Source organism: Aeromonas sp. R2-3 (assembly GCF_040908375.1).
Taxonomy (GTDB): Bacteria; Pseudomonadota; Gammaproteobacteria; order Enterobacterales; family Aeromonadaceae; genus Aeromonas; species Aeromonas veronii.
This window is the reverse complement of sequence record NZ_JBFODP010000015.1, coordinates 56,749-113,979: the sequence shown is the minus strand read 5'-3', so window position 1 is coordinate 113,979 and position 57,231 is coordinate 56,749. Positions and strand designations below refer to the sequence as shown.

The following is a 57,231-nucleotide window of genomic DNA, read 5'->3' as shown; positions in this document are numbered from 1 at the left end:
GCAAGGCTTTGACCATCCAGCAGAAACGGGCCGGCTTCTTGCGATAGCCCCAGGGTTCTGACAGCACCACCGTCATCCGCCGCGCCCCGCGACGATAGGCCTCGATCACCGGAATGGAGTCGCTGATCCCGCCATCGGCCATCGGGCGACCATCGACGCAGGGGGTATCGTGCTGCACCACCGGCAGGGCGCAGGTAGCGGTCAGCACCTCATCCATGTTGTCGGGCCGCACCGGCAGATAGATGGCCTTGCCGCTCACCACATCGGTCGCCACCGCGTAGAAGGGAATGTCGCGGGCGCAGAAAGTGTCGAGATCGAGCGGGAAGCGATGGCGACTGGCCTGCCACAGCCAACCGATATCCACCAGATCGCCCCCTTTGACGAAACGCAGGGGATCGAGAAAACGGGAGCTGCAAGCCAGTTCGGTGATGATGTGGTGACTACGGCGCGGCTGCTCGCTCAGGTAGGAGACCAGATTGGTGGCACCGGCCGAGACGCCCATGACGAAATCGAACGGGTAGTGGTGACTTTCGACAAACGCATCGAGCACGCCGCTGGCAAAGATGCCGCGCATCGCGCCCCCTTCGACAATCAGGGCGCAAGAGTGGGGATTAAACATAACAAGGCTCCGTCAGCTGTAATACCTGCCGGGATCGATCCCGGCCCAGTGATGGACGCCTTCATGCAGAACATCAAGACGCCGCAGCAGGACGATTCAGGCTCACTCGCACAAGCCAGAAGCGGGCAGGAGCAAACCTGAACCGTGAAGCGACCCCCAGTATATGCAGCGCACCAACCTTCAAAAAATGAATTTAAATAATAAAAAACATGCCTTATTGGCATGATTAAGCACATCAGCAGAGACGGCCCTTTATCCGGTAACAGCACCATCAGGATCAAGGCAGCCCGGGCCCGAACGTCCCGTCGACGGGGTTATAGTGGTAGGCCCGATAATCAAAATCCACCTTATCAAGGCGCGGATTGGCCAACTCGAACAACAGGCGCTTGGGGAGCTGCGCCTGCTCGAGGGAAGGTTTGAAGTGGCGCAGCCAGAGCTGTTGCAACGAGCCATCCCGCCACGCCAGCTTGAGCCCGACCGAGAGGCGGCGGATGGCGGCCTGATTATCCTTGTGGGTGTAGAAGAGGTGGAGGAAGGGATAGTGCAGCGCCACTCGCCGATCCACGGTGAGGCCGGGCAGATCACTGTGCTGCTCCTGCTCGATAAAGAGCTCGTTGGCACCGCGGCAGAAGAGGTCGATGCGGCCACGGGCCACCAGCTTGAACAGCCGCTCGTAACCGTCGATTTCCTGCACCTTGAATCCCCCATGACGCAGGATCTCCGCATCCTGCCAGCCACGTCCCTGCCCGTGCAGAAATTGCTGCAGCTCGGCCAGGGTATTGACCCTTGCCACCGCATCGGCCTGCTGCGGACTGACAAAGCAGATGCGATAACCGAGGATACCCAGCTCCACCGGAAAACGGACGTAATCCAGCGCTCCGCTCTCTGCGGCCGGACGCAGACTGTCGGCCACAAACAGATTGGGGTATTGCTGAGTCTGCACAATCTGTCGCATCCGGATACGGTTCATCGGCGGCGCGGTCCGCAGCTCGTAGTCACCGAAGCTATCGCGGGTCTTCTCCAGCGCCAGCTGCAACAGATCGCGAAAATAGAGGGTACGCAAGTCCCGATCGCTCTCGGGGCTGATATGAGTGATGACGTCGCTCGCCCGTAGGGGAGTGGCAAGGAGGGAAAGGCTGCACAGCAGCAAGCAGGAAGCGAGGCGATGAAAGGTCATACTGCTCATCCCGGAAATACAGGCTCACTAGAGTGTAGCGCCGGGACAAGCCGCCTTCTAAAGGGAAGCCAGGCCTACCAGAACATCCGGCCCAGCAGGGGCGCCAGCAGCACGGTCACCATGCCGGCAATCATCATCACCATGCTGGAGACCACCCCCTCCTCATTACCCATCTGATAGGCCCTGGCAGTTCCAGCGCCGTGGGCCGAGGCGCCAAACCCCGCCCCCTTGCCTAGACGGCTGCGAATGGCCAGCACGGTCAGCACGCTCTCCCCTACCGCCATGCCGATGACGCCGGTCAGCACCACAAACAGCGCAGTGAGATCGCTCTGACCGCCGATGGCGCGGGTCGCCTCCACCGCAAACGGCGTAGTGATGGAGCGCATCGCCAGACTGCGTTGCAGCATGTCGGAGAGATCCAGCCAGCGGGCCAGCAGCACGGTACTCCCCACCGCCATGATGACCGATGCGACCACCCCCACCGACAGCGACAACCAGTGGCGACGTATGAGCTGGCGGTTCTCGTAGACCGGCACCGCGAAGGCGACGGTAGCGGGGCCCAGCAGCCAGAGCAGCCAGTGGGATTCCGCCATGTAATCCTGATAGGGGATGTGGAACAGCAGCACTACCGCCACCAGCAGGGTCGGCGCCAGCAGCAGCGGCATCAGCGGCAGAATGCGTTTCTTGCCGTAGAGCCATTTGCTGGCGTAGTAGAAGAGCAGGGTGAGGGCGAAACAGATCAACCCGAGCAGGGTATCAGACATGACGGCGACTCCGGCGGGCCAGTTTCAGTTCGAGGCGGTAAACCCGGTCCACCACCAGCGCCGTGGTGCCGAGCACTAGCGTAGTGCTCACCAGCAGCACCACCATGATGCGCCACCCCTCCTGCAACAACAGATCCTGATAGTTGACCACCGCCACCACGGCGGGCACGAAGAAGAGCAGCATCTCCGCCAGCAACCAGCGGGCCCCCGCCTCAAACCACTGCGCCTTGACCACCCCGAGCAGGATGCAGGCCAGCAGCAACAGCATGCCGGTGAGGTTGGCGGGCAGCGGCAGATGGAGGGTACGCACCGCGGTATCGGCCAGCAGCCAGATGGCTGCCAGCAACACAATCTGGAAGGGAGTCTGTAACCAGCGCAAGCAGAGGGCTTTCATGATCATCGTCTTTCTGTGAACCGGCTCACAGTATAGAGTTGAGCAAAACCTGCCAGAAATGAATTAAAATTATCAAATTCATGCCGCATAGGCATGCTTCATCCCGCACCCGCCAACACGAGTCGAGAGAGTCCATGGATATTCGCGCCCTGCGCTATTTTGTCGAACTGGTGCGGGAAAAAAGCTTCACCCGCGCCTCTGAAAAGCTGTTCGTCACCCAGCCCACCATCAGCAAGATGATCCGCAATATCGAAGAGGAGCTGGGCCAACCCCTGCTCAACCGGGAAGGACGCCGCTTCACCCTGACCGACAGCGGCCAGGTGCTGTTCAACCGGGCCCAGACCATATTGGCAGAGATGCAGCAGCTGGAGGCCGAACTGGCGGATCTGCAGAGCCTGCAACATGGTCGCCTCACCCTCGGCATTCCCCCCATGGTGGGTCACGTCTATGCGGACCTGATCCGCGCCTACCGCACCCGCTATCCCAAGGTGGAGCTGACCCTGGTGGAGTACGGCGGTCGCCGCATTGAACAGGCGGTGCTGGAGGGGGAGCTGGATCTCGCCATCACCATGCTGCCGACCAAAGAGGGGGGCGCCCTCAGCGCGCTGGAGCTGGATCAATACCCGATCCGGGTAGTGCTGCCAGATCAACCGCGCTGGCATGGCGAGGCACCGCTGCGGCTGGAGTCCCTGCAGGAGGAGCCCTTCCTGCTCTATACCCAAGCATTTACCCTGAGCGAGCGGCTGGAGCAGGCGTGTCAGGAGGCGGGCTTTGTGCCACAGCTGGCGGCGCGCAGCAGCCAGTGGGATTTTCTCACCGCCATGGTACGCAGCGGCATGGGGGTCGCCTTCTTGCCGGAGCCGGTCTGCAACCGGCTGACTCCGGATGGTCTGGTGCTGCGGCCGCTGGAGCCCGAATTGAGCTGGCGACTCGGGGTGATCTGGCCGAGTGAGCGCTATCTCTCCCGCACTGCCGAGGCTTGGCTGGCCCTCTGCCGCCAGCGGCAGGCACCTCAGTAATCGCCGAAGCGATCGGTCTGCGGATTGTAGAAGTAGGGGCGGTAATCGAAGCTGATCCCGTCGAGGAAGGGATTATCCAGTCGCAACAGCCGGCGCTGGGAGAGCTTGGCAAAGGCGATGGCCGGGCCAAAGCTCTTGCGCCACAGCGCCTGTAGCGAACCATCCTGCCACGCCAGCTGCAACCCCCGCTCGACCCGCTTGAGCGCCTCGCGATTGTTGGGATTGGTGTAGAAGACCCGAGGCAGCGGGTAGTAGATCAACAGCGCATCATCCACCAGCAGATCCGTCATCTCCTTGTGGGTCAGCTGCTCGCTGCGCAGCTCGCTCACCCCGCGGCAGAAGAGATCGAAGCGACCCCGCGCCACCATTTTGAACAGCTTTTCGTACCCCTCCACCTCCACCACCTCCATCCCGGCGTAGCGCAGGATATCCACATCCAGCCACCCCTTGCCCTGACCGAAGGTAAACTGCCGCAGCCCCTTGAGGTCGGTCACTTTGCTCACCGCCCCCTTTTGCTGCGGGCTGACAAAACAGATGCGGTAGCTGACGATCCCCAGATGGATGGGAAAACGGACATAGGCGAGCCCCAGATCCTCGCGGGTGCTGCTGTAGCTGTCCATTACAAAGAGGTTGGGATAGCTGTCGAGCTGCATGCTGAGCCGCTCGCGCGCCTTGGTCATGGGCGGCGCAGGCTCCAGCAGATAGTCGCCAAACTGCTCACGGGTCTTGTCGAGGGCGAGCCGCAGCAGCTCCCGATCATAAGTGGTACGCGGATCCCGCTCGCTCTCCGGGCTGATATAGGTAAACCGGGTGGCCGCCTGTCCGGTCAGCGACAACACGCAGAGCAGAGCGGCAGCCAGCAGATGCAGGGGTGACATAAACCGCGCCTTGGCTGAAAGGGTACTTTCAGTGTAGCCCTGAGCGTGGGCACCCCACCTTGGCGCGGCCTGTGCGAGGATAAGCAACACGACAAACAGGGGGATGCGGGCAGATATCCTCACGAGTCACATCGCCTCCGGGCCGCCACAGGCCCGGAGGGCAGGTTCATACCGTGCCCGGCACTACTCTTCGCCGATGGGAGCGGCAATCCACTTCATCAGCGTCAGCATATCCTGCGGCGCCACCCCGACCGAGAGGCCGCGCTTGCCGCCGCTCACCAGGATCTCGTCAAACTGCAGCGCCGACTCGTCGAGCACAGTGGGCAACAATTTCTTCTGGCCCAGCGGGCTGATGCCACCCACCTTGTAACCGGTCAGCTTCTCCGCTTCCGCCGGTTTCATCATCTCCACCTTCTTGAGGCCAGTCGCCTTGGCCAGCTGTTTCAGACTGCACATGCCGGATGAGGGAACGATGGCCACCACCGCCTGCTTGTCGTGATGGGCGACCAGAGTCTTGAACACCTGCGCCTCCGGCAGCCCGAGCTGGGTCGCGGCATGCTTGCCGAAATCGTCGTGGGCTTCGCACTCGTAGGGGTAGAGCTTGTGGGGGATTTTGAGCTTCTTCAGCAGGTTGATGGCAGGAGTCATGATGGTTGCCTTGAATCGAATCGCATAAAAACAAGGCCAAACAGTCTGCGCCTCACTCTGGGGTGATGCAAGGGGGGATGGAAGTTGCAAGGGCCATTGACTGGCCCCCATACCATGCACGCTTGGTGGCGAGCGACCAGAACACTTGACCAAACAGAGTCCAAACGGGTATTGCTTTAACCCTTTGCCGCCACCACAACCCATACCGCAGGAGCCCATATGCAACTCACCCCACCCCAACCGCCTCAGGACGATGAGATCGAAGCGCTGCGCATTGGCCTGACGGGCTACAACGTAAGCCAGGCAGGCCCTCAACTGTACGAACTTCGGCGCGAGCGGATCGCCAGCTTTATCAAGGATAAAGAGGGCAAGGTACACGGCGGCATCATTGCCGACATCAAGTGGGGCTGGCTGCACGTCGACTGGCTCTGGATCGACGAAAGCATCCGCCGCGATGGCTGGGGCGGCCGCCTGCTCGGCGCCATGGAGCAGTACGCCCAAAGCAAGGGCATCAGCAACTACCATCTGGAAACCACCAGTTTTCAGGCCCTCCCCTTCTACCAGAAGCAGGGTTACGAAGTCTTTGGCCAGCTGCCCGATATGCCGCCGGGGCATATCAGTTACTTTCTGAAAAAGCAGGGTAAGTGATGGCACTCCCGCGCCTTGCCAACACTCAACTCGTGATCCGTCCATTCGAAGCGGGCGATACCGACGAGTTTGTCCGCGCGGCCCACGAATCGATCGAGACGGTCGGCCAATGGATGAGCTGGTGCTCCCGTTCATTTACCCGGGAAAGTGCACTGGAGTGGTTTGCCAGCTGCGATCTGGATTGTGCGGCGGGACGAGCCTTTGACATGGGCATTTTCTGCGCCACCACCGGCCAACTGCTGGGTGGCGCAGGAATCAACCAGCTGTCACCCCATCATCGCTACGGCAATATCGGTTACTGGGTACGTCAATCCCGCCAAGGCTGTTGTATCGCCCGACAGGCGGTCGCCCTGCTCCGTGACTTTGGCTTTCAGCAGTTGGGACTATTTCGGCTGGAGATCGTGATGGGAATCGGCAACAGCGCCAGCGAAGCTGTTGCCATCGCCGCCGGGACTACCTTTGAATGCCGGGCAAGAAACCGCATCTTCCTACATGGCCAGCCTATGGATGCACATATCTATGCCCTTGTTCCCGTAGAATGAATCTTTTAGCGGCACCTATTTCACTGGTTTACCTGAGGTGATTTAACGGTGGTTATGCTCCTCCCTCTCAGATTCTAATTATTCAGAAAGTAAGGGTGATGTAATTCAAATACATGAGGAACCTCAAGTTTAGCCCGCGCATTAATGATTATAAAATAGTTAGAAAATGTTCTACATATCACACGTTGATGAAATACCTCTTGCTTTTCTATAGCAATGTGCATTTTACTATCTTTAACATGATATATGTTTATTTCAGGGATATAAATAATGACAGATTACACCTATTCAAGACACGACTTCGGGTTAGTCCATAACAGAGTTATAGAGGTCACTCAATCTAATAACCTACAAAAATGCTCACAAGGATTTTCTTATCTAACCATTGGATTACTGTTAAATATAAATGATGATGAGATAGAGCAATCACTAACGGATACTGAATATCTAAATATCAAGGCTGATCCAAGTAAAAAAGGAAAGGATAGAGGTGTCGATGCCGTCTATATAGACTATAGTTCAACCCCCGCTTGCATTCATATATTTAATTTCAAATACACCGAAAGTTTCGAAAAAACAAAAAACAATTTCCCAAGCGGAGAAATAGATAAGCTAATCAGCTTTATCTCCGACCTTATGTCTGAGTCAGAGTCATTATCTAATGGTATAAATAGTGTCTTGGCTGATAAAGTACAGGAGATAAACGAGTTATATAAAGAACACCCGATCGTGGATATAAAGATACACTTATGCAGTAATTTATATCATGGCCTAGTCTCTGATGAGAGGGACCGCTTTATAAATGCGCTCTCAAGATATAGCAAAGTACAATTCATTGAGCATAATCTAAAAGAATATGTATCTATAATATCAAATACAAATAAAGAGGTGATCAATGCTAAAATAAGACTAATAGATAAGAATTTCTTTGAAAAAGCTGATGGTGATATCAATGCGCTAATCGCAAATATAGATGCTACTGAAGTATTAAAAGCTGTTTCTAAAAAATCTGACATTAGATTGTCATCTGAACCGGTTACCTATGATGAACTTATATCTAATGGCGTTCATGATGATGCTTTTGATGATAATGTAAGGATTTATTTAAAGCAGAAAACGAAGATAAACAAAAATATTAAAAACACAGCAAAGTCAGAAAATAGCCATCGTTTCTTTTATTTTAACAATGGTATCACAATAACCTGTAAGAGTTTTGAATACACAAAAAGTATTCGGGCGCCGTTAGTTCAACTCCATGACCTACAAATAGTCAACGGATGCCAGACGATTCATGCTTTGTTGGATGCTCTTTCCGAGTCACCTGAGCATTTCGATAATGTCGATTTATTATGCCGCATATATAAAACTGAAAATGAGTCTCTTAGCAATGAAATTGCTGAATATACAAACAGTCAAAACCCTGTTAAATCCAGAGATATACGTTCTAATGATTTCGTTCAAAAATATCTTGAACAATCACTACTTTTAAAAGGATATTTTTACGAAAGAAAACGAAACCAGTACTATAACAAACCAATTGCTTATAGAATTGATGCCGAGAAAGCAGGCCAGTTATTAATGTCATTATATAACGGAATACCTGCCGAAGCTAAAACAGATAAAAAAGTGATATTCTCAGAAAAATATGACATCATCTTCGACGAGAGCATTACAGATGACGACATAATAATTGCTTTTGAAATATATAAACACATTATGCTGAAGGCGAAAGCAGCAAGAGAAAGTAAAGAAACATCCGTATTGGGAAGTGTCAGCTCATTCATAAATCATGCTTCTTACTATCTTTTATATGCAATAGGTGAATGTGCAAGAAAGAGAGGAGTGGAATTAAAGGTTGAAAATATCAACACCCTAAATTCTTTATACGATGACGCATTCAATATTTTAATAAAAGCAGCTGAATCTGAAAAAGAGAAAAAACAAAGCTATGATCACCGCTCATTTTTCATAAGTGCAAGACCTCGTTTCTATCTAGAAGAAGCTTTGCGATAGAAATACCTCATATAGAGAAATCTATCAAACCGTACGACAAGCAACTGAAATATGTAGGGATGCAATGCGCTCCGTTTATTGCACCCTACGACCACTCCCCGAGGTTATGGCGGGCACGGTTTTGGTTCCCCCTCCAATCCGCCGAGGGGCAGGGGCAAGGTCAGGAGCGCCATCAGGGATGATGGCGCAGACGCAGCCGGCACAGGGATGTGCCGTCTGCGGCGATCCGTCCGACCTTGTACCTGCCCTGAGGGAAACCGCGTAGCGGTCGGGTTGGCGGGGGTGGCCTTTCTTTTGGTGACTTTTCTTTGGCCACGCAAAGAAAAGTTACTCGCCCAGGCCCGAAGGGCGGGCGAAACCCCGTCGAGGCCAGCGGCCTCGCGTCCCGCACGGCGAAGTCGTGCCTGCTTGCCACAGGCACGGAGTCTGGCTGGACGCTGGGATGCCACCGGCAAAGGGGGGCATGGCCGCCCCTATCGGCCCAAGAAGGGCTCCCAGTCCTTGAACACCGGCTGCAACCCCGCCTGCCGCACGGCGGCGGCCACTTCCCCCACCGGGCGGTCGTCGTGGATGGCGAACTGCTCCAGCTCCTCTTTATCCCCCTCGGCATAGCCACCCGGCTGGGTGCGCGACTCGGCGGACATCTGGGTGATGCCAAGGCGCACCGCGCCGTTGCGGAAGGTGGCGGACTCGCGGGTCGAGAGCGACAAGTCCAGCGTGGGCGAGAAGAGGCGCCAGGCGCAGATAAGCTGCGCCAGCTGGCGATCCGACATGACCACGGCAGGCTCCAGAGCGCCGGTGCAGGGGCGCAGGCGCGGGAAGGAGAGCGAGTAGCGGCTCTGCCAGTGGTGACGCTCAAGCCAGCTCAGATGCTCGGCGACAAAGTAGCTGTCGGCGCGCCAGTCCGAGGAGAGACCGATCAGCGCCCCCAAGCCGATTTTGTCGATACCGGCGCGGCCGAGCCGATCCGGCGTGGCGAGGCGCCATGCGATGTCCCGCTTGTTGCCACGCAGATGGTGGCGGGCGTAGGTGGGGGCGTGGTAGGTCTCCTGATAGACCATAACGGCATCAAGGCCGAGGGTTTTCAGTTCGGCATATTCGGCCTGCGAGAGGGGCTGCACCTCCATCCCCACCGTGCTGAAGTGGCGGCGGATGATGGGCATCACCTCGCGAAAATAGGCGAGCCCCACCTTGTGCTCGTGCTCGCCGGTCACCAGCAGCACGCTGTCAAAACCGCGCGCCTTGATGGCCAGACACTCGCGTTCTATCTCCTCTGCATTCAGGGTCTTGCGCTTGAGGCGGTTGCTCATGGAGAAGCCGCAGTAGGTGCAGTCGTTGGCGCAAAGATTCGACAGATAGAGCGGCACATAGAAGCCGATGGTGTTGCCAAAACGCTGGCGGGTCAGCCGCTCGGCCTCGGCTGCCATCTGCGGCAGATAGGCTTCGGCGGCTGGCGAGATCAGCGCCATAAAATCGGCCAGAGTGCGCCGTGGTGTACTCAGGGCTCGCGCTACATCGGCGGCAGTTTTGGCGCGGATCTGCATGCCGATATCGTCCCACTCCAGCGCCTGCCATCGGTCGAGAAAGGAAGGCTCCTTAGCCCTTACACCCAGTGCCCTCACCCCCAACCCCTCTCCCTTATTTTGTGAAGAGTCTAGAGGGGGGCTAAACACATCAGCCTCGGGAGAAACCGAGAAAGAGGGCATGGCGATTGGCTCTTGCCCCGAGCCAGCATCATGACTCATAACGCCCCCAGAAAATCGGTGAGCGGACTGGAGGCTTGGGCCTGCAGGGCGCGGGCGCCAAGGCCAGCTTCATAGGCGCTGCGCCCGGCGGTGCAAGCCAGTGCAAAGGCGCGCCCCATGGCGACCGGGTCGCTGCTCACCGCGATGGCGGTGTTGACCAGCACGGCATCGGCGCCCAGCTCAAAGGCGGCGGCCGCGTGGCTCGGCGCACCGATCCCCGCATCCACCACCACAGGCACATTGGCCTGCTCGACGATGATGGAGAGAAACTCCCGGGTCACCAACCCCTGATTGGAGCCGATGGGCGCGCCGAGCGGCATCACGGCGGCGCAGCCCACCTCTTCCAGCCGCTTGCAGAGCACGGGGTCGGCGCCGCAGTAGGGCAGCACCACAAAGCCCTCTTGCACCAGCTGCTCGGCGGCTTTCAGCGTCTCGATGGGATCGGGCAGCAGATAGCGCGGGTCGGGGTGGATCTCCAGCTTCAGCCAGTTCGTCCCCAGCGCCTCGCGGGCGAGGTGGGCGGCAAATACCGCCTCGGCGGCGGTCTTGGCGCCGGAGGTGTTGGGCAGCAGCTTGACCCCGAGTTGCAGCAAGGGGCTCAGGATATCGTCGTGGGCCTTGCCCGGTTCGAGCCGCTTGATAGCCATGGTGACCAGTTGGGATCCGCTCGCCTCGATGGCGGCGGCCATCAGTTCCGGGCGGGCAAACTTGCCGGTGCCGGTAAAGAGGCGCGATGAGAAGGTGTGATCGGCAATGGTCAGCATGTCAGCCTCCGGCCACTGCGGTAAGAAGAGGTGAGGCGCCGCCGCAAGGCAGAGCACTCGAAGATGGGACTGCGAGCATCATGGGTTAGCCTCCCGCAATGGCGGTAAAGAGGTGAATTTCGTCCCCGTCATTAAGACAGGTCTCGGCCCAGCGGCCACGGGGCAGCACGGCACCGTTAAGGGCCACCGCCACCCCCTGTGGATTAACGTCTTGCGCCGCCAGCAGGTCGGCCACGCTCTGCCCTGCCGTCAGCGGCTGGGCTTTATCGTTGAGTCGAATGGTGAGGGTCATGGGGTGACTTCCTTATCGTGTGTCGGGCATCGGCGCTGCCCGCAAACCGGGCAATCGGGATCGGGGGCCAGCGTGAGGGTTTGCCACTGATGGCTCAGGGCATCGAAACGGCGCAGAGTACCGGCGACCTGACTCGGCATCCCGAGCAGCAGTTTCAATGCCTCCAGCGCCTGCAAAGAGCCCATCACTCCGACCAGCGGGCCGGTGACGCCGCTGGTCTCGCAGCTCTGGCTCACCTTGGTATCCAGTGGATAGAGGCAGGCGTAGCAGGCGTGATCGCTGCTGGTGCGCGCCATCAGCTGCCCCTGCCACCCCACTGCGGCGGCGGAGATCCAGGGTTTGCCCTGAGCCACGCAGGCGGCGTTGATGGCCTGGCGGGTGGCGAGGTTGTCGCAGCAGTCGACAACCAGATCTACCTCAGCCACAAACTCCGGCAGGCTGGCGGCATCGAGTCGCTGGTTGATGGCGATCAGCTCCACCAGCGGGTTGTGGGCCGCCAAGCGCTCGCGGGCCAGCTCCGCCTTGGAGTGGTTGACCGCCTCGCTATCGAACAGGATCTGGCGCGGCAGATTGCTTGAATCCACCGTATCCCCATCGGCCAGCCACAAGGTGCCCACCCCGGCCCCGGCCAGATAGAGGGCGAGCGGCGAGCCGAGCCCGCCCAAGCCCACGATCAGCACGGACTTATCTTTCAGCCGTGCCTGACCTTCTTCACCCACTTCCGCCAACATCAGCTGGCGGCCGTATCGCAAATACTCAGCATCAGAGAACATGGGCCGCCTCCTGCATGTCGGTCATGAGCTGCGCCGAGCACGGCTTATCCCCTGCCCCCACGGCCGCGAGCAGCCGCTCCGTCGCCCCCTGCCAGTCGTCGCTGGCCGTGATAGCCGAGACCAGCGCGATACTACCGACCCCGCTTGCCTTGACCGCCGCCACCCGCTCCTCGCTGATGCCGCCGATGGCCACCGTCGGCCACTCCGCCATCAGGGCGCGGTAGCGGTGCAACCGCACCAGCCCCTGCGGACGCGAAGGCATCGCCTTGGTATTGGTCGGGAAGATATGACCCAGCGCAATATAGGAGGGGGCCAGCTCGCGGGCCCGCATCAGCTCGAAGTAGCCGTGGGTGGAGATGCCAAGGCGCAGCCCGGCGGCCTGAATGGCGGCGAGATCGGCGGTCTCCATATCCTCCTGCCCCAGATGCACGCCCCAGGCGCCCGCCTCGATGGCCTGCTGCCAGTAGTCGTTGATCAAGAGCCGCGCCCCATGACGGCGACCAAGCTCTACCGCATCACGAATGGCCGACGCCACCTGAGCGGCGGGCAGATTCTTGAGCCGCAGCTGGATGGTCTTGACCCCAGCCCCCAGCAGGCGGCGCAGCCACTTGACCGAATCGACCACCGGATAGAGGCCCAGATGCTGTTCGGTTTCGGCAAAGGGGCCCTGCGGCAGGCGTGCGCTGCTCGCTTCATAAAGCCCGAAACGGCGATCGAGCATTGAGCCCGCCAAGACGGCGCGGGGGAAGTGGGCAAGACTGCTCGGCCAGCCAAGATGGGCGATGGGGCCCGGGCCTGCGCCCACCCCCTGCGCCGCCGCCAACCCCTGTTGCAGGTAGGCACGAGCGAGGGTGATAGCGTCCTCCACCGGATAATCCTGCGCCACCACAGCGGCGATGGCGCTGGCGTAACAACAACCGGTGCCGTGGCCGTGGCGGGTATCGAGGCGCGGCGCGGCCAGCCAGAATTCGCGGGTCTCATCCTGGTAGTAGTCGAGGCAGAGATCGCCGCTCCAGCCCAGATGGCCGCCCTTGACCAGCACGGCGCGGGCGCCGAGTTCGCGCAGCCGCCGGGCGGCGAAGCGCACCAACACAGGGCTGGTCGCGGGAATGCCGGTCAGGGCTTCCAGTTCGGGGCCGTTGGGGGTGATGAGCGACAGACGTGGCAACAGCTGCTCGCGCACCGCCTCCAGCATATTGGGCTCCGCCATCGGGGTGCCGGTGCTGGCGATGGCCACCGGGTCGTAGACCACGAAGGGACTCTCAATAGTTGCCAGTCGGCGGGCCAGCACCTCGACGTGGAGCCGGGTCGGCAGCAGACCGATCTTGATGGCGGCGGGCGGCAGATCGACGCCGAGGGCGTCGATCTGGGCGGTGAAGGTCTGCATCAGCACGGGGTCAACCATCTTCACCGCCACCGAGTTCTGGGCGGTGATGGCGGAGATAACCGAACAGCCATGCACACCAAGATCGTGCAATGTGTGCAAGTCGGCCTGAATACCGGCACCGCCGCCGGAGTCTGAACCAGCGATGGTCCAGACAACTGGGCGAGAGTCCGTCACGGGCGACAGCTCGGCGGGGCTGACAGCCCCGCTTGCGCTGCTCACGCCTCCTCCCCTGCGGCCTGTTTCAGCACCGCCGCCTGATGGTAGAGCTCGCCACCGGTCTCCTTGAAAGTCTCAGCCATGCGGGCCATGCCGCTCTCCACCTGAGCCACCACCTGCTCCTGCTGGCCGTCCATGCCGACCAGCTTGATCTCCACGGCCTCAAGCTTTGCTGCGTAGTCGCGCACATCCTGGGTGATCTTCATGGAGCAGAACTTGGGCCCGCACATGGAGCAGAAATGGGCCACCTTGCCAGACTCCTGCGGCAGGGTCTCGTCGTGGTAGGCGCGGGCTGTGTCGGGGTCGAGCGCAAGATTGAACTGATCCTCCCAGCGGAACTCGAAGCGCGCCTTGGACATGGCGTTGTCGCGGATCTGGGCACCCGGATGCCCCTTGGCCAGATCGGCGGCGTGGGCGGCGATCTTGTAGGTAATCAGCCCCTGTTTCACATCCTCCTTGTTGGGCAGCCCCAGGTGTTCCTTGGGGGTGACGTAGCAGAGCATGGCGCAGCCGTACCAGCCGATGAGCGCCGCACCGATGCCGGAGGTGAAGTGATCGTAACCCGGCGCGATGTCGGTGGTGAGCGGGCCCAGCGTATAGAAAGGCGCCTCGTGGCAGTGCTCCAGCTGCTCAGTCATGTTGCGCTCGATCATGTGCATCGGCACGTGGCCGGGGCCCTCGATCATCACCTGCACGTCGTATTCCCACGCGATCTTGGTCAGCTCGCCCAGAGTGCGCAGCTCGGCGAACTGGGCCTCGTCGTTGGCGTCATAGACGGAGCCCGGGCGCAGACCGTCACCAAGGGACAGGGCCACGTCATAGGCGGCGCAGATCTCGCAGATCTCGCGGAAGTGCTGGTAGAGGAAGTTCTCTTTATGGTGGGAGAGGCACCACTTGGCCATGATGCTGCCGCCGCGCGAAACGATGCCGGTGAGGCGCTTGGCGGTCATCGGCACGAAGCGCAGCAGGACGCCGGCGTGGATGGTGAAGTAGTCCACCCCCTGCTCGGCCTGCTCCAGCAGGGTGTCGCGGAACAGCTCCCAGGTGAGGTCTTCGGCGATGCCGTTGGTCTTCTCCAGCGCCTGATAGATGGGCACGGTACCGATGGGGACAGGGCTGTTGCGCAGGATCCACTCGCGGGTCTCGTGGATGTAGCGGCCGGTGGAGAGGTCCATGACGGTGTCGGCACCCCAGCGGGTCGACCAGACCAGCTTCTCCACCTCCTCCTCGATGCTGGAGGTGACCGCCGAGTTGCCAATGTTGGCGTTGATCTTCACCAGAAAATTGCGGCCGATGATCATCGGCTCCGCTTCCGGGTGGTTGATGTTGCTGGGGATAATGGCGCGACCGGCGGCCACCTCATCGCGCACAAATTCGGGGGTGATGTTCTGGGGCAAACGGGCACCAAAATCGCGGCCCGGATGCTGGGTGCGCAACAGTTCAGAGCGCACCCGCTCGCGCCCCATGTTCTCGCGAATGGCGATAAATTCCATCTCGGGAGTGACGATGCCGGCACGGGCATAGTGGAGCTGGGTAACCCGACGACCCGGCTTGGCGCGGCGCGGCTTTGGCAGATGCTCGAAGCGCAGGTGGTCCAGCCCCTCGTCCGCCAGACGCTCCTGAGTGAAGGTGGAGCTGAGCCCCGGCAGTTCGTCGGTGTCATCCCGCTCCAGCACCCAGTTCTCCCGCAGGCGCGGCAGGCCGCGGCGCACATCGATGGCGACCCCCTCCTCCCCGTAACGGCCCGAGGTGTCGTAGACCGGCACCGGCTCGTTGGGTTCGAATTTGGGATCTTCTTTGGTGCCGCCGACGAAGGTGTCGGCCAGCTGGATCTCCCGCAGGGGAACACGAATATCGGCGCGGGAGCCTTCAATAAAGATGCGGCGGGAGTTGGGATGAGCCATCCCCTTGAGGCTGTCGATAAAAGCCTGAGCGCTGGAGCGCTGCTCGCGGCGGCTGGATTTGGTGGTATCAGATACGGAAGTAGACATAGCAAAACTCACATTAACTGGTTGAAGTTATGGGTATTTGCTTGTCTGGAGTTCGAGGAGAAGATGAACTTGCGGCGGGGTGTTTATCTCGGGAGGGAGTGCGCGCGGGATAGATCTCCGCGCTGCTGTTCTGCCACTTTCCGCTCTCTGCACGCGGTGGGCAAGGCGCCCCACGTGCTGGAAAACCGGACGGGACAGACTCCCTCCTGTGCGCCCTGACCCATCAAGAGTGATCCCTTCGATGAGCGGAAGAGGCTTGTTCCTCCTCCGGCGCGGTAACCCGCAAGTTACCCTTGTTCCCTTCGCAGGTTTTAACCTGATCAGGTTCCACGGATCCCGAATTAACGGTCTCAGCTTCGCGTCGTTCGACGGTCAGCACTCCGACAAGATGGCGCCAGTATAAGGGGGAAAATTTAAAGCACAAGCCGTTAACAATCTGGCCAACACGCCTCTTTCAACAAATGAGTGAACGATGCCTCGCTCACGGGGCCACCCCAAACAGAGGTCAAACCTGCGGTGGCATCCCCTTGGCAAGCCACAGATTCCCGCTGTGATCATGCAGGGACAAGAGGAGAAAAAGAGGGAAAATCGAGGGGTGCAGGGCAAGTGCATCGTCTTGCGCAGAACAGAAACAGGCCCCTATGAAAGGGGCCTGCGAGGGAGGTTATTGAACCGGAACTATGGTCAGAGATACGTTGCCAAACCCTTCGTTGGCAAGGGCCTCGCTGTCCAGATCCACACCGGTAAGCGCCACCTCATCGGCAGAGGCACTGCGCAGCTGGGCAGCCTTCGCGGACCGAGTCTGGGGCTGACCAATCTCGATATCGCCGGCAAACTGGCTCTCGGCATAGAAGTCACCGGTCACCGCCGAACGGATCGGGCGCAGCACACGACCCAGGTTATTCTGCATGGTCGACAAACCATACTCGCTGATGGTCCAGTTCCAGTCCCACCACTTCACTTCACCCGGGATATAACGCTTGTCCCACTGGTAGCGGATGCTGCTCGCCTTGTCGCGGAACGGGCCGACGGCAAAGGTGTGCTCCCAGGTGGGGCGATTCTCAGGATGGGTATACCAGGCATTGCCGCCCCAACGCAGGAAGCCCTTCATGGTCAGGTCATAATTGACCTCGGCCTTGAACTCGTAGGGGTAGGAGATGTTGGACTTGTAGAGAGCAACCCGCACCGGCAGGCTGGAGTGAGGCGGTACCGTGGGGCGCGCTTCAACCGAGACAGTCTCGGTGGTCGAGCCCCCGTGTTGGGAAGCCCAGCTCTGGCTCGCTGCGATCTCGATGGCCAGTTCGGTTTCACCCACCAGCGGCCACTGAAACTTGTTCTTGGTGGTCACCTTCTCGCTCAGGCTGTAGGTGTCGGTCTTCGACCAGTTGGTGGCCTTGTCGTACTTCAGGGTCACCACCACCTGCTGGGGCAGGTCGGTGTAGTTGGTCGCATTGGCCGTGATGGTCTTGACCAACTGCTTGCCGCTCTCGGTGACCTGACCATGGCTGAAGGAGTCGGGTTCCAGGGTATATGAGAAGTTGCTTACCTTGATGGAGCTCTTCTCCCCGCAACGATATCCGGAGCAGCCGCCGTCATTATTTCCCTTTATCAGCCAGCCATCGCCAACCCGGGTAACATCCATATCCTCTCCGACATAGGGGCTATGATTTCCACCCACCCAGGCGTATCCCAAATAATGAGCGAGATAACTGACTGGCTTAATAAAATAATCATTATCATGGACAAGCCGCCATTGCACATCGACCTCATCACCTGCCGGAATATTCCAGTCAGAGAGTGTTGGTATTTCTCCGGAAACCGGTGAATTTGGATAGCACCAGGTTTCTCCGGCAGTGCCCTGTTTGATTTCGCCATTATATCCCGACCCCATAATCACCCAGCGATCAGCCAGCCCGGTGATCTGCCACTGCCCCATGCGGCTGACCAGATTACCCTTGATACTCATGGCTTCATCACGGGTCAGAGGACGGTAACCACTGGCACAGACGCCCGTCCCAAGACCCGCCCACTTGACCTGATCAGGGTAGACAGGTTCAGCCGCCTGCACCTGAGCGAGCATCAATGAAGACGCCAAAAACGCCAGATTGGCGGTAATTATTCTATTCATCATTTATCCCTCTTTCAGACATACGATAATTGTTATTGTGTAGAAATATCCTTTTTCATTTGACAGGTATGGACTCCGACAAAACCTGACACAAATAAAATAAACCACCAAAAAACATCCATGACAAACAAAATAATGGTGGTATAAGAAAATAATTAGAGTGATGACTTTATTGAGGAATAAATCATAAATATTGTGGCAGCCATTATTTAATGGCTGCCACAATATGGTGAAACTATATTAAATAAGAAGATGCTGAATTACTCTTCCGGATTGATCACTTCAATTCCCTGCAATATTCCATCCGCCGAACGAATCAATACCAGCTCGCTCCCGGCATGCAGATCGGCGACGGAACCGTTGACCCAGCGCACCTGTGGATTGAGTGGCACTGTGCCCAGGGTTGCCAACGTGAGCTGCCGATCATCGAAGGATTGCAGGCGATCTTGCGCCCGCTGCCAGGGCAGATTGGCCAGCGGGGCTCTGGCGGCCAGCAGCTCAATGCGGGTGGCAACGCCATCGGCCACCAGCAGGGCGAGCTGGTCGCCGGGCTTGAGTGGCTGCGGCCAAATCTCCCCCTGCCACCAGATGGCGGCACTGCCCTGCTCCACCTCGGCTCCCTGAAATTGCAGGCGGATGCCATCGCTGTGCTCCAGCTCCACCAGCCATAATTCGTCGGCTCCCGCCTGCGCCGCCCAGAGCGGTACACCCAGCATCCATGCACACCACTTTCTCGATTGTTCCATCTTCGTTCGTCCCTGAACAAAAAGCCCATGCTGGACAAGCATGGGCTTCATTCGGGAGCATTTCTAATCGGAACGCAGAGATCGGATCAGTCATCCTCGCGGCAGCGGCTCAGACGCATGCCGTCAAACTTGCACTCCAGCTCAAGCCAGCGCCCTTCAAACGGCGCCAGACTGTTATCCGAAGTGGTGTAGCCCCAGATCCGCCCCCCTTCCACCGGCCCCTCCAGATCCATCTCGTCCTTGTCATCTTCGTCGAGGGCTTCGACCTTGCGTACATAGCGCACGCCGTTCTCAACCACCCCTTTCATCTCGACCCAGGTACCACCGAGATCATCCTCGTTGAGCCAATCCTTGAAGCGGGTCTGGTCGTCGATCACGAACGGCATGCCGTTGACCATCAACTGGCCAAGCTGCCAGGTGGTGCGGCCGGTCAGTTTGAATTCGGTCGCCTGTGCAGTGCCAAGTGGCAACAAGATCAGCAACAGGAAGGCGCAGAGAGACTTCTTCATCAGGGATCCTCGGGGTTACACTGGCAAACAGGATGCCGAATCCGGTGTGAAAAGAGCGTGAAACGCTCGCCAACCAGGAGAGCAAAGCATGAAGATTTTGGTAGTGGAAGACAATCCTCAGGTGGCGGAAACCATCATGGATTATCTGGAGCTGGCCGGTCACCGCCTCGATTGTGCCTATCACGGTCAGGCGGCGCTGCAACTGCTGGAGGAACAGCGTTTCGACGTCATCATCATGGATGTGATGATGCCGCGCCTCGATGGCCTCAGCACGGTGGCGCGCCTGCGCGAGCAGGGGATTGCCACTCCCGTGCTGTTTCTCACCGCCCGCGACAGCCTGGAAGACAAGCTGGCAGGCTTCAAGGCGGGAGGGGATGACTATCTGGTCAAGCCGTTCGCCATGGAGGAGCTGGAGGTGCGGCTGCAAGCCCTCAGTCTGCGCGGCCCGCGCGGCGATGTGGGGGCCATCAGCTTTGGCGATCTGACGGTCGATGTCGCCAGCGGCCGCGCCACCCGGGCCGGTGAGCCCCTCAAGCTCGGCAAGATCCCGTTCCGGATCCTCGCCCTGCTGGCCCGCCGCGCCCCCGCCATCGTCAGCCGTCAGGAGGTACTCGACACCGTCTGGGGGGATGAGGAGCCCGACTCCGATGCCCTGCGCAGCCATATCTACGCCCTGCGCAACGCGCTCGACAAACCCTTCCCCACACCCATGCTGGAGACCTTGCACGGTCAGGGCTACCGACTGGTGAACGCATGAACCTGCCGAGCCTGCGCCGCCGCCTGATCATGGCGCTCGGCGGCGCCGGGGTGGTGCTGCTGATCCTGCTCTCCGGCTTGATGCTGGTGGCCGAAGACAAGATGGAGGAGCTGAGCCTGCGCCACTGGCTGGAAGCCGAAGTGACCCGCTACAGCGATGACTGGCTGCGACTCGGCCCGGCGGCGGCGGCTCCAAGCCCCAGACAGTTCTCCAGCTACTGGACCGAGGCGGGCCGCTTGCCCAAGTGGTTGAAGCCCTACCAGACTCCCGGCTTTTTCGAGCACCAACTGGGCAAGGAGGACAAACACTTTCTGGTGGCCCGTCACCCCTCCGGCGAGGGACTGCTCTATCTGGTGTTCAACGACGACGCCGACGACTACCTAGATCCCTACGAAGACAAGCTGCATCTGGCGACCCGACTGATCGGGGTGACCCTGCTGCTGGGCTGCCTCGGCTTCGGCATCTGGCTGGTACGCCATATCACGGGGCCGCTGCAGCGGCTGCAACAGAGGGTCGCCCACCTCACCCCGGATCAGGCGGATTTCGAGCCCGACGCCCCCTGGCAGGAGCTGCGGGATATCGAGCTGGCGCTGCTGGCCGGCAAGCAGGAGGTGAGCGCAGTGTTTGCTCGCGAGCAGGAGTTCAGCCGCTTCGCCAGCCACGAGCTGCGCACCCCCAACATGGTGATCCAGGGCTCGGCGGCCCTGCTCGGCAAGGTGACGGACTTGCCCGCACCGGCCGCCCGCGCCACCACCCGCATCCGCGCCGCCGCCGACGAGATGGCGCTGCTCACCGAGACCTTCCTGCTGCTGGGCCGCAAGGAGGCAGTGGAGCGACCGCTGCAGCAGGTGACCCCGCTGATCCGTCAGGAGCTGGCCCGCCTCGCTCCGCTGTTGCAGCGGGAGGCACTTGATATCCGGCTTAATCTGGACGAGAGCAGCGAAGTAAACGCCCCCCTCTCCCTGCTCGCCATTGCCCTCGGCAACCTGCTGAAAAATGCCCTGAGCTATGCCGAAGGACATATCGACATCGAGCTGTGTGGCCCGGTGCTCACCATCAGCAACCCGACGGCGGCGGCACCGGATCAGATCCTCGGCTACGGCTGTGGCCTCACCATCATCCAGCGCATCTGCGAGAAGCTGGGCTGGCAGATCGACACCCGGCTCGAGGATGGCGTATTTAGCGCCCGGCTGGCGATGATCGCCGCCGGAGAGTTCCCTCTCCCTTTGGGAGAGGGTTAGGGTGATGGCGAAGTGGCACCGCCAACCCACCAGCCAGATAGCAACAAGGCGCCCGAGGGCGCCCTGTTTCTATCTGACGGATGCAAGCCTGAGGCTCACTCCGCCGGTTTGTTCTTGCGGCTCGCCTTGAGTTCGAGGAACTCGATGATCTTGCCGGCCACATCCTTGCCGGAGGCAGCTTCCACCCCTTGCAGGCCGGGGGAGGAGTTGACCTCCAGCACCAGCGGGCCACGGGCGCTGCGCAGGATATCGACCCCCGCCACATCTAGCCCCATGATCTTGGCAGCCTGCACGGCGGTGGCTCGCTCTTCCGGGGTGATCTTGATCGCCTCGGCGGTGCCGCCACGGTGCAGGTTGGAGCGAAATTCCCCCGGCTGGGCCTGACGGCGCATGGCGGCCACCACCTTGCCGTTGACCACCAGACAGCGGATGTCGGCGCCATTGGCCTCGCGGATATACTCCTGCACCAGAATGTTGTTGTTGGTCTGGATAAAGGCCTCGATCACGCTCTCGGCGGCTTTCTGAGTCTCGCAGAGCACCACGCCAATCCCCTGGGTTCCCTCCAGCAGTTTCACCACCAGCGGCGCCCCGCCCACCATGGTGATGAGGTCGGGCACGTCGTGGGTGCTGTGGGCATAGCCGGTGATGGGCAGGCCGATGCCGTGGCGGGAGAGCAGTTGCATCGCCCGCAGCTTGTCGCGGGAACGGCTGATGGCCACCGAGCTGTTGAGGGCCATGGTGTTCATCATCTCGAACTGGCGCAGCACGGCGGTGCCGTAGGCGGTAATGCTGGCCCCGATCCGCGGGATCACGGCGTCATAGCTTCCCAGCTCCCCACCCTCGTAGTGAATGGAGGGGTTGTGGGAAGCGATATTCATATAGCAGCGCAGGGTGTCGAGCACCTCTACCTGATGACCGCGCGCCTGTGCCACCTCGACCAGACGGCGGGTGGAGTAGTTTTTCGGCTCACGGGATAAAATGGCGATCTTCATGACAATTCCGCTAGAAGGCTGTGCCTGGGCAGGATGGGGCGGGAGAGTATAAGGTGCCACAGCGCCAAGACAACGCCAATTGTTTATCCTGACAACAAGACAAACCACACCAAACCGCACGCGATCCTGTCACTTTGACCAACAGGTTAAACGGCGGCTCTGCGCAGGTTGTTCAACCGGTGCAAGGATGCCGCCGTTTCTCGTTAAAGATCAACTGGTGTCACGCGGGAGTCAGTTCAGGTTTGGCCCCAACCAGCGCTCGGCCTCGGCCAGCGTCATCCCCTTGCGGGCGGCGTAATCTTCCACCTGATCGTGCTGGATCTGCGCCACCGCGAAGTATTTGCTCTCGGGGTGGGAGAAGTACCAGCCCGACACCGCCGCCCCCGGCCACATGGCGTAGGATTCGGTGAGCTGCATGCCGATGGCCTGCTCCACCTCCAGCAGCTCCCAGATGCTCCCCTTCTCGGTGTGCTCCGGGCAGGCCGGATAACCGGGGGCCGGGCGGATGCCCTGATAGTTTTCGCGGATCAGCTCCTCGTTGCTGAGGGCCTCGTCGGGAGCATAACCCCAATGAACCTTGCGCACCTGCTCGTGCAGATACTCGGCAAAGGCTTCGGCGAGACGGTCGCACACCGCCTGAATGAGGATGGCGTTGTAGTCATCATGCTGCGCCTTGTAGGCCTTGGCGATGGCCTCCTCACCGATGCCGCCGGTCACCGCGAAGGCGCCGATCCAGTCGGGCTTGCCGCTCTCTTTCGGCGCCACATAGTCCGCCAGACAGTAGTTGGGGAAGCCCTGCTTCTCGCTCTGCTGGCGCAGGTGATGCAGCACCTTGATGACCTCGGTGCGCGACTCGTCACTGTAAACTTCGATGCTGTCCCCTACCGCGTTGGCCGGAAACAGGCCGATCACCCCGGCGCAGCGCACGCTCTGATCCTTTTCCAGCTGGTCCAGCATGGCGTTGGCGTCGGCAAACAGCTTGGTCGCTTCCTCGCCGATGATCTCGTCCTCGAGGATGCGCGGATACTTGCCCGCCAGCTCCCAGCTGAGGAAGAACGGCGTCCAGTCGATGTAGGGACGCAGTACCGAAATGGCCACATCTTCGAACTTCTGCACCCCGAGCTCGCGGGGCTTGGGTGGCTGGTAGCCAACCCAATCCAGCTGATGCCGGTTGGCGTGGGCGTGGGCCAGACTGACCGGGCGGGAGCGCGGCTGCTTGCGGGCATGCTGATCCCGGGCGATCTCGTACTCCTTGTCGATGCGGGCGACAAACGCCTCCTTGAGATCCGGACTGAGCAGGCTCTGGGCCACCCCCACCGCGCGGGAAGCGTTGGAGACATAGACCACAGGCTCCGAGTAGTTCTGCTCTATCTTCACCGCAGTGTGCGCCTTGGAGGTGGTGGCACCACCGATCAGCAACGGCAGCTTGAAGCCCTGACGCTCCATCTCTTTGGCCACGTGCACCATCTCGTCCAGCGACGGAGTAATGAGACCCGACAACCCGATGATATCGGCGCCGACCTCCCGCGCCGTCTTGAGAATGGTCTCGCAGGAGACCATGACTCCGAGGTCGACAATCTCGAAGTTGTTGCACTGCAGCACTACCCCGACGATGTTCTTGCCGATGTCGTGCACATCCCCCTTCACAGTCGCCAGCACTATCTTGCCGTTGCTGGAGCCGCCCGATTTTTCCGCCTCGATATAGGGCTGCAGATAGGCCACCGCCCGCTTCATCACCCGGGCCGATTTCACCACCTGCGGCAGGAACATCTTGCCCGCGCCGAACAGGTCACCGACCACGTTCATGCCATCCATCAGCGGCCCTTCGATGACGTGCAGCGGCTTCTCGGCACCGGCGCGCGCCTCTTCGGTATCCTCTTCGATAAAGTCGGTGATCCCCTTGACCAGTGCGTGCTCCAGCCGCTTGCCCACCGGCCAGCTGCGCCACTCCTGATCCCGCGGATCCTCAGCCTGGGCACCGGCACCGCGATACTTCTCGGCGATGGCCAGCAGCTCCTCGGTGGCGTTGTCATTGAGGTTGAGCACCACCGCCTCGACCTTCTCTTTCAGCTCCGCCGGAATGTCTTCATAGATGGCGAGCTGACCGGCGTTGACGATCCCCATGTCCATGCCATTCTTGATGGCGTGGTAGAGGAAGACGGCGTGAATGGCTTCGCGCACCGGCTCGTTGCCGCGAAACGAAAACGAGACGTTGGAGACGCCGCCGGAGATCATGGCGTGGGGCAGGTGCATCTTGATGTCCTTCACCGCCTCGATGAAGTCCACCGCGTAGTTGTTGTGCTCGTCGATGCCGGTCGCTACCGCGAAGATGTTGGGGTCGAAGATGATGTCTTCCGGCGGGAAACCGACCTGATCCACCAGGATCCGGTAGGCACGTTGGCAGATCTCGAACTTGCGGGCGCGGGTATCGGCCTGCCCCGCTTCATCGAACGCCATCACGATGACGGCGGCGCCGTAGCGGCGCAGCAATCTGGCCTGCTGGATAAACTTCTCCTCCCCCTCTTTCATGGAGATGGAGTTGACCACCGGCTTGCCCTGCACGCACTTGAGGCCTGCTTCCAGCACCTCCCACTTGGAGGAGTCGATCATCACAGGCACCCGGGCGATATCCGGCTCACCGGCGATGAGGTTGAGGAAGCGCACCATGGCCGCTTCGGCGTCCAGCATCCCCTCGTCCATGTTGATATCGATGATCTGGGCGCCGTTCTCCACCTGCTGCTTGGCAACGTCGAGCGCCTCGTCGTAAAGCCCCTCCTTGATCAGCCGCTTGAACTTGGCCGAACCGGTAACGTTGGTCCGTTCCCCCACGTTCACGAACATGGATTCAGGGGTAATGATCAGCGGCTCGAGGCCCGACAGGCGGCAGGCCACCGGCAGCTCGGGCAGCACGCGCGGCTTGATGCCCGCCACGGCGTCCGCCATGGCGCGGATATGGGTCGGGGTGGTGCCGCAGCAACCGCCGACCATGTTGAGGAAGCCGCTTTGGGCCCACTCGCGGATATGCTCTGCCATCTCACCCGCATCGAGGTCGTACTCGCCGAACGCATTGGGCAGACCGGCGTTGGGGTGGGCGCTGACGCAGGATTCGCTGATGCGCGACAGCTCCTCCACATACTGGCGAAGCTCGTCCGGCCCCAATGCACAGTTGAGGCCGAACGATACCGGTTTGACGTGGCGCAGCGAGTGGTAGAAGGCTTCGGTGGTCTGGCCGGAGAGGGTTCGGCCGGAGGCATCGGTAATGGTGCCGGAGATCATCACCGGCAGGCTGTAGCCCAGCGCCTCGAACACCCCTTCCACCGCGAAGGCGGCAGCCTTGGCGTTGAGGGTATCGAAGATGGTCTCGATCAGAATGATGTCAGCGCCGCCCTCGATCAGGGCGTGGGTCGATTCGGTGTAGGCGGCCACCAGCTGGTCATAGGTGACGTTGCGCTTGCCGGGATCGTTCACATCCGGCGAGATGGAGGCGGTGCGGTTGGTGGGGCCCAACACCCCTGCCACGAAACGCGGCTTGGCGGGATCTTTTGCCGTCCACTCGTCTGCCACAGCGCGGGCCAGACGGGCGGCTTCACGGTTGATCTCGGCCGAGAACTCTTCCATCTCGTAATCGGCCATGGCGATGCGAGTGGCGTTGAAGGTGTTGGTCTCGAGAATGTCGGCCCCGGCAGCGCAATACTGCTCGTGGATCTCGCGGATCACCGCCGGACGGGTCAGCACCAGCAGATCGTTGTTGCCCTTGATGTCGGTATGCCAGTCGGCAAACCGCTCACCCCGATAATCTGCCTCCCCCAGCTTGTAGCCCTGGATCATGGTGCCCATGGCCCCGTCGATGATCAGGATCCGCTCCCTGAGGCAGGCTTCCAGCTTCTTTGTTACGTCCGACTGCTTGCTCGGCTCTCTGCTCGACATTACGTTCGACACCGCGTGTTCCTCTTACATCCATGCAACTGCGTAAACAGCATCCTAACAGCAAACAAATAAAATGGAAATCTAGCCGTCTATCAGTCCAAATGCGCCACCATATACTCATTTATGGGTAATGAGTAACATAGGGCCCGAGAGTAACCTATGCCCGTCCTGCATAGGGATACGTGCTTGCTGTCTACCAACGAGAAAAAAATAACTATGAGCGTCTACTACACACTCTGTTTTCTGGCAGCGTTGGCGATTTTTATCGCCTTTGCCAACCAGTATGTTGTGAAGATCCAGACCACCATCGCCATTACTGCGGGCTCCATGCTGATCTCCGCACTGCTGGTGCTGTTTGGCAAACTGGGCTGGTTCAACCTGGAACCTCTTGCCGTCAAGACCATGGAGAGCATCGACTTCCAGAACTTCCTGCTGAAGGGGATTCTGGGCTTCCTGCTGTTCGCCGGTGGCCTCGGCATCAACCTCAAGGCGCTGCGTAGCCAGAAGTGGGAGATCACCATTCTGGCCATCATTGCCACCCTGCTCTCCACCTTCCTCATCGGCTACGGCTTCTGGTTTATCGCCAAGCTGCTGGGCTGGGAGTTGCCGCTGGTGTACTGCATGCTGTTCGGCGCGCTGATCTCCCCCACTGACCCGATTGCCGTACTGGCCATCGTCAAGAAGATGAAAGCGCCACCCCAGATCGCCATCCAGATCGAAGGGGAATCCCTGTTCAACGATGGTGTTGGCCTCGTCATCTTCGCTACCGTGTTTGCCGTCGCCTTTGGCGGTGTCGAGCCCACCTTCGGTAGCGTGGCCGGTCTGTTCCTGCACGAAGCCCTCGGCGGCATCCTGTTCGGCGCCGTGCTGGGCCTCATCGCCCACGTGATGATCAGCGCCACAGATGACGGTTCATTGGAGCTGCTGCTGACCCTCTGCATCCCGACCGCCGGCTTTGCCTTTGCCAACATGATCGGCGTCTCCGGCGCACTGGCCATGGTGGTCACCGGCATCATGATCGGCAACTGGACCCGTCACTCCGGCTTCTCCGAGCAGAGCAGCCATCACCTGGATCACTTCTGGGAGTTGATGGACCAGTTCCTCAACGCCCTGCTGTTCCTGCTGATCGGTCTGGCGCTGGTACTGCTGGATCTCGCCTGGCGTGACTGGATCCTGCTGGTCATCGCGGTGCCGCTCTGCCTGGGTGCCCGCTTTATCAGCGTGTCGCTGCCCTATGTGGCTTTCCGCCGATTCCGCAATTACAACACCTTCTCGGTGCGGATCCTCACCTGGGGTGGCCTGCGCGGTGGCCTGGCGATGGCGATGGCACTGGCACTCCCCTCCGGCGTCATGATGATACCGGAACATGGCGTCGACCTGCGTCAGGTCATCCTGGTGATGACCTACTCGGTGGTGATGTTCTCCATCGTGGTGCAAGGCATGACCATCACCCCGATGATCACGGCTGCCAAGAAGGCCTGTGGCGACTACTGAGTCGGCCCACTGTGCTGATTGCAGAATGAGAGAGGGCTCCCGTCGGGAGCCCTCTTTTTATGGCGGATAGTTGCGAATATTTGCTGCTGATAGCACCTTGATTACACAGAGGAAAAGTGTACTGACTTCAACATCGGCAAATTATTGTTTGCTTTTTATTCATTTCGAGGAGAGAATGCGCGTCGGCTAGTTAATCAGCCCTGTTTATGTTTACCCTGCAATGCTTCACCTCACGATGAATCCTGCCAGTACCCGCATAACCTTCTTCTGATTTACTCGCCTTGAGAACCGTCAGGCTGTCTGCCTGCGTTGCCCGGCTCTCACGGTGCAGACCCGATCTGCCCACCCAATTTGATTTATGCATCAGCATATTCCTTGAAAGTGCAGACGCCCCTTAACCGGGCTGGGTATTCCTGCGCGCTTGTCGTTCACCCAATCGACCGCGCCCATTGACCTGACATTTGCCAATACAAGGAGCAAACACCTAATTTATATAGAGAAATACCATGATGAAAGCAGTACAAACACACAAGCCCCTGCGTCGCAGCAAGCCCATCAACCTGCCTGTGCAAGAGCACGACAATGATGCGTTTCTGATCCAGTTCAGCACCCGCTTCAGCGGCGGTTTCGCCATCTCCTGTGATGGTATCGCTGGCGAGTTCTCCATCGAAGACCTCAACTGATCCTGCCTGCCCTCCGGCAGCGCCCGATGCAGACAGGCCGCAACTCACGGCGGCCTCTTTGCTTCTCTCACGCCTTTAGCCAGACCCGGCCTCTTGCTTGTCACTCAGCCTGACAGCCACCTCGCCATTCGCTTTCCCGCTCTCTGACCTTGATCACTGCTCCAGCAGCAGGCACTCATCTGCATCTTCGCTCAACTTGACCAGTCGACTGCGCACCAACCCCAGCTTGGCCAACAGGCCGATGGAACGCTCGTTGCCCGGAGTGACGATGGCAACTACCTGCCCGATCCCCAACCGGCTTTTGCCATCGGCAAGGGCGGCCTGCGCCGCTTCAATGGCGTAGCCCTGACCGCGATATTGCGGCAGGAAGGCATAACCGATATCGACCTGCTCCAGGGTATCTCGCTTGATCAAACCGCAGATACCGAGGCTGACACCGTCCTCTTTGCGCTCCACCAGATAGAGTCCGTGACCATAGCGGGCATAACTGACCGCCGGCCCCTGCTGGATATACTCCTGCGCCTGCTCCAGGGTGCGAATGCCCCGATCGCCGATGTAGCGATAAAAGTCGCCGTCATTGAGCAGCTCAAGGATGAAGGGGGCATCGGTGGCGATCATTTCGCGCAGGATCAGGCGGGAGGAGGCAATCATGGCAAGGGCTCTCAAACGGAAAGTGAAGGGCAAAGAGTGCCCCGTCACTCCCGGGCTGGCAAGCCTGTGGCACCATCGGCCATGAAAAAGGGGCCATATTGGCCCCTGATGAGATGGGATAAACGGGCTCAGGCAGCCAGCAATCCGGCATAGCCATTACCCTGCTCGCGCAGCGCAGTGAATTGGGCAGCGCAATCAGCCCAGCTCAACCCCAGCGCATCTGCCACCTTGTGGGGCCACTCGGGTGGCGCCTCTTCCCCCACATCGGATTGCGCAGCCAGCACGATCGCCAGATGGATCAACCCGGCCTCGGCGGAGAACTCCTTGGCCAGCATGGGGTTGTAGTGATACTCCACCGCGTTGCTGATGGTCTCGGGGAACTTCCAGTAGCGTGCCATGGCCGCCCCGACCTGGGCATAGTTGAAGCCGACCACCAGCTCTTCCGCCTTGGCCCGCCCCTTGTGCAACTCCAGATCGTGAATGTGGTGGACAGTGTTTTCCGGCAAGCCTACGTGCATCACCAAGCGGCCGAGATCGTAGAGCAGAGCGCAGGTAAAGACCTCATCCCCTTTCATCCCCTTCTTCACCGCCAGACGACGCGCCAGCTCCGCCACGTTGAAGACGCAGCCCCAGAAATGTTTGAGGTCAATGCCGGGCACCGCAGTGACCGATTCGGTGAGCCCGCAGGCCAGCACCATGTTGCGCACCATCGCCAACCCCAGCCGCACCGCGGCTTCATTGACGGTGCCGATCTGACGACTGCTGCCGAATTTGGCCGAGTTGGCCAGCCGCAGCAACTTGGCGGAGATGACAGGGTCCTTGTTGATCAACTTGCTGATCTTGAGCAGATCCGGATCCTTTTCATTGAAGGTCTGGATCAAATCGCGCATCACTTCCGGGATCTGGGGCAGTAGCTTGGGCTCGGCCAGCAGGGAATCTATCGTGGGCATAGGCGTGTCCATCCATGTTATCTGTGTTCCAACCTGTTTGCCTTGGCAAACTCCTCCTAATTATGGGTAACAAATGGCCTCCCCATCGGATTGTTTATTCGCAGGCTATTCAAGGTGTTAGCCCCATTCAGGCTATACTGGCCGCCACATTCACTGTTGCGGATATCCCATGAACGACACTCAGGAATTTTTTGATGAAGACGCGCTGCTGGAGATGGTGGAGAACCAGCTCAACGACGGTCACCCGCCCCATGTGAAGGCGACCCTGATGCGGCTGGTGATGAAGGGCACCCCGCGGGAAGAGGCGCTGCAATATATCGCCTGCGCCCTCGGTGCCGAGCTGATGGCGATGGAGGCAGATCAGGGCCCCTTCAATCTGACCCGTTACGGCGAGTTCCTCGACAGCCTGCCCGAGATGCCGTGGGCAGACGACTGACCCGAGCTGGATGACGGATGCAAAAAGGGCGGGTGCCAATGGCCCCGCCCTTTTGCATGGATCCACTCCGGATCAGAACTGGGAGTTGATGATCACCTCTTCCCCCAGCGCCCCTGCCAACGGCAGTGGCCGATAGCTGGAGTTGGCGGCCCGCAGCAGACGAATGCCGCGAATGCCGACCTCCTGCGCCGCCTTGATATCCCCGTCGGCGTCGCCGTAGAACAGCTTCATCTGCTTATCCTTGAGCCACTGCACCTTGGTGTTCTGGCCCGGCTGATCACCGGCGAAGATCACCGGATTGAGCTGGTCGGCCGGAATATTCATGGTCTGCTGCAAGGTCTGGCTCACGGTTTCGGTCTTGGTGGCCGAGCGGCCGGTGACGAAATAGATGTGGTCACCGCGCTTGAGGTGCATGGCGATGAGCGCCTTGCCCACCTCTTTCGGCATGCTGAACGCATCCCAGCCGTTATTCATCTTCTCCCAGAAGGCGGGGTTCTTCAGATAGCTCTCGTCATTGGGCGAGAACTCCTGCTTGCCGCGATAAAAACCCGGGCTGGAGAAGAGCAGGGTATCGTCGATATCAAACCCGACCGCCATCGGGGGCAGGCCATCCAGACTCTTGGCAATCTGCTCCACTGATACCCAGTGGATTGGCGCCTGCTGGGCCAGAGTGACGGTGGTGACACCGGCAGGGATCGGCTGAACGGTAGCGACTTGACCCGCCACAGCAGGCAGAGAGAGGGCCGCAGCCAGCAAGGAGGCAAGCAGCGCCGGACGAGAGATGTGTTTCATAAGGCAGGTTGTCATCTTGAATCAAAAGAGGGGGCCAATAGTGCCCCCATCCCGCCTCTCAAATCTGTGAATGCTCCTGCAAAAGGGAGCATTTGACGCCCGATAATTAATCTTCGATTGGCAGCAGATCGGTAAAGACAAAGCCGTCGCGCAGCACTGTCTCGCCGACCCGAATGCCGAGCGGACGGGAGAACATGGGGCCATCATAGGCCAGGGTGTGAAACTCGCCGTTCTCGCCGCACGGATCGACCCCCTCCGGCAGCGCCGCCAGCAGCACCTCGTCAAAGTCATGGCCACCCAGGCTGGCATCCAACTTGTTCGGGTCGAGAGCACTGATCCGCGCCTTCAACCCAGCGGCCACCATCTGCGGCGCCAGTTCACGGGTATTGCTGCCCCAGAGCGGGAACAGTGGTTCGATGCCGGTACCTGCCAGCTGCTTTTCACGGTAGGCTCGCACATCCTCGAGGAACAAGTCGCCAAAGGCCATATGGCAGATCCCCTGCGCCACCACATCGGCGATAAAGCCGGTCATGATGCGGGCGTAATCCTCGTTGCTGCAGGGCCAGGGCAGATCGATAGTGGTGAGGGGCAGCCCGACGCAGGCGGCCTGCTCGGTCAACAGCTGCTTGCGCACCCCGTGCATCGCCACCCGCTCGAATGCCTGATTGAGGGTGGTAAACAGCCCCACCACCTCGATGGCGGGATCTTGCCGCAACTGATGCAGTGCCCATGCGCAATCCTTGCCGCTGCTCCAGGAGAGCAATACCCGTTTCTTTTCCATCATTCCTCCGCCAGCGGGGCACTCGGATTGCCCCAAAAAGATGCAAGACAGTGTTGCGAATTGCGCGATTTACACACAAGAGGCAGGCAGCATACTCTCGATCACCTGTATATGCCCCTTGCACGGGGTGACAATAACTAAAAAAACCGATGGGAAACATACGGATATGACCACGACCACACAACAACATGATCACGCCCGCCCCCTCAATCGACAGGATTACAAAACCCTGAGTCTGGCTGCCCTCGGCGGCGCGCTGGAGTTTTACGACTTCATCATCTTCGTCTTCTTCGCCGTGGTCATCGGCGAGCTGTTCTTCCCGGCCGATATTCCCGAGTGGCTGCGCCAGTTCCAGACCTTCGGCATCTTCGCCGCCGGTTATCTGGCCCGCCCACTCGGCGGCATCATCATGGCCCACTTTGGCGATCTCATCGGTCGAAAGCGGATGTTCACCCTCAGCATCATCATGATGGCGCTGCCGACCCTGTTGATCGGTCTGCTGCCCACCTATGCGGTGCTCGGCATCGGCGCCCCCATCGCCCTGCTGGGCCTGCGGATCCTGCAAGGCGCCGCCATCGGCGGTGAAGTGCCCGGCGCCTGGGTATTTGTCGCCGAGCACGTTCCTGCCCGTCGGGTCGGGGTCGCCTGCGGCACGCTCACGGCGGGATTGACGGCCGGCATTCTGCTTGGCTCCCTCATCGCCACTGCGGTCAACAAGAGCCTGACACCGGCCGAAGTGAGCGAGTGGGGCTGGCGAGTGCCCTTCCTGCTGGGTGGTATCTTCGGCATCGTCGCCATGTACCTGCGGCGCTGGTTGCACGAGACCCCGGTCTTCGCCGAGATGAAAGCCAACAAGACCCTGGCTGACGAACTGCCCCTCAAGTCGGTGCTGCGCAACCACAAGAGCAGCGTGGTGGTCTCCATGCTGCTCACCTGGCTGCTCTCCGCCGGTATCGTGGTGGTGATCCTGATGACCCCCACCTATCTGCAGAAGGTCTATGGCATCAGCCCGGCTGACGCCCTGACCGCCAACTCGCTGGCCATCGTGGCTCTGACACTCGGCTGCATCGTCTATGGTCGACTGATCGACCTGCTGGGCAGCGGTCTCACCTTCATGTTCGGCTCCCTGCTGCTGGCGGGCTCCAGCTACGCCTTCTATCACGGTCTGGCGGCCGGTACGAGCCAGCTGGTACCGCTCTACATGCTGGCAGGCTTTGCGGTCGGGATTGTCGGTGCCGTGCCTTACGTGATGGTCAACGCCTTCCCGCCGGTGGTGCGCTTCTCCGGTCTGTCGTTCTCCTACAATGTGGCCTACGCCATCTTCGGTGGCCTCACCCCGATGGCGGTGACCCTCTGGATGAAGAGCGACATGCTGGCCCCCTCCCACTATGTGGTGAGCCTGTCGGTGCTGGGTTTCGCCATCGGTCTCTGGCTCTGGTTCCAGCAACGGGCCATCCGGCAGCAGCAAGCGCCGCAAGCGGCCTGACCCGAACAACAAGCCCCGGCATCTGCCGGGGCTTTTTTGTACTGCTTATGTTCAGTTTCGCCAGCATAAGATAGCCTCCCTCTGGGGCCTGCCACCCGCGTTGCCCCATGAAGTCCAACTCTTTATCCGAGGCTCAAGATGTTCATTCAGGTCGTATTACTCACCTTGCTGGCGCTGCTGCCCATGGTCAACCCGCCCACCACGGCCACCCTGCTGCTGGGGCTGAGCAAGGGGATGTCGCGCGAACACGTGCGCCGTCAGGTCAATCTGGCCTCCATCTATCTGTTTTGCACCCTCTGCACCACCTTCTTTATCGGATCCTCGATCCTGGATCTGTTCGGGATCTCCATTCCGGGCTTGCGCCTGGCCGGTGGTCTCATCATCGGCTTTATCGGCTTTCGCATGCTGTTCCCCGCCCCCAGCCAGCAGAGCGGGGTCGATATCAACCAGAGCATTGCCTTCGTACCGCTCACCATGCCCAGCATGTGCGGGCCAGGTACCATGGCGCTGGTAATAAGCGGGGCAGCCCAGATTGCCGAGCTGCCTGACGAGTACAACCGCCTCACCATCTACGCCGGTGTGGTAACGGCGTTTGCCCTGATGAGCCTGATCAGCTGGGGAGTATTGAAGCTGGCGGATCCGGTCTGCAAGATCCTGGGCGCCACCGGCATCGACGCCATGACCCGTATCATGGGCTTCCTGCTGGTCTGCATGGGTATGCAGTTTTGCATCAATGGCATCAAGGAAGTGGCACAGGATCCGGTCTTCCACGGCGGCCAGACCGTGCAAACCGCACCGGCGCTACCAAAGGCTTCCGGCACGTTTGATCAGTTGCCGCAGAAGCCCACCGGCTCTGATTGAAAACGGTATCAAAAAGTCCCTGACGATCTGCACTGATCTTGTCCCTGATCATGTTATTGACACACAAATGAGTTAGTTTGTTTTTCATACAGACTGTATTCAGATGGACGCTGATAGGTTTGTTGATGAATACCCACTCAACTTCAGGAGAGTATGCAGATGGACAAGATGCTGACCGAAATAGGGAGCCATAGCCTGTTTCACGAGTACCTGAACGTGGTTGGGATTGCGAGCCCATCCCTCGCCAAGATCGAGCAACGCTGGGAATATAAAGATCAAGAGCAGCTTGTTGCCAAAATCCAGATCGACAAACAGGGTAACGCTCGCTATTTCATCGACGCCCGCGCCATATCAGTCAATTGATACCGAATCACCCGCCAGCCCCGGTCCAACGACTGGGGCTTTTTGTTGTCTGCGATCCCCTGAATAGCAAAACCCCGGCAAGGGCCGGGGTTTGAATGCGTCGGGTTACGCCGCTACGCGGCTAACCCAAACCTACGAAGTGCCACCCACGGTGAGCTGGTCCAGTTTGAGGGTGGGCTGGCCGACACCGACCGGCACGCTCTGCCCCTCTTTGCCGCAGATGCCGACCCCACGATCCAGCGCAAGATCGCTGCCCACCATGGAGACCTGGCTCATCGCTTCGGGGCCGTTGCCGATCAGGGTCGCGCCCTTGATGGGAGCGGTGATCTTGCCATCCTCGATGAGGTAAGCCTCGGAGGCGGAGAAGACAAACTTGCCGGAGGTAATGTCCACCTGGCCGCCACCGAAGTTGGGGGCATAAATGCCCTTCTTCACCGAGGCGATGATCTCCGCCGGATCATACTGGCCCGCCAGCATGTAGGTGTTGGTCATGCGCGGCATCGGCATGGCGGCGTAGGATTCACGGCGCCCGTTGCCGGTGAGCGGCACCCCCATCAGACGGGCGTTCTGCTTGTCCTGCAGATACCCCTTGAGGATACCGTTCTCGATCAGCACGTTGTAGCCACCCGGCGTCCCCTCGTCATCGATGGAGACGGAGCCGCGCCGACCCGGCAGAGTGCCATCATCGACGATGGTGCAGTGCTTGGAGGCCACCTGCTCGCCGATGCGGCCAGCAAATGCGGAAGATCCCTTGCGATTGAAATCCCCCTCCAGACCATGACCTACCGCCTCGTGCAGCAGCACGCCAGGCCAGCCGGAGCCCAACACCACTGGCATGGTACCGGCTGGCGCGTCGATGGCTTCCAGATTGACCAGCGCCTGACGCACCGCTTCACGCACATAGCCAAAGGCGCGGCTCTCCAGCCCGTCCAGTTCGAGGAACCAGTCGTAACCAAAGCGCCCGCCGCCCCCGGCACTGCCACGCTCGCGGCGATCGCCCTTCTCGGCGATCACGGTCACCGACAGCCGCACCAGCGGGCGCACATCGGCGGCCAGGGTGCCGTCGGTGGCGGCCACCAGCACCTCTTCGTAAACGCCGCTGATGGAGGCCATCACCTGATTGATAGCGGGATCCAGACTTCTGGCGAACTTGTCCATCTGCTCCAGCAGGGAGATCTTCTGGTGCTTGTCGAGGGTCTGCAGCGGATCCATGGCCGGATAGAGCAGGTTTGCGGAGGTGCGGGCCCACGCCTTCACCTTGCCGTGAGCACCGGCTGCGGCGATGCCGCGAGCGGCGGTCACCGACTGTTGCAGGGCCAGCAGGCTCAGCTCGTCCGAGTAGGCGAAGCCGGTCTTCTCGCCGCTGACGGCGCGCACCCCGACCCCCTGATCGATGTTATAGCTGCCATCCTTGACGATGCCATCTTCCAGCATCCAGGACTCGTGCCAGCTGCGCTGGAAATAGAGATCGCCGAACTCCACCTGATGGCTCATCAGGCTGCCGAGCAGCTGCTGCAGGCGCCCTTCGTCGAGATCGTTCGGGGCCAACAGGGAGGCACTAACCTGGCTCAATAGACTCAATCTTCTTCTCCACTCTCGTAACGAGCTGTTTTAAATCGTCTTGCCGACGGGTTGGCGACAAGCCACACCATCACAACAAACGGGTATGCTCCAGCACGGGCAAACGGCTGCGTTTCAATTTTTCACCACACCATCAGAGCAAACGGGCGTGTTGCAGCACTGGCATGGTGCGATGCAATTCGTCGATAAGCCCGAGATCCATCTTCGCCAGCACAGTGCCGCGCCCGGACTCTTTGCTCGCCAGCACCCGACCCCAGGGGTCGATCACCATGCTGTGGCCCCAGGTCTGGCGCCCTGTCTCGTGAGTGCCGCCCTGATTGGCAGCGACTACGTAACACTGGTTTTCGATGGCGCGAGCCCGCAGCAGCGGCTCCCAGTGCGCCTCGCCGGTCACGGCGGTAAAGGCGGCAGGCACCAGCAACACACGGGCACCGGCACGGGCCAACTGGCGGTAGAGCTCGGGAAAGCGCAGATCATAACAGATCGAGAGGCCGAGGGGACCAAAGGGGGAGTCCACCAGCACAGGCTCCTTGCCGGGGCTGAAGGTCTCCGACTCGCGATAGCGGCCGTGATTATCCGCCACATCCACGTCGAACAGGTGGATCTTGTGGTAGTGGCCCCTGAGCTCACCGCTGGGGTCAAACACCAGCGAGCTGGTGTGGATATGGTCGGAATCGGCGATGGTGGTCGGCATAGCCCCGGCCACCAGCCAGATGCCGTAATCGCGGGCCCATTCGGCCAGTTGTTGTTGAATGGGCGTTGCTCCGCTCAGAGTGGCGCTGGGATCGGAGCCGATTGCCTCGGCACCATCCAGATAGCCCTGTCGTTCGCCAAACAGGGCAAAGTTCTCCGGCAGCAGCACCAGCAGCGGCCGCTCTTTGGGCAAGGCCGCCAGTTCGGCGGCGATCTGCTCCCGGTTATCCTGCCAGTGACGGCCAGATACCAGCTGTATTGCGGCTAACCACATGACGTTCTCCTTGTCCGCATTAATCGCGATCCACAATATTCGGGTCTTTATCCATTTCTGCCAGCAACTTGCGAAGATGATGCCTGACCAATCCCCGCTGCCCCCGCTCCGCCCATTTGAGGCAATCGAACAACTCCCACACCAGCCCATCCCCTTCGGCCATATAGGCAGGAAAGTCCCAATGGCTTGGGGCAGGGCCAGAAACCTCAAGCGCACCAAGGGAGGATGTTTTATCGAACAGTGGCAAATAAGGTTTGGCAAGGGGGAACTCAGCCCCCCGATCAAGGATATGGATCTCGATGCTGGACATATCGAGGAAGATGAAGCGCCAGTATGAACAGACCTCTTCATGTCTTCCTTGCCAGCAGTGAAAGATGGGCCGATCCCCCACAATGGTGCGCACCAGTTCGTCTCCCTGCTTATGGAAGCCGGGCTCGGCCAGCAACAAGAGATCGACATCGGATACCCGGTCTGCCTTGCCCTTGGCGAGCGACCCAACCACTACCCCGGCATCAATCGCAGGATGGGCTGCGCCATGTTTCATAACCGACTCCAGCAGTGCGCGCTGCAGTGGCGGGATGGCAGCCCAGTGCTCATCCACCATCATAACGGCCCCTCTGACACAACCCGATCCCCCGCCTGCAGGGTGTAATCCAGTACAATGATTCGCTCCAGCACAGGACGGAAGATGGCCTTGAGGGCATCGTGATCAGGATGGGGCAGATAGCGTTGGCGGGCTGCTTCGTCGGCGAAGGTCATCAGTACGCTGTGGGTAAAGCCACCATCCCTCCCCTCCGGGCTGTCATTCTCCCCCCACTCCACGGCGGTCACGCCGCTGACCTGATGGGGAATGGCGAAAAAGGCGGTACGCACCGCATCTATCTGGGCAGACTGGGTGCCCGGCTTGAAGGCGATCAGCAGGATATGTCGGATCATGGCTCACTCCTTGTGATGGTGCCGGGCCGCTCGTTCAGCGCTGAGCGGGCCCCGCGTGTTTGGGGCTCAGCAGGAAAGGGGTCACCTCTTGGGTCGGCAGGCCGGGGGCAACGGCGTCAACCGCCTCTTTCTGCTGCTGGTTGAGCTTGATGCGCGCGCGATCGCGCCCCGCCTCGATCAGCTTGGGTGCGTCGAGCGGGCCCGAGATGCGAAAATCGATGCGAGTCACCACATCCACTACCGGCTCCAGCAGTTTGGAGAGGGCCAGCACATAGAGCCCCGTGACCGGCGTGATGGAGAAGGCCGCCACCACCGGCAGGGTGCCACCCAGATTGGGGGAGAAGCTCAGCTCGTAGTCGAGCCGCCAGCGCACCAGATCGGCGATCCCCTCGCCGCGCAAGTTGCCTGCCGCCCCCTTCATATAGAAATCATCGTTGCTGACCTGCCCCTGCTTGATGGTGGCAGAGGCGGACATGGATTCGAAGTAGAAGCCCTTGTCGAACACATCGCGAAAATCGAGCCGCAGCTTGCGCAGCAGGGAGTCGAGGCTGAGCAGGGAGAGCAGCCGTGCCCCCTTGTCGTTGATCTCCCGCAGGGTGCCACCCTCCAGCTGATAGTTGGCACTTCCTCCCAGAGTCGGCAGGCTCGGGCGATAGGGCACATCCTGCCAGTTCAGATCAAAAGCGAGGGAGCCGGGGGCATCGCCGATGGGCGAGGTGTAGCCGAGCCGCTTGAGCAGCAGTTCGCTGTTGTTGCTGGTCAGCTTGCCACGGGCGCGGGTCTCCATCCGGTTGCCATCGGCCAGCCAGTCGACGCTGCCGGTGAGCTGACTCCCCGCCAGCCGCACATCCAGCCCCTTGAGAGTCACCTTGTTGGCGCCGGGCACCAGCTCCCCTTTCACTTCACCAAGAGGCAGCTCGCCAAAGCGGCAATCGACACAACTCACCTTCAACCAGGGGATTGATGCCATGATGGCATTGTCCTGCTGCGCATCGGGATCCGGACTGAGATCCGAACTCTTGCCGGACCAGTAGATGCGGGCAAACTTGGCATCCACCGGGCGATTGGCTACTGCGGGCAGGCGGATCACCCCCATCACGTCGGGGCTGTCGATCATCACTTCGGTCGCCTGATTGGTCGGCCCCACGGTGAAACGTGCCGCCTTGAGGGTGGCACTGCCGATATAGGCGCGAGCCAGCTGTCCATCCACCCACCACTCCTGCGGCAGGAAGGCCGGGCCAACCACCGCATTGCCAGTCTGCTTCTGCGCTGGCAACCACTGCTTGAGTCTGGCCAACCAGCCACCGACATCGGCCTCCTGCTGGTTGATGGCGAGCAGCATGGGGGCATCGCGCATTACCCGGGCGCCCGGCTGGCCCACATCAACTCGCACCCGGCTGAGATAAGGCACCCCTTCGCCGTAGACCAGTCGGGTCTGCATATCCACATCAGCCCCCAGTACGGCACGAATGTCGGCGCTGCCATCCCGGCCACGGGCGATCACCTTGAGCGGCAGCCGGCTGGCGTTGCTCTTGGCCAGCGGCATCGGCAGATCCAGCGCCATCCCCTGCAGGTTGGAGTCGAGCGCCAGCTGGAAGCTGAACGGCTTGCTCTCGGGCAGGGTCAACCCGAGCTTGCCGCCCCAGTTGCTGCGACCGTTGAGGATACCGTACGAGGAGATGGCAGCGGGCTGGCGGCGGCTATCCCACTGCCCCTTGAAATCGAGGTCGACCTGATAGTGATCCGGATGCTGGCGCCCCTGATAGTCGAGGGTCAGCGGCTGGTTCCACAGGCTCGCCTTGAGGTTGCTGAAACGGGTCTGTTCGTTGTCATATTCGAGGCGTCCCTGCACCTTCTCCAGCGGCAGATCCAGACTGGCGACCCGCACCTTGTTGTTGCTGAAGGTGGCATCGCCGCTCGCCTTCACCTCGCTCTCGCCATCGAGAGGAATATCGAGTTTGACCGAACCGGCCATCGGGCCGCGGATCTCGATCTCCCGCAGCGCCTGACCTACCGAACTGCCCAGCGGGGAATCCTGCAGGTAGTCGCTGATGGCCTTGCCCTCGCCCTGCACCTTGGCATCCACATAGAGGTGGGCGCCAGGGGAGAGATCCGGGATCCAGGCATGCACCGAGTCGGAGCTCGCCTTGCCGAGTTTGGTGGATCGGCTGCGCATATCGAGACCGGCATTCTGGAACAAGAGATCGATCTGCAGGTCGGTGAGCGGTTGCCAACCGGGGAAGAACTCGTAGGTGGCCTGCTCCAGCGGCACCGCCACCTGAAAGATGCCCTTGCCGTTGTCGTAGGGAAAGTCCCTGAACTCGCCATACCAGAGCAGGTCGGCCCCCTTGGCCTTGCCCCCCTTGATGGCGCCGCTCAGGTAATCCACCAGCCCCTTGTCCATCGCCTGCAGCGGGAAGTAGCGATCCGCATGGCCCGCATTCTTCACATCAATGCGGCCGGTCAGGGCCAGGAAAGGGTGCTCGAACAGATCGAGGCGGAAACGGCTGGCCAGGGTCAGATCCGGGTTATCCAGCGCGATATCCTGCCCGTAGAGCACCCAGCCCTGTTCCTCGCGCCACCAGTCGAGGCGGGCCGAGAAGTGGTCGACCGGGATCGGCATCTTGAAGTGACGGGCGGGATCCACCTTGTCGTTCGCCAGCGTCAATCTGGCGCTACCGCCGGTCGGGGTAAGCCAGAACTCGCCGTTGAGATCCTGCATCCCGGGTATATCCTGCCACGCCTTGAGGCGCACCTTGCTGAAGCGGCCACTGAGGGAGAGACCCTGCCAGTCGGCGTTGGCCAGCAGCGTCAGATCCTGCACCGAACCCTGCGGATTGGTCTGGCGCAGGGTCTCGCAGAGTGTGGGGTAGAGCGCCGAGACCAGCTGACTGATCTGGGTGATCTTGTCGAACTCTATGCTGGGCAGATAGCCCTGCACCCGATCCCCGATCCGCTCCAGCTGCAAGCGGCTCTGCAACCAGGGTTTGCCGTCCAGCTTGAAGTTGACGTTGTGGCTGGCCAGTTGCCAGTCGGTGCCCTCACGGCGCAGCTGGATCTTGCCACCATCGAGGCCGAAACGGTGCATCTCCCCTTTCTTGGGATCCTTCCAGATCAGGTAATTGTTGCCAAACGCCAGCAGGGTATTGCCCAGCTTGCCGCTGTCAAACTCGCTCCAGAGCTGGAAGTCGAGCTGACCGGCAACCTTGGGTTCGCCCGCATGGATCTTGGCCAGGGTCGGGGTGATATCGAGCTGGCGGGCCCCCAGATAGAGCTGACCCTTGAGGCGATCGAGCCGAGCAGTCGGGGCGTCCACATCCAGAATCAGATCGAGGGTGCTCTCGCCCACCCCGTTGATGAGGTAAGCCTTGCCGACCCCCTGATGGCGCTTGCCGCGGTTCTGCCAGCGCAGTTGGGCGATGTCGAGGGCGCGGAGATCACCGAGGGAAGTGGTGACGCTGAGACGAGTGTTGTGCACATCGAAGGTAGAGAGCTGGGTCAGCAGAAAGCGCAGCAGGGCGCCCTGCTGGGGATCGCCGGAGGGGCTCTCGTCAGCCGGTTGGCGCAAGTCGATGGTGATATCGCCATCGCTCAGGATCAGCTCGCCAAAGACCGGCTTGAGCTCGTTAATGGTGCGCCAGAAGTCGAGATGCACCCAGGCTTTGCCGAGCTGTACGGCAAAACGCCCCGAATCCGGGGCGATGGCGAGTTGCTGCAGTTCGAGGGCGGGCCCGGACTGTGTCCAGTCCAGCCCCACTTGCTCCACGCTGACCTTGAGTTGTGAATCGCCCAGCAGAGTGTGGATCAGACTCTCCCGGTATTGATTCAGCAAAGGGCCTCCGACCCGTACCAGCGTGACCAGCATGGCCATCAGTACGAACAGGACCCCCAGGGCCAACCAGCCCCGACTCAGCCAGCGATAGACCAATTACATCATCACCACGTCGAACTGCTCCTGACCACAGAGGGGTTCGCTCACTACCCGCACCTGCTTGCCGATGAACACTTCCAGCTCCGCCAGACTGTGGGACTCCTCGCCATGGAGGTAGTCGGCTACGGCCGGGGCCGCGTAGACGGTGAACTGATCCGCATCATAGGCACGATTGACCCGAATGATCTCCCGCAGGATCTCGAAGCAGACCGACTCCACCGTCTTGACCCGGCCGCGCCCTTTGCACTCGGGGCACTCGGAGCAGAGCACATGCTCCAGACTCTCGCGGGTGCGCTTGCGGGTCATCTCCACCAGACCGAGCTGGGAGAAGCCGTTGACGTTGGTCTTGGCGCGATCCTTTGAGAGCGCCTGCTCCAGGCTGTGCAGCACCCGACGGCGGTGATCTTCCGACTGCATGTCGATGAAGTCGATGATGATGATGCCGCCGAGATTGCGCAGGCGCAGATGGCGGGCGATGGCCGCCGTCGCCTCGACGTTGGTGTTGAAGATGGTCTCTTCCAGATTGCGATGGCCGACAAAGGCGCCGGTGTTGATATCCACCGTGGTCATGGCTTCGGTCTGGTCGATAATGAGGTAGCCGCCGGATTTCAGCTCTACCTTGCGCTCCAGCGCCCGCTGGATCTCGTTCTCCACGTCGTAGAGATCGAAGATCGGCGACTCGCCTGGGTAGTACTCCAGCTTGCTGGCCAGCTCCGGCACATACTCCTCGGTGAAGCGCTTGAGCTGATCGAAGCTCTGGCGCGAGTCGACGCGGATCTTGTCGAGCTCGGCGCCGACAAAGTCGCGCACCACCCGAAAGGCCAGACTGGGATCCTCGTAGAGGATCTTGCAGGGGGGATACTTCTGCTTGCGCTCGAGGATCTTGCGCCACAGGCGTTTCAGGAAGGCAGCATCCTGCTCCAGCTCCTGCTCCCCCACACCTTCGGCGGCGGTGCGGATGATGTAGCCACCCAGCTCGTCCACATAACCAGCTACGGTGCGCTTGAGGCGCTCCCGCTCTGCTTCGGACTCGATACGTTGGGAGACACCGACGTGGGCACTGCCCGGCATAAAGACCAGATAGCGGGATGGCAGGGTGATATCGGTAGTGAGACGGGCACCCTTGGTACCCAGCGGATCTTTCACCACCTGCACCATGATGTCCTGCCCCTGACGCACCAGCTCGGCGATGTTACCGACCTGGAACTGCTCCTTCTCCTTCACCGCCACACACTCGGTGTGAGGGACGATATCAGAGGCGTGCAAAAAAGCTGCCTTGTCCATGCCGATATCGACGAAGGCCGCCTGCATACCCGGGAGTACCCGGCTGATCTTGCCTTTGTAGATATTGCCCACGATGCCGCGTTTGGCCTGACGTTCTACATGCACTTCCTGCAGCAGACCGTTTTCGACCAGAGCGACCCGGGTTTCGGAGGGGGTAACGTTAACCAGCAGTTCTACCGACATAAGTAACCTTGCCTGTTCCAGTTTTGAATTCTATAGAGCCAATCCGGTACAACGCGCGCAAGGGAGAAACGCAGCAGAGCACAGCTGACGGGAAATTATTTGAGCTGTTCCAGATGATGCTTGATCAGCAAGTCTGTCTCCAGCAGGGGCAGGCCGACCACGGCGCTATAGCTCCCTTCGATGCGGCTGACAAACTTGCCGGCAATACCCTGAATGCCATAAGCCCCGGCCTTGTCACAGGGCTCACCGGTCTGCCAGTAGGCCTCGATCTCGGCCTCGTCCAGCTTGCGAAACGCCACGTTGGTGGTGACCAGACGCACGTCACAACGATCCTTGCTGGCCAGCGCCACCGCCGTCATCACCTGATGCACCTTGCCGGAGAGGGACTCCAGCATATCTTTGGCATCCAGCAGATCGGACGGTTTCTCCAGTACCCGCTCGCCCAGCACCACTATGGTGTCGGCACCCAGCACCGGCAACGCCGTCGGCGCACACGCCACGCCCGCCATCGCCTTGTCACGGGCGAGGCGGCAGACGTAATCCTGCGCCTTTTCACCCTCTTCCCGCTGCTCGGGCACATCCAGTTTCAGCACCTCGAAGCGGTAGCCAATCTGGGTCAGCAGTTCACGGCGACGGGGAGAAGCCGAGGCGAGATAGAGTTGTGGTTCGTTGTTTTTGTTCATATTTACCTGATATTGAAGCGGCGCCGCACCTTGCGCAGCACCAGAAACACCCAGGGCCATATTAGCATCGTCGTCAACGTCGACCAAAAGTAGGAGAAGTTGAGACTGGCCTGGCTGAACAGATGCTCGGCCCAGAATACCGTCATTTTACCCACCAGCGAGAGGCCACCGATGATCAGTGCCTGCTGCCAGAGGGAGAAGTTGCGGATCTTCTGGAACTGGAAGGCCGCCAGATAGGTGGTGATGGCCATCGCCATCGCCCGCACGCCGAGGGTGCTGCCAAGCAGCACATCCAGCAGCAGACCGGCAACCCAGGCGGTACCGACGTTGGTCCGGTGCGGCAAGGCCAGTGCCCAGTAGATGAGCACCATGGCCAGCCAGTCTGGACGGAAGGGGTCAAATTCGAAAGGAAGCGGCAGGATCGACAGGCTCAAGGCCAGCAGGATCGAGATCCAGATCCAGATCCTGCCGCTGGCGGGTTCTAGCATCAGCGGGTGGCTCCTGCGGCGGACGCAGCGGGAGCCGCCCGTTCGCCATCCTCATCATGTACTTCAGGCTTCTTGTCGGTCCACAGCAGCAGCAGATAGCGCAGTCTGTCCAGCTCCACCAGCGGCTTGGCCTCGACCTGAGCGAAGGGCTTGCCCTCCACATACTCGGAACGGGTCACAGTCGCCACCGGATAGCCTTCCGGGAAACGGCCACCCAGACCTGAGGTGACCAGCAGATCACCCACCTGAATATCGGTATTGCGCGGCAGGTTGCGCAGCTCAAGCTTGTCGAGCTCGCCACTGCCGGAAGCAATAGCACGCAAGTCGTTGCGCAGCACCCGCACCGGAATACCGTGGCTGGAGTCGGTGATCAGCAGCACGCGACTGGTGGTGGAGCCCACGTGGAGCACCTGACCAATCACACCCTGATCGTTGATCACCGCCTGACCGTTGTAGACGCCATCCAGCGCCCCCTTGTTGATCAGCACCTGATGGCTGAAGGGGTCGGAATCCACCGACAGCAGCTCGGCCACCATCTTGCGGGACTCCTTGTGCACCGGCGAACCCAGCAGCTCACGCAGCCGCTGGTTCTCGTGCTCCAGCTGATCCATTTTGAGCAGACGGGCCCGCAGGGTAAACAGCTGTTGCTCCTGCTGCTTGGTCTGCTCGATGAGATCGGCACGGGTCTGCACCTGGGTCGACATGGTGTCGAGCAGGGTACCCGGCGCATTGGCCATGTATTGCAGGGGACTGACTAACGAACTGAGGTAGACGCGGACATGGGTAAACACACCGAAGCGGGAATCCGCGACGATGGCAGCGATGGAGATGATGACGGCGAGAAACAACCGTAACTGAAGCGAAGGGCCTCTACCAAAAATGGGTTTCATGGGTCGTCAAAAAAGAGCCGGCACGCTGGCCGGCTTTGGGTCTTATTCGTAGTGGAACAGATCGCCACCGTGCATATCGATCAACTCCAGCGCCTTGCCGCCGCCACGGGCCACACAGGTGAGGGGATCTTCGGCCACGACGACAGGGATACCGGTCTCTTCCATCAGCAGACGGTCGATATCTTTCAGCAACGCACCACCACCGGTCAGCACCATGCCGCGCTCGGAGATGTCGGAAGCCAGTTCCGGCGGAGACTGCTCCAGCGCTACCATCACGGCAGCAACGATACCGGACAGCGGCTCTTGCAGCGCTTCCAGGATCTCGTTGGAGTTGAGGGTGAAGCTGCGCGGTACACCTTCAGCCAGGTTACGACCACGCACTTCGATCTCGCGCACCTCTTCGCCCGGATAGGCGGAGCCGATCTCGTGCTTGATACGCTCGGCGGTGGCTTCACCGATCAGGCTGCCGTAGTTGCGACGGACGTAGCTGATGATCGCTTCGTCAAACTTGTCGCCACCGATACGGACGGACTGGGAGTAGACCACACCGTTCAGGGAGATGATGGCCACTTCAGTGGTACCACCACCGATATCAACCACCATGGAACCGGTCGCTTCGGATACCGGCAGGCCAGCACCGATGGCAGCGGCCATAGGCTCATCGATCAGGTAAACCTCGCGGGCACCGGCACCCAGAGCGGATTCCTTGATGGCGCGGCGCTCAACCTGAGTGGATCCACACGGTACACACACCAGCACACGCGGGCTGGGGCGGAAATAGTTGTTGTCGTGAACCTGCTTGATGAAGTGCTGCAGCATCTTCTCGGTCACGTAAAAATCGGCAATCACGCCGTCTTTCATCGGGCGGATCGCGGAGATGTTGCCCGGGGTACGGCCCAGCATCTGCTTGGCGGCATGACCGACAGCAGCGACCGATTTGGCGTTCCCGCGCTCTTGGCGAATGGCGACAACTGAGGGTTCGTTAAGGACGATCCCTTGATCTTTTACATAGATCAGGGTGTTGGCAGTTCCCAAATCGATCGACAGATCGTTGGAAAAGACGCCTCTGAGCTTTTTGAACATGGCTACGGGAAATCCTAAGAATTTGGAGGTGCAGAAAACCGGCTAACTTTACCAATGCCCACCCCAATGGGCAAGCGCTCAAACTGTCGCCAATCAATCAGGCGCGACAAAAATGCGAGTCATCACTCACTCGGACACGCTTGCAAACACTAATAAACAAGGATTTAGGGGGATGCTGTTGAGGCAGCCCCCCTTTCACATCATTCAATGCAATACTTCGCGCCGATAAATAATTCTGTCATTACCCCGGCTGGAGCCGAACCTAGCTTCCCCCTGCTGCGTAACCGGGTCAGACAACCATAGCGGCTGCGACGGCTGTTTTGCCAAATCGACCTTGTAGGGAATGCGCACCGAGATGTCCGGCTTGGCAAAGTGGAACAGGATCTCCCCGTCTTTCGCCAGTGCAGCATCCCCACCCGGTGCAGAACTACCCAACCCCAGCTTGATCTTGCGACCAGCCCCCAGATTCAGCTCGCGAGTTGCCACATCAAAGGTGTGACTCGGGTTGAGGAAAATGAACCCCTGATTGGCCAAAGAGAGCTGGGTACATTGATCTTCCTTGTTTTGCAGCCAGTTGCCCGCTTCGTAATATTGCATCTGCAGTGGAATGGCCAGCGGCGCCGAGGCCAGGCCAGCCGCCGTACCAGCCTGCAGGCGGCCGTACAACAGCTTTTGAGTACCCAGCAGCACCGCATTACACCCTTGCCCCGATTTGGAACAATCCCCTGCTACACCCGCATTCATATTCGGATTCGCCAACAGCGTAGTACCGCCATCCTGATCATCGACTTTGATACCAAAGCTCAACGTGGCAAACGGTGCTTCTGGACTCGCAGCACGATCAAAGCGGGTATTCAGCCCCAAAGGCGACTGCTGATTTATACTGGCGACGCCACTTGCCCAGCTGAGCGAGGGAGATAGTGTAATACGCTTGTCACGAGCAACCCCATCCAGAGCATTAGCCGCCACCATCTCAGCAACCCCTTTAGCGAACGCCCCCTGATAGTTCTGTGTCGTCCCTTTCTGCAGATTGCGTGCAGTGAGGACAAAACCGCTGGCAAAGGGCTGGCTCATGTATGTAAAGGCATTGCAGGCAGGCGTGATAAAGCCATTACTCAAACTGTAATCCCAAGGGACAAAACGACCGATGGGTACGCTCCATCGCAACACAGTCTCAAGTTGGGGTAATTCATCCTGATAAGCGGGATAAGGCACAAAGTTGCTGACGCCTAACCGGATCACCCCGACCTCAGACCAATTCGCCGTCACGTTTGCTACCCCGCTCGCCAACGTGATCGTGGTTGGCGAAAATGCTCCGCTGACGCCCGTTGTCGGCGCTAACAGGGCCCAAGAGAGCGTTTTATTACTGGTAGTAAACCCTGGGGTTAACTGATCCTGAGTATTGACTGCACTGGCTTGTAAAGTAAAAGGCTCGCCCGCTTTGCGATAGATAGGACAAGTGGCATAAGTACTGTCGTTATTTCCCGAGCACACACTCTGTCCTTGAGCCTGGAGTGCGATCGCTTTGGGAATCACGGCAACGGTATCACTACCGGTCAACTTGAGGGTGCCTGTGACATCCTTCTTAAGGAAAGTAGTATCCAGTCGCAACACACCGGCATCCGGATATTGCAACGTCAACTGGCCAACTCCATTGCTATCGAACGATACGTTAACGTTCCCACTTGGCGATATTGTGCTGCCATTGATCGTCGGCACTGCATTGCTGGCAGTATCAGACACGACCTTGGTAGAGCCGAATTGCAGGGTCTGATTTCCTGTCAATAATGGAACGCATACCTTGGTTGCTCCAACATCGCTGGATTTAATGGCTCGAATCGTCGAGTTTGTTGAACTACCGGCATAAAAGGTGGAGAAATCAAACTGCAGAGCAGCATCGGAAAAATTCATAGAACAACTGCTATCAAGCACACCATCGCGATAACAACGTAATAACGCCGAGGGATTTGCGCTTGATAACCCAATGACAACACTCTTGGCAGCCAGAGAAGATAATGTGATATCAGCTGTTCCTGAACTACCCAAGCTGACCGGGTTACTACTCCATCCGTTGCTCGGCGTCATACTGACACTGGCATTACCTTTATAAAGTTGGCTACAACTGTTATCAAGACACGCGGCAAGCCGAACCTGTGCGGGTTCACACGTCAATGAGGAAGAAGGATAATAAACCTCATAATGGTCAACAACCGCCGTAGCTGTACATTGGAAAGATTGGCTATCGATGCGCGAGTTATTGCCTAACACCACGGATTTACCATTCACGCGCCCCATTAAATATGAAGCAGAAGATAAGTTAATAGTTTTAGCTGAGCTATCTGCTTGATAGACCATCCCGGATAGGGTTGAACCATTGGCTAAATATGCACTATCATAAACAACCATCAGTAACTTGCTGATGTCACCGGAAATATTTGAGCCAGGACTGTTAATGTAGCTAGCCGATCCCATATCGAGATTTTTAACAAATATACGAACCGGGCCATCAACAATGATCGATGTATCATTATTCATCTTCAATGTTTCGATCCAGTAATCGCCAGCGGCCAACTTCACCGTATAATCTCTACCACCACGCCCACTTCCCAAGTCAAGAACTTTAATGCTAATACCCGAGTTCTCGATATTTATTTGTGACTGATGAGCTGTGCTAATTGTCCCAAACTGATTGCCCTCTACGGCAGTGAGAAAACGCGTTTCGGCAAAACCAACGGAAATGTTACTACCTGCACTTAATGGAAACCGGGAAGAGGGAGCGCCAGACCAGCCATTTACCATACCTGCAGCAACACAAGCGCTATTATCACAGTTTAGACCAGATGTACCTTTTATCTGACCATTAGGACCGTATCCAAGGCGACCCCCTTGAGAACCAAATAACTGCCCTGCCGTATAATTCGTATTCCCTGAGAAGTCAATTCTGTCGCTACTTTCTCGACCTTGGGCTGGATAAGGAAAAACCTGTGTACATAAATCATCAAGTACAGGAATATCATTTTTAGGCGTGTAACGCAGGATCATATCATCCCAGCTTATATCATCCCTATCTCTGGCATTTACTGTTTCGATCCATAATTCGTAATTACCAGCAGCAAGCTCATAGTTTATATTCCAATTGACATCCCCATTGCTATTGAAGTAATAAACCAATGGTGTATATGCACTACCAACTGGACGGATGAACATGCGTGAACCGTTATTCACTCCCCAATCACGCAAGTTATATAACGTGAGTGCATTCAATTGTGACCGCTTATTAAGCGTGAATTGATATAATATATAAGTACCGTTTGGCGCGGGGGGATACCAGCGAGTAGCATCAGTATTCTCACCTATATGGGAACGTTCAATAAAATGAAACGCTGTCGTAGCACCATTGGTTACCAACCTTATATCTTTGAATGAAAAGTCATCCCAGTCTCTACAATAAGGGTCATACGCCCCCCAATAGTACCCATTTGAAAAACAACCACCCCAAACAGCCATCTTGTACTCACCGGGGTTTAGCAACCATCCGCCATAACGAGATACCCTATCCCGTGAATAGTCATTAGCCCTCTCATTCAGCACTACATTTCCTAGGCTGTCCCAAATAACAAAATTAGCTCCTGCATCCAAACCAGTAGCGCTCTCAAGCCGGAGCTCGGATAAGGTCACAGGGTGACTAATATAAAAATGGATAGGGTTGACAGGTATGTAAGCCGAAAATCGAGTCGAAACCAAGGTAGTTGGACGAAGGGCATTACTTGTATTATCACCAATCAAAAACTGTCCAGGTAAAACAATATCTGCTCGAGCCAACTGAGAGACCAAAAGCAGCAGCCATAGCAAAAAACACTTCATTTTTTGGCTCATATCTGGCCTCCATCATAAGCTTCGACCATCAGGGTTCGGCTCACGGCAAAATCAGGGTTGGCACTGTTAAGGTCCGAGCTGCCACAGGTTCCGACACTCTCGAGACGATAGCCATTGGTCACAGATCCGTTATAGGTCACCGGCACCGTGGCGCAACGAACCACAGCCTGACAGTTGGTCAGCCCTGGATTGCTGGCAAAGCTCAGTGGGCTGCTTGCCAGGCAGACCGCAGGTGGGTTCGGTTGGGCAAGAGTGCGCTTGGGGAACAACCGATAGAGTGCCACTTCCAGACCGCTCTGGGCGGCCAGCAGGGCCCGCACGCTGCGCACCTCCACGGTATTTTTCTCGCCGCTATCGACCAGAAAACGGCCCATTGCAGCCGCCAGCAGCGCCATCACCACAATCACAAACAGGGCGATCATCAAGGCACTGCCTCGCATCCGTCCGAAAGCCTGTGGATCAGGGCACATTGAACACCTCTATCTTGTGGTTGAAGGTGACCGACTCCCCCTTGCGCTCGAAGACAAAGCGCATGCCAAACTCCCCTTCGGCGTTAAACGCCGAGGTTTCCCGATAGAAGGTGCCAATACGAAGGGAATCCGCCATCAACACGCCCTGTGCAGGTAAGGATGCTCCAATGGGGGCTGTGGCACGGGTCAGCGTGTTTCCTTCCACACAGTAGCGAACCTGCTGGTTGGCAAAGTAGACCCGGCTGCCTGGAGAGAGGCCTGTCAGACTCTCGGCACTGGTATAGCGGATGGTTTGCGCTCCGGATACGGGCGTCAGCACATCGGTAACCCTGGCTACACAACGGCCATAATCGCAGCCTGCAGTAAGCGAACCGACATTTTTGTCCGGCACGGGGAATACAATCAGCTGATCGTCTTTTTTAACGGCGGTGGCATCCACATCCAGCGGATTGGCAGCAGAAGCCGGGGTCGCCATCACCAGCTCAAGGCTGGCCGTGCTCCCCGACATGGCGCGGTTAAGCGCCAAATAGCGGCTGGAGGTGCTGATGGGCCAGAACCGCAAACAGGCACCGGTGTCGACCCATGTCCCGCCAGTCGTCTCGATCCGCTCCGAGCCCGGCACCGCATCGCGCAGTTCGCGGTTAAGCCGCTCCATGGCGAAGCGGGCATCGCTCATCAGTTGCTCACGGCTGCTGGCATCGCCATAAATCTGGGTACCGATACCGATAAACTGGCTGGTAAAGGTCGCCATTATCCCGAGCAGCAGGATGACCATCACCAGCTCGACCAGGGTAAAGCCACGATTACCCCGAGGTTTACGGTAGGTTCGATTGGCCGCCAGGCGTAATCGAACGCCGGAAGTGGTTACAGGTGCGGACATTCGGACAGGTAAGCAACACCCAACAGCGGAGCGATCCATCAGTAGTTCCCCCGATAAAAGGAGAAATCGAGCACGCTCTGATCCGGTAGCTTGATCTGCAGATCAATGCGCTTGCCCACAGAGCAGGGTGCGGCACAACTCTTGAAGGTGCCGTCGCTGAAATCGGCTCCGCTCACCGCAATTTTCACCTGATAGTTGCGATACTCCTCACCGCCGACTCCCGCTGCAGTCTGAGTCAGGGTGTTGGCATCCACCCAGCTACCTGCGGTATCGAAATCATCCACATCGTTATAGGCATAGGATGCGGGCTCACCATCAGGGCCATAACTGGTGGAGCAGGGAGAAATGGTCACCCCTGCCACCTGCTCGCCACAACGATAACGACCACCGTTATGATCCGAATGTTCATCAAACGACTTTTGCAAGATCTCGCCGGAGAGGCGCTGGGCCAGCTGGGCGGCTCGCACCTGCTGCACCGGATCCACCGCCTGCGGTGCCTGATTGATGAGTAACCCCAATATGCCGGTCAAGGCCACCGCCAGCAGCACTATGCCGACGATCAGCTCAATCAGGGTGAAACCGCGCTTAAGGGATCTCATGGATATATCCCTCTGACTCAATTTTGATGCGGCTAGTTTCGCGACCATCACTCACCAGCAAGGTACAACCGGTTGCACAGCTGCTGCCTAGCGGTCTGCCCATCTGATCGAAGCGCAGCACGAAGCGGTTGTTGTTATCAAGGGAGATGGAGATATCGACAGAGGGCGTAACCAGTCGACCACGGGTCTCCAACTGGGGAGTCCAGCCACTACTGGTATCCAGGTCATCGCTGGCGGGACACGCCGCATAAGTACGGTGGGCAAAACGGGGAGAGGCAACCACCAGCTGGGTACAACGGTTGGCTGGCTCATGCATATTGACGGTCTGTACCAGCCGCAGGCGGGTCAGCAGCTCGTCACGCACGGTTTGAGTTTCAAAGCCGCCTTTGCCCAGCCATTTGGGCACGGCAAAGGCGGCTAGAATCCCGAGTAACAGGATCACCAGTACCAGTTCAATCAGGGTAAAGCCCTTGGTTGCAGGCATGGGATTTCTCATCAGGGAAAAGAGAAAGCGAGGCCGAAGCCTCGCTCGTCACAACAATTAGCATCCACTAAGCGTAGTCACAGCAGCTGAGGTATCGCTTGCTTCCTTGTAGTTAACGGTACATTTGGAGCTGCTAGTAGAAAACACATAGTTACCAGAAGCACTGGAAACTTTGCCGGTCCAAGAACCATCGATAGTCACTGCGTTTTTGATCCCAGCATCAGTCGCCTTTGGATAACCATAAGCAGTATCAATCGATGTACCATCAGAGCCAGTCACCGCAGCACTACTGACGCGCTCTTCGCCTTCCAATGCAGATTTGCTATAAACCAGTTGTGCAGAGCTGCTCACCGCTGCTTGCACGCCCTGAGCGGCAGACTTCTTGGCATCATCCTGCAGATTCAGGAACTTGGGTGCAGCGGTGACCGCCAGAATACCCAGAATGATGATCACGATAACCAGTTCGATCAGGGTAAAACCCGCCTGTTTTTTCATTTCACTTTCCTCTGTCAGTTAATATTGGTGGTCACCTGACCGGACGCCGGACGGTAACTGAAACTCATAAATGCATCAGTCTTGCCTTGCGGATCCTGATACTTGCCATCACTGCCCTTACTCAAACTATTGACCAGATAGTAACGGCAGACCGAATCCAGTCCATTACTGCTTACTGTGGCATAGTATTTCAGGTCATTGCCGCTACCGCGCACTTCATTGAAGCTGGCCGTAGCCTTGGGCGGGTTTTGCAGTAACCCCTCCCAAATATTGAGACAACGTTCGGCGGTCAGATTAGCCGGATCCACATCGGGATTACCGCTGGCAACGGTATCCATGGGATAGCCGGGCGACAGCTCGCCGTTAGTGATCTGGGTATCGGTCGGAGTGGTCAGATAGAAGCGACTACCGTCATAAAGCACGGTGTTGAGGCTGTCCTGTTTGGCGCGACCTTCCGCCTCCCATTGCGCCCGCACCAGTGAAACGCCGGTAGCAAAACCGCCAGAGACCCCTTCCACGCTGGCCTTTTTCGCTTCGTCAGTCACATCGAGAAAGCGCGGCAGCGCAGTCACCGCCAGGATCCCCAGGATCACGATAACGATCACCAGCTCAATGAGGGAAAAGCCGGCAGACCGTCTCCTCATCCCGTTTTCCGGCATTGTTGGTGCCATTGGTTTCATTGTCATGCTCCCTCCGTAATGCACCGCATTATTTCATGCAGGCCCCAAAAAATCATGTAGTTGGGTCATATGATTAGTTTCATTCAAGGCTTTTTCATCACCCGCCCGTCAGAAAACTGATAAACCAGCCAATAACCATCCCACCCCATCTCGCAACCACTGCCATCGGGGCGGGCCAGAACCTGCAGGGGAGGCACGCCCCCCTTCGTCTCCCCCATCAGTGCCAGCCACAACTGACGGCAATTTTCCGAAGGAGATTGCAGCGGCACCAGCCCCAGGGGCCACCCTCGGGCATCAAACTGCCACCCCTTGCCGGCGACATGCAGTGTCTGCGGGCGCCGCTCATCGAGCCAAATGCCGTGCAAACGCTGTGCCCGCTCGGCAAATTGCTCCCCCAGCAAGGTGAGAGTGAGCAGCTGCGCCTCTTCCCGGTGGCCCTGATAGCTACGCACCAAGGTCGCCACAATAACCATCAGCAGGATGATCACGGCGATCCGCCGATATCCGGTCAGCCAGCGATCATCCTGCTGCGTCTGTCTGTTCATCCAGCCCTCGACTCCACCGATCACTTGCCTCTTACGGCTCTCATCATGTCCCACCATTCAAGCGTGAAGATGCCGAGTTACTTGCCGCGAACTGCGCGCATCATGTCCCACATGGGGGTGAAGATACCCAGTGCCAGGATCAGTACCATTACTGCCACGATCCCGATCAGGATCGGCTCGATCCGAGCGGTGAGACTCTTGAGGTCATAATCCACCTCCCGCTCGTAATACTCGGCCGCTTCGTGCAGCAGGTCATCGACCTGACCTGTCTCCTCCCCCACGGCGATCATCTGCATCACCAGCGGGGTGAACAGGCCGCTGCTGCTGGCGGTGCGCAGCAGGCTCTCGCCCCGCTCGATACCGGCGCGCATATCCCGTACCCGCCCTGCCATCCAGGCGTTATCCACCGCATCGGCCACCAGGGTCAGCGCCGTGTTCAGCGGCACCCCGGCCTTGAGCATCATGGAAAAACTGCGGGCAAAACGGGCCAGCAGGGAGCGCTCTATGATGGTGCCGACGATCGGCAACTTGAGCTGCCAACGGTGCCAGGTCAGCTTGCCCTTGGTGGTGGCAACCCAGCGGCGCCAACCGAACACCATCCCCGCCAGAATAGCGAGCAGCAGCCACCAGTAGTTGACAAAAAAGTGCGAGGTTGCGAGCAAAATTCGGGTCGCCAGCGGCAACTCCACCCCGAATTTGGCAAACATGCCGGCAAACACCGGGATCACCATGATATTGAGGATCACCATGGCGATACCGATGGCGATCATCACGAAGCTGGGGTAGCGCATGGCGGTCTTGATCCGCTTGCGGGTCTCCAGCTCAAGCTCGAAATAGTTGGCGAGCTGCAAAAAGGACTCTTCCAGCTGACCTGTGTTCTCACCCACATGGATGATGGCGACAAACAGGCTGCTGAATACCTTGGGGTGCGCCTGCATCGAGCTCGACAGCGGACGACCGTTGCCAAGATCTTCCCCCAGCGAGTGAAGCGCCCGCTTGAGCGGCTTGCTGTGAGTGCTCTCCTCCAGCCCGGCAATGGCGCGCAGGATCGGGATCCCGGCCCGAGTCAGGGCATACATCTGGCGGCTGAAGATCACCAGCTCATCCAGCTTGACGCCCCCTTCCAGCAACAGCGACCAGTCGATGGCGGCGGATTTGGCCTTGCCCGGTTTGAGCTCGGTCGGCATCACCCCGCGGCGCATCAGCTGTTCGGCGGCCGCCATCTCGTTGGCCGCTTCGACCACGCCACTGGTGGCGTTGCCCTGGCTGTCACGCCCCTTGTAGGCAAAGTTAGCCATCGCTTACCCCAAATCCTCGGCCAGTCGCAGCACCTCGTCCACCGAGGTGATCCCCTGACGGGCATAATCGAGGGCCGTCAGGGCCAGCGGCCGATAGTGTTCGTGTTGACGGGCCGCCTTGGCGAACCCTTCCGCATCGTTGCGGCGCAGGGCATCCATCATCGGCTGATCCAGCTCCAGCAGCTCGTAGACCCCGATCCGGCCGGAATAACCGGTAAAGTTGCAGCTCTGGCAACCCCGGCCCTTGTGATAGGTGTGTTGGCCAGGCGCCTCGCCGGAGAGTACGGTGAGCCAGGTGGCCTGCCCTTCGTCGGGTGCCTTCTCCTCGACGCAGTGCTCACATACCCGCCGCACCAGCCGCTGGGCGACCACCGCCCGCAGGGCACTCGCCACCAGATAGCCGGGCGCCCCCATGTCGATAAGGCGCAAGGCACTGGTCACCGCATCGTTGGTGTGCAGGGTGGTCAGCACCAGGTGACCGGTGATGGCGCCACGCAAGCCGATCTCCACCGTCTCGTTGTCCCGCATCTCCCCCACCAGCAGGATGTCCGGATCCTGACGCAGGGTGGAGCGCAACACGTTGGAGAAGGTGAGGCCGATCTTGGGGTTGACCTGCACCTGATTGACGCGGGAGAGACGGTATTCCACCGGGTCTTCTACCGTTATGATCTTGTTGCTGGACTGGTTGAGCTCGGAGAGGGCACCATAGAGGGTGGTGGTCTTGCCGCTACCGGTCGGGCCGGTCACCAGGATCATCCCGTGTGGCCGTTTGAGCTGGCGACGGAAACGGGTCAGGATCTCAGGCGGCATGCCGGTCTCGGTCAGCGACAGGATGCCAGAGGATTGATCCAGCAGACGCATCACCACAGACTCACCATACTGCACCGGCATGGTGGACATCCGCACATCCACATCGCGACCGCGCACCTTCATATTGAAACGGCCATCCTGCGGCAAGCGCTTCTCGGAGATATCGAGCCCCGCCACCAACTTGAGGCGCAGCACCAGCGCCTGGGCGATGCGCACCTCGTTGAGGATGTTCTCGTGGAGGATGCCGTCGATCCGCTGGCGAATACGCAGCACCTTCTCGTCCGGCTCGATGTGGATATCCGAGGCCCCCACCTGCACCGCATCCTCGAACAGGGAACGCAGCAGCTTGGCCACCGTTGCCTCCCCCTCGTCGTTAGCCCCCAGATTGCTGGAACCCAGCT

The 57,231-nt window shown here is 59.2% G+C and carries 53 protein-coding genes and 1 riboswitch (2 of these 54 cut by a window edge); of the genes, 12 read left to right on the top strand and 41 right to left on the bottom strand.

Translation table 11 applies throughout. The features are described from left to right. The 4 genes from AB5Z02_RS04765 to AB5Z02_RS04750 all read right to left on the bottom strand — a co-directional run. Positions 1–619, bottom strand: the 5' portion of a protein-coding gene (locus AB5Z02_RS04765; RefSeq protein ID WP_320545469.1) for a patatin family protein. Its footprint begins 245 nt before the window's first position; only the first 619 of its 864 coding nucleotides appear in the window; the start codon lies at positions 617–619; its stop codon lies off the left edge, out of view. Between the two features lie 277 nt (positions 620–896). Further along, a complete protein-coding gene (locus AB5Z02_RS04760; RefSeq protein WP_245130923.1) occupies positions 897–1,796 on the bottom strand; it encodes a hypothetical protein in 900 nt (299 codons plus the stop codon). Between the two features lie 74 nt (positions 1,797–1,870). Beyond that, positions 1,871–2,560, bottom strand: coding sequence for an LrgB family protein (locus tag AB5Z02_RS04755; RefSeq protein WP_005341581.1), 690 nt, complete (start codon positions 2,558–2,560; stop codon positions 1,871–1,873). Further along, a complete protein-coding gene (locus AB5Z02_RS04750) occupies positions 2,553–2,954 on the bottom strand; it encodes a CidA/LrgA family protein (RefSeq protein WP_088868378.1) in 402 nt (133 codons plus the stop codon). The genes AB5Z02_RS04755 and AB5Z02_RS04750 overlap by 8 nt, the downstream gene beginning before the upstream one ends. A 134-nt stretch (positions 2,955–3,088) precedes the next feature. On the opposite strand from AB5Z02_RS04750, the gene AB5Z02_RS04745 reads away from it, so the two are divergent. Continuing rightward, a complete protein-coding gene (locus AB5Z02_RS04745) occupies positions 3,089–3,973 on the top strand; it encodes a LysR substrate-binding domain-containing protein (RefSeq protein WP_368215420.1) in 885 nt (294 codons plus the stop codon). Here the strand turns inward: AB5Z02_RS04745 and AB5Z02_RS04740 are convergent. Continuing rightward, the gene (locus AB5Z02_RS04740) at positions 3,967–4,851 is read right to left on the bottom strand and encodes a transporter substrate-binding domain-containing protein (RefSeq protein WP_368215418.1); all 885 of its coding nucleotides are present in this window, start codon (positions 4,849–4,851) and stop codon (positions 3,967–3,969) included. The genes AB5Z02_RS04745 and AB5Z02_RS04740 overlap by 7 nt on opposite strands. 183 nt (positions 4,852–5,034) lie before the next feature. Continuing rightward, on the bottom strand, positions 5,035–5,499 hold the full coding sequence (gene ybaK / locus AB5Z02_RS04735; RefSeq protein WP_021231249.1) for a Cys-tRNA(Pro) deacylase: 465 nt from the start codon (positions 5,497–5,499) through the stop codon (positions 5,035–5,037). A gap of 219 nt (positions 5,500–5,718) precedes the next feature. Here ybaK and AB5Z02_RS04730 point away from each other — a divergent pair, with 219 nt between their 5' ends. From AB5Z02_RS04730 to AB5Z02_RS04720, 3 genes are all read left to right on the top strand, one after another. Next, positions 5,719–6,147, top strand: coding sequence for a GNAT family N-acetyltransferase (locus AB5Z02_RS04730; protein WP_113740401.1), 429 nt, complete (start codon positions 5,719–5,721; stop codon positions 6,145–6,147). Continuing rightward, positions 6,147–6,689, top strand: coding sequence for a GNAT family N-acetyltransferase (locus tag AB5Z02_RS04725; RefSeq protein ID WP_267513549.1), 543 nt, complete (start codon positions 6,147–6,149; stop codon positions 6,687–6,689). Before AB5Z02_RS04730 ends, AB5Z02_RS04725 begins: the two co-directional genes overlap by 1 nt. A 270-nt stretch (positions 6,690–6,959) precedes the next feature. Beyond that, positions 6,960–8,702 carry an AIPR family protein gene (locus AB5Z02_RS04720; protein ID WP_267513551.1) on the top strand — a complete coding sequence of 581 codons (1,743 nt, stop codon included), beginning with the start codon at positions 6,960–6,962 and terminating at the stop codon, positions 8,700–8,702. 473 nt (positions 8,703–9,175) lie between these two features. Here the strand turns inward: AB5Z02_RS04720 and thiH are convergent, their stop codons facing one another. The 9 genes from thiH to AB5Z02_RS04675 all read right to left on the bottom strand — a co-directional run bounded on the left by thiH (position 9,176) and on the right by AB5Z02_RS04675 (position 19,253). Next, complete coding sequence (gene thiH / locus AB5Z02_RS04715; protein WP_368215431.1) at positions 9,176–10,408, bottom strand: 2-iminoacetate synthase ThiH; 1,233 nt, start codon at positions 10,406–10,408, stop codon at positions 9,176–9,178. A gap of 35 nt (positions 10,409–10,443) precedes the next feature. Continuing rightward, complete coding sequence (locus AB5Z02_RS04710) at positions 10,444–11,211, bottom strand: thiazole synthase (protein ID WP_320545472.1); 768 nt, start codon at positions 11,209–11,211, stop codon at positions 10,444–10,446. 85 nt (positions 11,212–11,296) lie between these two features. After that, positions 11,297–11,503 carry a sulfur carrier protein ThiS gene (gene thiS / locus AB5Z02_RS04705; protein WP_368215415.1) on the bottom strand — a complete coding sequence of 69 codons (207 nt, stop codon included), beginning with the start codon at positions 11,501–11,503 and terminating at the stop codon, positions 11,297–11,299. Next, positions 11,500–12,276: a HesA/MoeB/ThiF family protein gene (locus AB5Z02_RS04700; protein WP_320545473.1), complete on the bottom strand. Its 777-nt coding sequence runs from the start codon at positions 12,274–12,276 to the stop codon at positions 11,500–11,502. Before AB5Z02_RS04700 ends, thiS begins: the two co-directional genes overlap by 4 nt. Further along, on the bottom strand, positions 12,266–13,882 hold the full coding sequence (gene thiE / locus AB5Z02_RS04695; RefSeq protein WP_320545474.1) for a thiamine phosphate synthase: 1,617 nt from the start codon (positions 13,880–13,882) through the stop codon (positions 12,266–12,268). The genes AB5Z02_RS04700 and thiE overlap by 11 nt, the downstream gene beginning before the upstream one ends. Then, a complete protein-coding gene (thiC, locus tag AB5Z02_RS04690) occupies positions 13,879–15,870 on the bottom strand; it encodes a phosphomethylpyrimidine synthase ThiC (protein WP_368215413.1) in 1,992 nt (663 codons plus the stop codon). Before thiC ends, thiE begins: the two co-directional genes overlap by 4 nt. A 280-nt stretch (positions 15,871–16,150) precedes the next feature. Then, positions 16,151–16,263, bottom strand: a riboswitch (TPP riboswitch). Positions 16,264–16,534: 271 nt separating this feature from the next. Beyond that, a complete protein-coding gene (aerA, locus tag AB5Z02_RS04685) occupies positions 16,535–17,998 on the bottom strand; it encodes an aerolysin AerA (RefSeq protein WP_164980028.1) in 1,464 nt (487 codons plus the stop codon). 260 nt (positions 17,999–18,258) lie between these two features. Beyond that, positions 18,259–18,744: a hypothetical protein gene (locus AB5Z02_RS04680; RefSeq protein WP_129504834.1), complete on the bottom strand. Its 486-nt coding sequence runs from the start codon at positions 18,742–18,744 to the stop codon at positions 18,259–18,261. Between the two features lie 86 nt (positions 18,745–18,830). After that, a complete protein-coding gene (locus AB5Z02_RS04675; RefSeq protein WP_129504835.1) occupies positions 18,831–19,253 on the bottom strand; it encodes a hypothetical protein in 423 nt (140 codons plus the stop codon). Between the two features lie 88 nt (positions 19,254–19,341). Between AB5Z02_RS04675 and AB5Z02_RS04670 the strand changes: the two genes are divergently transcribed. Beyond that, the gene (locus tag AB5Z02_RS04670; RefSeq protein ID WP_058054173.1) at positions 19,342–20,010 is read left to right on the top strand and encodes a response regulator transcription factor; all 669 of its coding nucleotides are present in this window, start codon (positions 19,342–19,344) and stop codon (positions 20,008–20,010) included. Further along, entirely contained in the window at positions 20,007–21,251 is a 1,245-nt protein-coding gene (locus tag AB5Z02_RS04665; RefSeq protein ID WP_368215411.1) for a sensor histidine kinase, read from the top strand. Before AB5Z02_RS04670 ends, AB5Z02_RS04665 begins: the two co-directional genes overlap by 4 nt. Positions 21,252–21,346: 95 nt before the next feature. Here AB5Z02_RS04665 and rimK read toward each other — a convergent pair whose 3' ends face one another. Beyond that, positions 21,347–22,243: a 30S ribosomal protein S6--L-glutamate ligase gene (rimK, locus tag AB5Z02_RS04660; protein ID WP_005340088.1), complete on the bottom strand. Its 897-nt coding sequence runs from the start codon at positions 22,241–22,243 to the stop codon at positions 21,347–21,349. A 231-nt stretch (positions 22,244–22,474) separates the two neighbouring features. After that, positions 22,475–26,170 carry a methionine synthase gene (gene metH / locus AB5Z02_RS04655; RefSeq protein WP_368215410.1) on the bottom strand — a complete coding sequence of 1,232 codons (3,696 nt, stop codon included), beginning with the start codon at positions 26,168–26,170 and terminating at the stop codon, positions 22,475–22,477. Positions 26,171–26,386: 216 nt separating this feature from the next. Here metH and AB5Z02_RS04650 point away from each other — a divergent pair, with 216 nt between their 5' ends. Both AB5Z02_RS04650 and AB5Z02_RS04645 read left to right on the top strand, forming a co-directional pair. Then, positions 26,387–27,664, top strand: coding sequence for a sodium:proton antiporter (locus tag AB5Z02_RS04650; protein ID WP_021231596.1), 1,278 nt, complete (start codon positions 26,387–26,389; stop codon positions 27,662–27,664). A gap of 506 nt (positions 27,665–28,170) precedes the next feature. After that, the gene (locus tag AB5Z02_RS04645) at positions 28,171–28,347 is read left to right on the top strand and encodes a hypothetical protein (protein WP_005340085.1); all 177 of its coding nucleotides are present in this window, start codon (positions 28,171–28,173) and stop codon (positions 28,345–28,347) included. Between the two features lie 153 nt (positions 28,348–28,500). Here the strand turns inward: AB5Z02_RS04645 and AB5Z02_RS04640 are convergent, their stop codons facing one another. Both AB5Z02_RS04640 and AB5Z02_RS04635 read right to left on the bottom strand, forming a co-directional pair. Continuing rightward, positions 28,501–28,998 (bottom strand): GNAT family N-acetyltransferase, encoded by a 498-nt coding sequence (locus AB5Z02_RS04640; RefSeq protein ID WP_042081371.1) that lies wholly within the window; start codon positions 28,996–28,998, stop codon positions 28,501–28,503. Positions 28,999–29,126: 128 nt separating this feature from the next. After that, positions 29,127–29,948, bottom strand: coding sequence for an HDOD domain-containing protein (locus AB5Z02_RS04635; protein WP_005357745.1), 822 nt, complete (start codon positions 29,946–29,948; stop codon positions 29,127–29,129). Between the two features lie 169 nt (positions 29,949–30,117). Between AB5Z02_RS04635 and AB5Z02_RS04630 the strand changes: the two genes are divergently transcribed. Then, the gene (locus AB5Z02_RS04630) at positions 30,118–30,384 is read left to right on the top strand and encodes a hypothetical protein (RefSeq protein ID WP_005348674.1); all 267 of its coding nucleotides are present in this window, start codon (positions 30,118–30,120) and stop codon (positions 30,382–30,384) included. A gap of 72 nt (positions 30,385–30,456) precedes the next feature. On the opposite strand, the gene aphA is transcribed toward AB5Z02_RS04630, so the two are convergent. Both aphA and AB5Z02_RS04620 read right to left on the bottom strand, forming a co-directional pair. Next, positions 30,457–31,176 carry an acid phosphatase AphA gene (aphA, locus tag AB5Z02_RS04625; protein ID WP_219595033.1) on the bottom strand — a complete coding sequence of 240 codons (720 nt, stop codon included), beginning with the start codon at positions 31,174–31,176 and terminating at the stop codon, positions 30,457–30,459. A gap of 106 nt (positions 31,177–31,282) precedes the next feature. Then, positions 31,283–31,957 (bottom strand): adenine nucleotide alpha hydrolase, encoded by a 675-nt coding sequence (locus AB5Z02_RS04620; protein ID WP_219595375.1) that lies wholly within the window; start codon positions 31,955–31,957, stop codon positions 31,283–31,285. Between the two features lie 166 nt (positions 31,958–32,123). Between AB5Z02_RS04620 and AB5Z02_RS04615 the strand changes: the two genes are divergently transcribed. The 3 genes from AB5Z02_RS04615 to AB5Z02_RS04605 all read left to right on the top strand — a co-directional run bounded on the left by AB5Z02_RS04615 (position 32,124) and on the right by AB5Z02_RS04605 (position 34,667). Then, complete coding sequence (locus AB5Z02_RS04615; RefSeq protein WP_042052570.1) at positions 32,124–33,443, top strand: MFS transporter; 1,320 nt, start codon at positions 32,124–32,126, stop codon at positions 33,441–33,443. Positions 33,444–33,581: 138 nt separating this feature from the next. After that, complete coding sequence (locus AB5Z02_RS04610; protein ID WP_302246660.1) at positions 33,582–34,304, top strand: MarC family NAAT transporter; 723 nt, start codon at positions 33,582–33,584, stop codon at positions 34,302–34,304. A 159-nt stretch (positions 34,305–34,463) separates the two neighbouring features. Next, positions 34,464–34,667, top strand: coding sequence for a hypothetical protein (locus tag AB5Z02_RS04605; RefSeq protein ID WP_005340062.1), 204 nt, complete (start codon positions 34,464–34,466; stop codon positions 34,665–34,667). A 132-nt stretch (positions 34,668–34,799) separates the two neighbouring features. Here the strand turns inward: AB5Z02_RS04605 and tldD are convergent, their stop codons facing one another. The 20 genes from tldD to mshE all read right to left on the bottom strand — a co-directional run. Further along, positions 34,800–36,248 (bottom strand): metalloprotease TldD, encoded by a 1,449-nt coding sequence (tldD, locus tag AB5Z02_RS04600; RefSeq protein WP_368215407.1) that lies wholly within the window; start codon positions 36,246–36,248, stop codon positions 34,800–34,802. A gap of 133 nt (positions 36,249–36,381) precedes the next feature. Beyond that, complete coding sequence (locus tag AB5Z02_RS04595) at positions 36,382–37,215, bottom strand: carbon-nitrogen hydrolase family protein (protein WP_368215405.1); 834 nt, start codon at positions 37,213–37,215, stop codon at positions 36,382–36,384. Positions 37,216–37,234: 19 nt separating this feature from the next. Beyond that, positions 37,235–37,822 (bottom strand): nucleotidyltransferase domain-containing protein, encoded by a 588-nt coding sequence (locus AB5Z02_RS04590; RefSeq protein ID WP_157161546.1) that lies wholly within the window; start codon positions 37,820–37,822, stop codon positions 37,235–37,237. Next, the gene (locus AB5Z02_RS04585) at positions 37,819–38,151 is read right to left on the bottom strand and encodes a Dabb family protein (protein ID WP_368215403.1); all 333 of its coding nucleotides are present in this window, start codon (positions 38,149–38,151) and stop codon (positions 37,819–37,821) included. Before AB5Z02_RS04585 ends, AB5Z02_RS04590 begins: the two co-directional genes overlap by 4 nt. A 34-nt stretch (positions 38,152–38,185) precedes the next feature. Beyond that, positions 38,186–42,079 carry a YhdP family protein gene (locus AB5Z02_RS04580; RefSeq protein ID WP_368215401.1) on the bottom strand — a complete coding sequence of 1,298 codons (3,894 nt, stop codon included), beginning with the start codon at positions 42,077–42,079 and terminating at the stop codon, positions 38,186–38,188. After that, positions 42,080–43,549 carry a ribonuclease G gene (gene rng / locus AB5Z02_RS04575; RefSeq protein ID WP_005340056.1) on the bottom strand — a complete coding sequence of 490 codons (1,470 nt, stop codon included), beginning with the start codon at positions 43,547–43,549 and terminating at the stop codon, positions 42,080–42,082. A gap of 95 nt (positions 43,550–43,644) precedes the next feature. Beyond that, positions 43,645–44,232, bottom strand: a complete 588-nt coding sequence (locus AB5Z02_RS04570; RefSeq protein ID WP_019446495.1) for a nucleoside triphosphate pyrophosphatase — start codon at positions 44,230–44,232, stop codon at positions 43,645–43,647. Between the two features lie 2 nt (positions 44,233–44,234). Next, the gene (gene mreD, locus AB5Z02_RS04565) at positions 44,235–44,720 is read right to left on the bottom strand and encodes a rod shape-determining protein MreD (RefSeq protein ID WP_005340054.1); all 486 of its coding nucleotides are present in this window, start codon (positions 44,718–44,720) and stop codon (positions 44,235–44,237) included. After that, the gene (gene mreC / locus AB5Z02_RS04560; protein WP_005340053.1) at positions 44,720–45,610 is read right to left on the bottom strand and encodes a rod shape-determining protein MreC; all 891 of its coding nucleotides are present in this window, start codon (positions 45,608–45,610) and stop codon (positions 44,720–44,722) included. The genes mreD and mreC overlap by 1 nt, the downstream gene beginning before the upstream one ends. Before the next feature lie 42 nt (positions 45,611–45,652). Continuing rightward, entirely contained in the window at positions 45,653–46,693 is a 1,041-nt protein-coding gene (locus AB5Z02_RS04555) for a rod shape-determining protein (RefSeq protein WP_005340051.1), read from the bottom strand. Positions 46,694–46,897: 204 nt separating this feature from the next. Further along, positions 46,898–50,569, bottom strand: coding sequence for a DUF6701 domain-containing protein (locus AB5Z02_RS04550; RefSeq protein ID WP_368215399.1), 3,672 nt, complete (start codon positions 50,567–50,569; stop codon positions 46,898–46,900). After that, complete coding sequence (locus AB5Z02_RS04545) at positions 50,566–50,991, bottom strand: MSHA biogenesis protein MshP (RefSeq protein WP_244775544.1); 426 nt, start codon at positions 50,989–50,991, stop codon at positions 50,566–50,568. The genes AB5Z02_RS04550 and AB5Z02_RS04545 overlap by 4 nt, the downstream gene beginning before the upstream one ends. Positions 50,992–51,028: 37 nt before the next feature. Continuing rightward, positions 51,029–51,919, bottom strand: coding sequence for a PilW family protein (locus tag AB5Z02_RS04540; RefSeq protein WP_368215397.1), 891 nt, complete (start codon positions 51,917–51,919; stop codon positions 51,029–51,031). Between the two features lie 38 nt (positions 51,920–51,957). Further along, on the bottom strand, positions 51,958–52,518 hold the full coding sequence (locus AB5Z02_RS04535; protein ID WP_206875943.1) for a prepilin-type N-terminal cleavage/methylation domain-containing protein: 561 nt from the start codon (positions 52,516–52,518) through the stop codon (positions 51,958–51,960). Beyond that, positions 52,505–53,002: a prepilin-type N-terminal cleavage/methylation domain-containing protein gene (locus AB5Z02_RS04530; protein ID WP_368215395.1), complete on the bottom strand. Its 498-nt coding sequence runs from the start codon at positions 53,000–53,002 to the stop codon at positions 52,505–52,507. The genes AB5Z02_RS04535 and AB5Z02_RS04530 overlap by 14 nt, the downstream gene beginning before the upstream one ends. Positions 53,003–53,059: 57 nt before the next feature. Continuing rightward, positions 53,060–53,497 carry a prepilin-type N-terminal cleavage/methylation domain-containing protein gene (locus AB5Z02_RS04525; RefSeq protein WP_236287572.1) on the bottom strand — a complete coding sequence of 146 codons (438 nt, stop codon included), beginning with the start codon at positions 53,495–53,497 and terminating at the stop codon, positions 53,060–53,062. Between the two features lie 14 nt (positions 53,498–53,511). After that, positions 53,512–54,183: a prepilin-type N-terminal cleavage/methylation domain-containing protein gene (locus AB5Z02_RS04520; protein WP_236287570.1), complete on the bottom strand. Its 672-nt coding sequence runs from the start codon at positions 54,181–54,183 to the stop codon at positions 53,512–53,514. A gap of 77 nt (positions 54,184–54,260) precedes the next feature. Beyond that, positions 54,261–54,722 carry a hypothetical protein gene (locus AB5Z02_RS04515; protein WP_335874427.1) on the bottom strand — a complete coding sequence of 154 codons (462 nt, stop codon included), beginning with the start codon at positions 54,720–54,722 and terminating at the stop codon, positions 54,261–54,263. A 77-nt stretch (positions 54,723–54,799) separates the two neighbouring features. Next, positions 54,800–56,020, bottom strand: a complete 1,221-nt coding sequence (locus AB5Z02_RS04510; RefSeq protein WP_111900319.1) for a type II secretion system F family protein — start codon at positions 56,018–56,020, stop codon at positions 54,800–54,802. Positions 56,021–56,023: 3 nt separating this feature from the next. Continuing rightward, positions 56,024–57,231, bottom strand: the 3' portion of a protein-coding gene (mshE, locus tag AB5Z02_RS04505; RefSeq protein WP_005348611.1) for an MSHA fimbrial ATPase MshE. Its footprint extends 502 nt past the window's final position; the window shows 1,208 of its 1,710 coding nt (coding positions 503–1,710); the start codon falls outside the window, past its right edge — the gene reads right to left on this strand; it ends in the stop codon at positions 56,024–56,026.

Coding starts and splice junctions, on each gene's coding strand:
- AB5Z02_RS04725 (WP_267513549.1), top strand. CDS start 6,147: ATGGCACTCCCGCGCCTTGCCAACACTCAACTCGTGATCCGTCCATTC.
- mreC (WP_005340053.1), bottom strand. CDS start 45,610: ATGAAACCCATTTTTGGTAGAGGCCCTTCGCTTCAGTTACGGTTGTTT.
- AB5Z02_RS04760 (WP_245130923.1), bottom strand. CDS start 1,796: ATGACCTTTCATCGCCTCGCTTCCTGCTTGCTGCTGTGCAGCCTTTCC.
- AB5Z02_RS04700 (WP_320545473.1), bottom strand. CDS start 12,276: ATGTTCTCTGATGCTGAGTATTTGCGATACGGCCGCCAGCTGATGTTG.
- AB5Z02_RS04620 (WP_219595375.1), bottom strand. CDS start 31,957: ATGGAAAAGAAACGGGTATTGCTCTCCTGGAGCAGCGGCAAGGATTGC.
- AB5Z02_RS04710 (WP_320545472.1), bottom strand. CDS start 11,211: ATGCTGACCATTGCCGATCACACCTTCTCATCGCGCCTCTTTACCGGC.
- AB5Z02_RS04555 (WP_005340051.1), bottom strand. CDS start 46,693: ATGTTCAAAAAGCTCAGAGGCGTCTTTTCCAACGATCTGTCGATCGAT.
- thiS (WP_368215415.1), bottom strand. CDS start 11,503: ATGACCCTCACCATTCGACTCAACGATAAAGCCCAGCCGCTGACGGCA.
- ybaK (WP_021231249.1), bottom strand. CDS start 5,499: ATGACTCCTGCCATCAACCTGCTGAAGAAGCTCAAAATCCCCCACAAG.
- rimK (WP_005340088.1), bottom strand. CDS start 22,243: ATGAAGATCGCCATTTTATCCCGTGAGCCGAAAAACTACTCCACCCGC.
- AB5Z02_RS04750 (WP_088868378.1), bottom strand. CDS start 2,954: ATGAAAGCCCTCTGCTTGCGCTGGTTACAGACTCCCTTCCAGATTGTG.
- AB5Z02_RS04605 (WP_005340062.1), top strand. CDS start 34,464: ATGGACAAGATGCTGACCGAAATAGGGAGCCATAGCCTGTTTCACGAG.
- AB5Z02_RS04680 (WP_129504834.1), bottom strand. CDS start 18,744: ATGGAACAATCGAGAAAGTGGTGTGCATGGATGCTGGGTGTACCGCTC.
- AB5Z02_RS04570 (WP_019446495.1), bottom strand. CDS start 44,232: ATGAACAAAAACAACGAACCACAACTCTATCTCGCCTCGGCTTCTCCC.
- aphA (WP_219595033.1), bottom strand. CDS start 31,176: ATGAAACACATCTCTCGTCCGGCGCTGCTTGCCTCCTTGCTGGCTGCG.
- AB5Z02_RS04520 (WP_236287570.1), bottom strand. CDS start 54,183: ATGACAATGAAACCAATGGCACCAACAATGCCGGAAAACGGGATGAGG.
- AB5Z02_RS04640 (WP_042081371.1), bottom strand. CDS start 28,998: ATGATTGCCTCCTCCCGCCTGATCCTGCGCGAAATGATCGCCACCGAT.
- thiC (WP_368215413.1), bottom strand. CDS start 15,870: ATGTCTACTTCCGTATCTGATACCACCAAATCCAGCCGCCGCGAGCAG.
- AB5Z02_RS04630 (WP_005348674.1), top strand. CDS start 30,118: ATGAACGACACTCAGGAATTTTTTGATGAAGACGCGCTGCTGGAGATG.
- AB5Z02_RS04540 (WP_368215397.1), bottom strand. CDS start 51,919: ATGTCCGCACCTGTAACCACTTCCGGCGTTCGATTACGCCTGGCGGCC.
- AB5Z02_RS04745 (WP_368215420.1), top strand. CDS start 3,089: ATGGATATTCGCGCCCTGCGCTATTTTGTCGAACTGGTGCGGGAAAAA.
- mreD (WP_005340054.1), bottom strand. CDS start 44,720: ATGCTAGAACCCGCCAGCGGCAGGATCTGGATCTGGATCTCGATCCTG.
- AB5Z02_RS04645 (WP_005340085.1), top strand. CDS start 28,171: ATGATGAAAGCAGTACAAACACACAAGCCCCTGCGTCGCAGCAAGCCC.
- AB5Z02_RS04535 (WP_206875943.1), bottom strand. CDS start 52,518: ATGAGATCCCTTAAGCGCGGTTTCACCCTGATTGAGCTGATCGTCGGC.
- AB5Z02_RS04720 (WP_267513551.1), top strand. CDS start 6,960: ATGACAGATTACACCTATTCAAGACACGACTTCGGGTTAGTCCATAAC.
- AB5Z02_RS04510 (WP_111900319.1), bottom strand. CDS start 56,020: ATGGCTAACTTTGCCTACAAGGGGCGTGACAGCCAGGGCAACGCCACC.
- AB5Z02_RS04515 (WP_335874427.1), bottom strand. CDS start 54,722: ATGAACAGACAGACGCAGCAGGATGATCGCTGGCTGACCGGATATCGG.
- metH (WP_368215410.1), bottom strand. CDS start 26,170: ATGTCGAGCAGAGAGCCGAGCAAGCAGTCGGACGTAACAAAGAAGCTG.
- AB5Z02_RS04545 (WP_244775544.1), bottom strand. CDS start 50,991: ATGATCGCCCTGTTTGTGATTGTGGTGATGGCGCTGCTGGCGGCTGCA.
- aerA (WP_164980028.1), bottom strand. CDS start 17,998: ATGAATAGAATAATTACCGCCAATCTGGCGTTTTTGGCGTCTTCATTG.
- AB5Z02_RS04670 (WP_058054173.1), top strand. CDS start 19,342: ATGAAGATTTTGGTAGTGGAAGACAATCCTCAGGTGGCGGAAACCATC.
- AB5Z02_RS04610 (WP_302246660.1), top strand. CDS start 33,582: ATGTTCATTCAGGTCGTATTACTCACCTTGCTGGCGCTGCTGCCCATG.
- AB5Z02_RS04665 (WP_368215411.1), top strand. CDS start 20,007: ATGAACCTGCCGAGCCTGCGCCGCCGCCTGATCATGGCGCTCGGCGGC.
- AB5Z02_RS04530 (WP_368215395.1), bottom strand. CDS start 53,002: ATGCCTGCAACCAAGGGCTTTACCCTGATTGAACTGGTACTGGTGATC.
- AB5Z02_RS04590 (WP_157161546.1), bottom strand. CDS start 37,822: ATGATGGTGGATGAGCACTGGGCTGCCATCCCGCCACTGCAGCGCGCA.
- AB5Z02_RS04730 (WP_113740401.1), top strand. CDS start 5,719: ATGCAACTCACCCCACCCCAACCGCCTCAGGACGATGAGATCGAAGCG.
- AB5Z02_RS04740 (WP_368215418.1), bottom strand. CDS start 4,851: ATGTCACCCCTGCATCTGCTGGCTGCCGCTCTGCTCTGCGTGTTGTCG.
- AB5Z02_RS04615 (WP_042052570.1), top strand. CDS start 32,124: ATGACCACGACCACACAACAACATGATCACGCCCGCCCCCTCAATCGA.
- AB5Z02_RS04675 (WP_129504835.1), bottom strand. CDS start 19,253: ATGAAGAAGTCTCTCTGCGCCTTCCTGTTGCTGATCTTGTTGCCACTT.
- AB5Z02_RS04585 (WP_368215403.1), bottom strand. CDS start 38,151: ATGATCCGACATATCCTGCTGATCGCCTTCAAGCCGGGCACCCAGTCT.
- thiH (WP_368215431.1), bottom strand. CDS start 10,408: ATGCCCTCTTTCTCGGTTTCTCCCGAGGCTGATGTGTTTAGCCCCCCT.
- rng (WP_005340056.1), bottom strand. CDS start 43,549: ATGTCGGTAGAACTGCTGGTTAACGTTACCCCCTCCGAAACCCGGGTC.
- AB5Z02_RS04525 (WP_236287572.1), bottom strand. CDS start 53,497: ATGAAAAAACAGGCGGGTTTTACCCTGATCGAACTGGTTATCGTGATC.
- AB5Z02_RS04550 (WP_368215399.1), bottom strand. CDS start 50,569: ATGAGCCAAAAAATGAAGTGTTTTTTGCTATGGCTGCTGCTTTTGGTC.
- AB5Z02_RS04595 (WP_368215405.1), bottom strand. CDS start 37,215: ATGTGGTTAGCCGCAATACAGCTGGTATCTGGCCGTCACTGGCAGGAT.
- AB5Z02_RS04635 (WP_005357745.1), bottom strand. CDS start 29,948: ATGCCCACGATAGATTCCCTGCTGGCCGAGCCCAAGCTACTGCCCCAG.
- AB5Z02_RS04755 (WP_005341581.1), bottom strand. CDS start 2,560: ATGTCTGATACCCTGCTCGGGTTGATCTGTTTCGCCCTCACCCTGCTC.
- AB5Z02_RS04650 (WP_021231596.1), top strand. CDS start 26,387: ATGAGCGTCTACTACACACTCTGTTTTCTGGCAGCGTTGGCGATTTTT.